Annotated in this window: 49 protein-coding genes, 1 other RNA gene and 1 pseudogene; 26 read left to right on the top strand and 25 right to left on the bottom strand. The window is 71.9% G+C overall.

From position 1 onward, the window contains the following. The coding region (locus NH339_RS18775) for a histidine kinase (RefSeq protein WP_253023219.1) at positions 1-730 on the bottom strand (730 nt) is incomplete at its 3' end. Positions 731-808: 78 nt separating this feature from the next. Between NH339_RS18775 and lipA the strand changes: the two genes are divergently transcribed. Genes lipA through NH339_RS05220 form a run of 3 tightly spaced genes read left to right on the top strand, consistent with a single transcriptional unit; the run spans position 809 to position 2838 of the window. After that, on the top strand, positions 809-1774 hold the full coding sequence (gene lipA, locus NH339_RS05230) for a lipoyl synthase (protein ID WP_253023217.1): 966 nt from the start codon (positions 809-811) through the stop codon (positions 1772-1774). A gap of 21 nt (positions 1775-1795) precedes the next feature. Beyond that, positions 1796-2500 carry a DUF4191 domain-containing protein gene (locus tag NH339_RS05225; protein ID WP_253023215.1) on the top strand — a complete coding sequence of 235 codons (705 nt, stop codon included), beginning with the start codon at positions 1796-1798 and terminating at the stop codon, positions 2498-2500. Continuing rightward, entirely contained in the window at positions 2500-2838 is a 339-nt protein-coding gene (locus NH339_RS05220) for a hypothetical protein (RefSeq protein WP_253023213.1), read from the top strand. Before NH339_RS05225 ends, NH339_RS05220 begins: the two co-directional genes overlap by 1 nt. A 6-nt stretch (positions 2839-2844) precedes the next feature. Here the strand turns inward: NH339_RS05220 and NH339_RS05215 are convergent, their stop codons facing one another. Next, on the bottom strand, positions 2845-3210 hold the full coding sequence (locus tag NH339_RS05215) for an RDD family protein (protein ID WP_253023211.1): 366 nt from the start codon (positions 3208-3210) through the stop codon (positions 2845-2847). 190 nt (positions 3211-3400) lie between these two features. Here NH339_RS05215 and glnA point away from each other — a divergent pair, with 190 nt between their 5' ends. Then, positions 3401-4822, top strand: coding sequence for a type I glutamate--ammonia ligase (gene glnA, locus NH339_RS05210; protein WP_067858441.1), 1422 nt, complete (start codon positions 3401-3403; stop codon positions 4820-4822). A gap of 144 nt (positions 4823-4966) precedes the next feature. On the opposite strand, the gene NH339_RS05205 is transcribed toward glnA, so the two are convergent. Continuing rightward, positions 4967-5995, bottom strand: coding sequence for an LLM class flavin-dependent oxidoreductase (locus NH339_RS05205; protein WP_253023209.1), 1029 nt, complete (start codon positions 5993-5995; stop codon positions 4967-4969). 94 nt (positions 5996-6089) lie between these two features. Between NH339_RS05205 and NH339_RS05200 the strand changes: the two genes are divergently transcribed. The 3 genes from NH339_RS05200 to NH339_RS05190 all read left to right on the top strand — a co-directional run bounded on the left by NH339_RS05200 (position 6090) and on the right by NH339_RS05190 (position 8393). After that, a complete protein-coding gene (locus NH339_RS05200; protein WP_253023207.1) occupies positions 6090-6239 on the top strand; it encodes a hypothetical protein in 150 nt (49 codons plus the stop codon). 170 nt (positions 6240-6409) lie between these two features. Then, a complete protein-coding gene (locus tag NH339_RS05195) occupies positions 6410-7921 on the top strand; it encodes a S8 family serine peptidase (protein ID WP_253023205.1) in 1512 nt (503 codons plus the stop codon). Between the two features lie 124 nt (positions 7922-8045). Beyond that, the gene (locus NH339_RS05190; protein ID WP_253023203.1) at positions 8046-8393 is read left to right on the top strand and encodes a hypothetical protein; all 348 of its coding nucleotides are present in this window, start codon (positions 8046-8048) and stop codon (positions 8391-8393) included. A gap of 19 nt (positions 8394-8412) precedes the next feature. Here the strand turns inward: NH339_RS05190 and NH339_RS05185 are convergent, their stop codons facing one another. Then, entirely contained in the window at positions 8413-8850 is a 438-nt protein-coding gene (locus NH339_RS05185; protein WP_067858455.1) for a VOC family protein, read from the bottom strand. Positions 8851-8929: 79 nt separating this feature from the next. Between NH339_RS05185 and NH339_RS05180 the strand changes: the two genes are divergently transcribed. Next, the gene (locus NH339_RS05180; protein WP_253023201.1) at positions 8930-9352 is read left to right on the top strand and encodes a DUF3806 domain-containing protein; all 423 of its coding nucleotides are present in this window, start codon (positions 8930-8932) and stop codon (positions 9350-9352) included. A gap of 9 nt (positions 9353-9361) precedes the next feature. Here NH339_RS05180 and NH339_RS05175 read toward each other — a convergent pair whose 3' ends face one another. Further along, positions 9362-10945 carry a protein kinase gene (locus tag NH339_RS05175; RefSeq protein ID WP_253023199.1) on the bottom strand — a complete coding sequence of 528 codons (1584 nt, stop codon included), beginning with the start codon at positions 10943-10945 and terminating at the stop codon, positions 9362-9364. 107 nt (positions 10946-11052) lie between these two features. On the opposite strand from NH339_RS05175, the gene NH339_RS05170 reads away from it, so the two are divergent. Further along, positions 11053-12279 (top strand): FAD-binding domain-containing protein, encoded by a 1227-nt coding sequence (locus tag NH339_RS05170; RefSeq protein WP_253023196.1) that lies wholly within the window; start codon positions 11053-11055, stop codon positions 12277-12279. A 147-nt stretch (positions 12280-12426) separates the two neighbouring features. Here the strand turns inward: NH339_RS05170 and NH339_RS05165 are convergent, their stop codons facing one another. Then, positions 12427-13584 carry a PQQ-dependent sugar dehydrogenase gene (locus NH339_RS05165; protein WP_253023194.1) on the bottom strand — a complete coding sequence of 386 codons (1158 nt, stop codon included), beginning with the start codon at positions 13582-13584 and terminating at the stop codon, positions 12427-12429. A 92-nt stretch (positions 13585-13676) separates the two neighbouring features. Between NH339_RS05165 and NH339_RS05160 the strand changes: the two genes are divergently transcribed. Beyond that, positions 13677-14120: a hypothetical protein gene (locus tag NH339_RS05160; RefSeq protein WP_253023192.1), complete on the top strand. Its 444-nt coding sequence runs from the start codon at positions 13677-13679 to the stop codon at positions 14118-14120. Positions 14121-14130: 10 nt separating this feature from the next. Here NH339_RS05160 and NH339_RS05155 read toward each other — a convergent pair whose 3' ends face one another. Then, positions 14131-14826, bottom strand: a complete 696-nt coding sequence (locus tag NH339_RS05155) for a spermidine synthase (RefSeq protein WP_253023190.1) — start codon at positions 14824-14826, stop codon at positions 14131-14133. A gap of 61 nt (positions 14827-14887) precedes the next feature. Between NH339_RS05155 and NH339_RS05150 the strand changes: the two genes are divergently transcribed. Then, the gene (locus NH339_RS05150) at positions 14888-16489 is read left to right on the top strand and encodes a peptide chain release factor 3 (RefSeq protein WP_253023188.1); all 1602 of its coding nucleotides are present in this window, start codon (positions 14888-14890) and stop codon (positions 16487-16489) included. 258 nt (positions 16490-16747) lie between these two features. Here the strand turns inward: NH339_RS05150 and NH339_RS05145 are convergent, their stop codons facing one another. Continuing rightward, positions 16748-17206: an SRPBCC family protein gene (locus NH339_RS05145; protein WP_253023186.1), complete on the bottom strand. Its 459-nt coding sequence runs from the start codon at positions 17204-17206 to the stop codon at positions 16748-16750. Positions 17207-17285: 79 nt separating this feature from the next. Then, entirely contained in the window at positions 17286-17432 is a 147-nt protein-coding gene (locus tag NH339_RS05140) for a GPGG-motif small membrane protein (RefSeq protein ID WP_253023184.1), read from the bottom strand. A 121-nt stretch (positions 17433-17553) separates the two neighbouring features. On the opposite strand from NH339_RS05140, the gene NH339_RS05135 reads away from it, so the two are divergent. Then, the gene (locus NH339_RS05135; protein WP_253023182.1) at positions 17554-18588 is read left to right on the top strand and encodes a zinc-binding dehydrogenase; all 1035 of its coding nucleotides are present in this window, start codon (positions 17554-17556) and stop codon (positions 18586-18588) included. A 1-nt stretch (position 18589) separates the two neighbouring features. Here NH339_RS05135 and NH339_RS05130 read toward each other — a convergent pair whose 3' ends face one another. The 3 genes from NH339_RS05130 to NH339_RS05120 all read right to left on the bottom strand — a co-directional run bounded on the left by NH339_RS05130 (position 18590) and on the right by NH339_RS05120 (position 19915). After that, positions 18590-19072: a GAF domain-containing protein gene (locus NH339_RS05130; protein ID WP_253023180.1), complete on the bottom strand. Its 483-nt coding sequence runs from the start codon at positions 19070-19072 to the stop codon at positions 18590-18592. A 14-nt stretch (positions 19073-19086) separates the two neighbouring features. After that, positions 19087-19305 carry a hypothetical protein gene (locus NH339_RS05125; RefSeq protein WP_067858483.1) on the bottom strand — a complete coding sequence of 73 codons (219 nt, stop codon included), beginning with the start codon at positions 19303-19305 and terminating at the stop codon, positions 19087-19089. A 73-nt stretch (positions 19306-19378) separates the two neighbouring features. Continuing rightward, positions 19379-19915: a hypothetical protein gene (locus tag NH339_RS05120; RefSeq protein ID WP_253023178.1), complete on the bottom strand. Its 537-nt coding sequence runs from the start codon at positions 19913-19915 to the stop codon at positions 19379-19381. 202 nt (positions 19916-20117) lie between these two features. Between NH339_RS05120 and NH339_RS05115 the strand changes: the two genes are divergently transcribed. Further along, on the top strand, positions 20118-20540 hold the full coding sequence (locus NH339_RS05115) for an SRPBCC family protein (RefSeq protein WP_253023175.1): 423 nt from the start codon (positions 20118-20120) through the stop codon (positions 20538-20540). Positions 20541-20543: 3 nt separating this feature from the next. Here NH339_RS05115 and NH339_RS05110 read toward each other — a convergent pair whose 3' ends face one another. Both NH339_RS05110 and NH339_RS05105 read right to left on the bottom strand, forming a co-directional pair. Further along, positions 20544-21116, bottom strand: a complete 573-nt coding sequence (locus NH339_RS05110) for a hypothetical protein (RefSeq protein ID WP_253023173.1) — start codon at positions 21114-21116, stop codon at positions 20544-20546. Positions 21117-21976: 860 nt separating this feature from the next. Continuing rightward, the gene (locus NH339_RS05105) at positions 21977-22636 is read right to left on the bottom strand and encodes a TetR family transcriptional regulator (RefSeq protein ID WP_067858495.1); all 660 of its coding nucleotides are present in this window, start codon (positions 22634-22636) and stop codon (positions 21977-21979) included. A 160-nt stretch (positions 22637-22796) separates the two neighbouring features. Here NH339_RS05105 and NH339_RS05100 point away from each other — a divergent pair, with 160 nt between their 5' ends. From NH339_RS05100 to NH339_RS05070, 7 genes are all read left to right on the top strand, one after another. After that, positions 22797-23888 (top strand): ferredoxin reductase, encoded by a 1092-nt coding sequence (locus tag NH339_RS05100; RefSeq protein WP_253023171.1) that lies wholly within the window; start codon positions 22797-22799, stop codon positions 23886-23888. Between the two features lie 13 nt (positions 23889-23901). Continuing rightward, positions 23902-25182: an acyl-CoA desaturase gene (locus NH339_RS05095; RefSeq protein ID WP_253023169.1), complete on the top strand. Its 1281-nt coding sequence runs from the start codon at positions 23902-23904 to the stop codon at positions 25180-25182. A gap of 126 nt (positions 25183-25308) precedes the next feature. Continuing rightward, positions 25309-25542 (top strand): hypothetical protein, encoded by a 234-nt coding sequence (locus tag NH339_RS05090; protein ID WP_253023168.1) that lies wholly within the window; start codon positions 25309-25311, stop codon positions 25540-25542. 15 nt (positions 25543-25557) lie between these two features. Beyond that, complete coding sequence (locus NH339_RS05085) at positions 25558-26853, top strand: NAD(P)/FAD-dependent oxidoreductase (RefSeq protein WP_253023166.1); 1296 nt, start codon at positions 25558-25560, stop codon at positions 26851-26853. Further along, positions 26850-27668 carry a DUF1365 domain-containing protein gene (locus NH339_RS05080; protein ID WP_253023164.1) on the top strand — a complete coding sequence of 273 codons (819 nt, stop codon included), beginning with the start codon at positions 26850-26852 and terminating at the stop codon, positions 27666-27668. Before NH339_RS05085 ends, NH339_RS05080 begins: the two co-directional genes overlap by 4 nt. Beyond that, on the top strand, positions 27665-28897 hold the full coding sequence (locus tag NH339_RS05075; protein ID WP_253023162.1) for a cyclopropane-fatty-acyl-phospholipid synthase family protein: 1233 nt from the start codon (positions 27665-27667) through the stop codon (positions 28895-28897). The genes NH339_RS05080 and NH339_RS05075 overlap by 4 nt, the downstream gene beginning before the upstream one ends. A gap of 117 nt (positions 28898-29014) precedes the next feature. Then, entirely contained in the window at positions 29015-29293 is a 279-nt protein-coding gene (locus NH339_RS05070; RefSeq protein ID WP_067858509.1) for a WhiB family transcriptional regulator, read from the top strand. An 86-nt stretch (positions 29294-29379) separates the two neighbouring features. On the opposite strand, the gene NH339_RS05065 is transcribed toward NH339_RS05070, so the two are convergent. From NH339_RS05065 to NH339_RS05050, 4 genes are all read right to left on the bottom strand, one after another. Beyond that, a complete protein-coding gene (locus tag NH339_RS05065; protein WP_253023222.1) occupies positions 29380-30537 on the bottom strand; it encodes a DUF3152 domain-containing protein in 1158 nt (385 codons plus the stop codon). A gap of 5 nt (positions 30538-30542) precedes the next feature. After that, on the bottom strand, positions 30543-33473 hold the full coding sequence (locus tag NH339_RS05060) for a bifunctional [glutamine synthetase] adenylyltransferase/[glutamine synthetase]-adenylyl-L-tyrosine phosphorylase (RefSeq protein ID WP_253023161.1): 2931 nt from the start codon (positions 33471-33473) through the stop codon (positions 30543-30545). A 752-nt stretch (positions 33474-34225) separates the two neighbouring features. After that, a complete protein-coding gene (locus tag NH339_RS05055) occupies positions 34226-35563 on the bottom strand; it encodes a glutamine synthetase family protein (protein ID WP_253023160.1) in 1338 nt (445 codons plus the stop codon). 53 nt (positions 35564-35616) lie between these two features. Then, a complete protein-coding gene (locus NH339_RS05050) occupies positions 35617-36015 on the bottom strand; it encodes a YchJ family protein (RefSeq protein ID WP_253023159.1) in 399 nt (132 codons plus the stop codon). A 41-nt stretch (positions 36016-36056) separates the two neighbouring features. On the opposite strand from NH339_RS05050, the gene NH339_RS05045 reads away from it, so the two are divergent. Continuing rightward, positions 36057-37817, top strand: a complete 1761-nt coding sequence (locus NH339_RS05045; protein WP_253023158.1) for an NAD+ synthase — start codon at positions 36057-36059, stop codon at positions 37815-37817. Positions 37818-37938: 121 nt separating this feature from the next. Then, positions 37939-38877 (top strand): 3-methyl-2-oxobutanoate hydroxymethyltransferase, encoded by a 939-nt coding sequence (panB, locus tag NH339_RS05040; RefSeq protein WP_253023157.1) that lies wholly within the window; start codon positions 37939-37941, stop codon positions 38875-38877. Between the two features lie 109 nt (positions 38878-38986). Here panB and NH339_RS05035 read toward each other — a convergent pair whose 3' ends face one another. Both NH339_RS05035 and NH339_RS05030 read right to left on the bottom strand, forming a co-directional pair. After that, positions 38987-39259 (bottom strand): hypothetical protein, encoded by a 273-nt coding sequence (locus NH339_RS05035; RefSeq protein WP_253023156.1) that lies wholly within the window; start codon positions 39257-39259, stop codon positions 38987-38989. Then, complete coding sequence (locus tag NH339_RS05030) at positions 39256-39453, bottom strand: hypothetical protein (RefSeq protein WP_253023155.1); 198 nt, start codon at positions 39451-39453, stop codon at positions 39256-39258. Before NH339_RS05030 ends, NH339_RS05035 begins: the two co-directional genes overlap by 4 nt. Before the next feature lie 76 nt (positions 39454-39529). Here NH339_RS05030 and map point away from each other — a divergent pair, with 76 nt between their 5' ends. Beyond that, positions 39530-40378, top strand: coding sequence for a type I methionyl aminopeptidase (gene map / locus NH339_RS05025; RefSeq protein WP_253023154.1), 849 nt, complete (start codon positions 39530-39532; stop codon positions 40376-40378). Between the two features lie 104 nt (positions 40379-40482). Here the strand turns inward: map and rnpB are convergent. Further along, positions 40483-40878: RNase P RNA component class A (gene rnpB / locus NH339_RS05020), an RNA gene on the bottom strand. 65 nt (positions 40879-40943) lie between these two features. Here rnpB and NH339_RS05015 point away from each other — a divergent pair. From NH339_RS05015 to NH339_RS05005, 3 genes are all read left to right on the top strand, one after another. Beyond that, entirely contained in the window at positions 40944-41333 is a 390-nt protein-coding gene (locus NH339_RS05015; RefSeq protein ID WP_253023153.1) for an ACT domain-containing protein, read from the top strand. 204 nt (positions 41334-41537) lie between these two features. Then, complete coding sequence (locus NH339_RS05010; RefSeq protein WP_253023151.1) at positions 41538-42113, top strand: TMEM165/GDT1 family protein; 576 nt, start codon at positions 41538-41540, stop codon at positions 42111-42113. A gap of 46 nt (positions 42114-42159) precedes the next feature. Continuing rightward, on the top strand, positions 42160-42921 hold the full coding sequence (locus NH339_RS05005; RefSeq protein WP_253023149.1) for a YaaA family protein: 762 nt from the start codon (positions 42160-42162) through the stop codon (positions 42919-42921). A 19-nt stretch (positions 42922-42940) separates the two neighbouring features. Here the strand turns inward: NH339_RS05005 and NH339_RS05000 are convergent, their stop codons facing one another. From NH339_RS05000 to NH339_RS04985, 4 genes and pseudogenes are all read right to left on the bottom strand, one after another. After that, entirely contained in the window at positions 42941-44116 is a 1176-nt protein-coding gene (locus NH339_RS05000) for a bifunctional RNase H/acid phosphatase (RefSeq protein ID WP_253023147.1), read from the bottom strand. Further along, complete coding sequence (locus NH339_RS04995; protein WP_253023144.1) at positions 44113-44895, bottom strand: zinc ribbon domain-containing protein; 783 nt, start codon at positions 44893-44895, stop codon at positions 44113-44115. The genes NH339_RS05000 and NH339_RS04995 overlap by 4 nt, the downstream gene beginning before the upstream one ends. After that, positions 44853-45998, bottom strand: coding sequence for a Nif3-like dinuclear metal center hexameric protein (locus tag NH339_RS04990; RefSeq protein ID WP_253023142.1), 1146 nt, complete (start codon positions 45996-45998; stop codon positions 44853-44855). The genes NH339_RS04995 and NH339_RS04990 overlap by 43 nt, the downstream gene beginning before the upstream one ends. Before the next feature lie 29 nt (positions 45999-46027). Then, a pseudogene (locus tag NH339_RS04985) lies at positions 46028-46353 on the bottom strand (recombinase RecQ); the annotation flags it as partial.

The following is a 46353-nucleotide window of genomic DNA, read 5'->3' as shown; positions in this document are numbered from 1 at the left end:
GGAGGCGGCTGGCGCCGGCGGCCTGCACGCCGATGCCGCTGACGTGGTGCGCGACGACGTCGTGCAGGTCGCGGGCGATGCGCACCCGCTCGGCCTGCACGGCCTGCTGCTGCTCGACGTCCTGCACGGCCCGCTCGCGCTCGCGCTGGTCCTCGACGAGCGCGCTGCGGCGGGCGCTCAGGTAGGCGGCCTGCCCCCAGGCGATGGCGCCGAAGAAGTACATGACGTTCAGCGCGACGCTGTAGACGATGAGCGCGACCTTGGGCGGAAGCAGCCCGGTCTGCTCCCCCAGTGGCGGCATGAGGTCGCGGCCGAACGACCACAGCAGCCAGCCGAACATGCCGACGAGCACCACGACGGTGACGACCATCAGCGACCTCGGCCGACGCGACCACGCCCACGCGGCGTACAGCGCGGCGAACAGCACCATCTGGATCGTGAACACGGCGCCCAGCTCGAGCAGCCGCTCGCCGACGACGATGAACACGGCCGAGACCACCACGAGGACGGTCAGCGGGTACTGCCGACGCCAGCACAGGGCGAGGCCGCCGAGGCCGAACCAGAGGTACGCCTCTACGCCCTTCCAGCCCGTCGACACGCCCGACGCGCTGGCGTAGACCTGCACCGACGCGACGCTCACGAGGGCCGCGACGACCCCCAGGACGACGTCGGTCGCCAGCTGGGCGCGCGTGGGCCGCGGTCGGGTCCAGGAGCGGTCGAGGATGCTCACGCCTCGACCCTAGCGAGGCTACGCCCGGGTAGGCGTGCGCCCGTGGCGACGCTGGGACGGCGGCGTACGCTGGACGGCGTGACGATCGCACCGGACGGCCGCAAGATGCTTCGACTCGAGGTCCGCAACAGCCAGACCCCGATCGAGAAGAAGCCCGAGTGGATCAAGACCCGCGCGAAGATGGGTCCTGAGTACAACGAGCTGATGAAGCTGGTGAAGGGCGAGGGTCTGCACACGGTCTGCCAGGAGGCCGGCTGCCCCAACATCTTCGAGTGCTGGGAGGACCGCGAGGCCACCTTCCTCATCGGCGGCGAGCAGTGCACGCGACGCTGCGACTTCTGCCAGATCGACACCGGCAAGCCGGCTCCGCTCGACCGCGACGAGCCGCGTCGCGTGGCCGAGAGCGTGCAGAAGATGGAGCTGCGCTACTCGACGATCACCGGCGTCGCCCGCGACGACCTGCCCGACGGTGGCGCATGGCTGTACGCCGAGACGGTCCGCAAGATCCACGAGCTGAACCCGGGCACCGGTGTCGAGAACCTCATCCCCGACTTCAACGGCAAGCCCGACCTGCTCGAGGAGGTCTTCAGCTCACGGCCGGAGGTCCTCGCGCACAACGTCGAGACCGTGCCGCGCATCTTCAAGCGCATCCGTCCGGCGTTCACCTACGAGCGCTCGCTCGACGTCATCACGCAGGCGCGCGACTACGGCCTGGTCACCAAGAGCAACCTCATCCTCGGCATGGGCGAGACGCGGGAGGAGGTCTCGCAGGCGCTGCGCGACCTGCACGAGGCGGGCTGCGACCTCATTACCATCACGCAGTACCTGCGCCCCTCGCCGCGCCACCACCCCGTCGAGCGCTGGGTGAAGCCCGAGGAGTTCGTCGAGCTCAAGGACGAGGCCGACGAGATCGGCTTCGCGGGCGTCATGTCGGGCCCGCTCGTGCGCTCGTCGTACCGCGCCGGACGCCTCTACCAGCAGGCCGTCGAGAAGCGTGAGTCCACCGGTGAGGTCGTGCTCCGCCACACGGACGGCGCCGCCTGAGGCACCCGTAGGATGGACGGCATGTCCACCCCTGCCGCCCCGCCCGAGGGACGTCTGCGCCAGCTGCGCCAGGCGTACAAGATCACCAAGCAGTCCGACCGCAACGTCGGCCTGTTCATGCTGCTGGCCTTCGTGCTGGGTGCCGGCATCCCGGCCGTCCTGCTGCTCACGTTCGTCGGCACCGGCGTGCTGGCGATCGTCCTTACCGTGATCATCTCGGTGCTGTTCGGCATCCTCGGCGCGCTGTTCGTGCTCGGACGTCGCGCGGAGAAGGCGGCCTACTCGCAGGTCGAGGGTCAGACGGGGGCCGCCGCGGGCGCGCTGCAGATGCTGCGCCGCGGCTACCACGTCAAGCAGGCGGCCGCGTTCAACAAGAACCAGGACGTCGTGCACCGCGTCGTCGGGCGTCCGGGCATCATCCTCGTCGGTGAGGGCAACTCCACGCGGGTCCGCAGCCTGATCGCCTCGGAGCGCAAGAAGCACGCACGCATCGTCGGCGACGAGGTGCCGGTGCTCGAGGTCGTCGTCGGTCGCGGCGAGGGCGAGGTGCCGCTGCCGAAGCTGATCAAGCACGTGCGCAAGCTGCCGAACGCGATCAAGCCGGCGGAGCAGACCGCCATCCTCAACAAGCTGAAGGCGCTCGACGCGATGCGTCCGACGGCGCCCATGCCGCGCGGCCCCGTGCCGACGAGCATGAAGGGCGCCCGGCGCCAGATGCGGGGCTGATGCCCCGCACGTGGCCGGTCCTGGCGCTCTCGGTGACGCTCGGCGTCGGCGCGTGCCAGGCGGCGACGCCCGGCGAGATGACGAGCCAGACGTACCGCTCGCTCGACGCGCGTGGCGACGCGCTCACGACCGACGACGTCCGCGAGGCCGGTGGCACGGACGACCCCGACCTGGCGCGCACGTTCGTCCAGGAGGGCGGTTCGGCGGAGCCGTCGGGGGCGTCGTGCCTGTACGCGCGGACGACGTACCGCGAGTCCTACCGCGGGGTGGCGCGCTTCTGCTTCGACGGCGCGACGGTCGTGTCGGTGGAGCGCAACCGCGCCGACCTCGACCGCTGAGCGACGTCAGATCCCGAGGCGGGCGACGCGCGACCCGGACAGGATGTCGTGCAGCCCGCGGTGGTCCTCGTTCTGGATGACGGCGGGGATCACCAGGCACAGCAGCGCCGTGCGGAGCGCCGCGCGCGGGAGGCCGATCGGCTGTCCCTCGGGCGAGACGACCTGAAGGCCCAGCACACGCTTGCCGATCGAGTAGCCGAGCACGCCGGTCAGGAGCGTGACCTCGACGAAGAACACGCCGAGGGTGACGAAGGAGCTGACGGCCCCCTCCCCCGCCAGAGGCGTCCGGGTGACCGCCACGACGCTGAGCATCGCCACCGCCCAGTCGATGAAGAGGGCCAGCAGGCGGCGACCGAGCGAGACGTCGTACACGTCGTGAGCCTAGCGGGCGGCTCACCGCCGACACGTGGCGTTCATCCTCGGGCGAGACTTGTAACATGCCCGAAACAATGGAGTGACGGTAGGGAAACTGCCTCTGCCTAGCGTCGGTGACGCGGCCGCCGAGGCGTCCGCTCCCGCCACATCGACGACCAGGCCACCATCGCGTGGCTGAGGAGGCCCCATGTTCGGCAATGCCGACGAGTTCTTCAAGTACGTCAAGGACGAGGGCGTCGAGTACCTCGACGTCCGTTTCACCGACCTGCCCGGCATCCAGCAGCAGGTGACGCTGCCGGCGTGGACGTTCGACGCCGACGCCGCCGAGAACGGTGTGGCCTTCGACGGCTCGTCGATCCGCGGCTTCCAGAGCATCGACCAGTCCGACATGGTGCTCTACCCCGACTTCGGCACGGCCTACGTCGACCCGTTCAAGCGTCGCAAGACGATCGCGATGGACTTCTTCGTCCACGACCCGATCACCGGCGAGGCCTACTCGCGGGACCCCCGCAACATCGCCCGCAAGGCGGAGGCGTACCTGGCCACCACCGGCATCGGCGACACCGCGTTCTTCGCGCCCGAGGCCGAGTTCTACATCTTCGACCGCGTCAACTACGGCACCAGCGCCAACAAGTCGTTCTACGAGATCACGTCGCTGGAGTCGGCCTGGTCGACCGGTGAGGACATCACCGACAACCGCGGCTACAAGGTCCGTTACAAGGGCGGCTACTTCCCCGTCGCGCCGACGGACCAGACGGCCGACCTGCGCAACGACATGATGACGAACCTCGCGAACGCGGGCCTCGTCCTCGAGCGTGGTCACCACGAGGTCGGCACGGCCGGCCAGGCGGAGATCAACTACAAGTTCGACACGCTGCTCAAGGCGGCGGACGACATCATGAAGTTCAAGTACATCGTCCGGAACACGGCGTGGGCCGCGGACAAGACGGTGACCTTCATGCCGAAGCCGATCTTCGGCGACAACGGCTCGGGCATGCACGTGCACCAGTCGGTCTGGAAGGACGGCTCGCCGCTGTTCTACGACGAGGCCGGCTACGGCGGACTGTCCGACACCGCCCGTCACTACATCGGCGGCATCCTGAAGCACGCGCCGTCGCTGCTGGCGTTCACGAACCCGTCCGTGAACTCCTACCACCGTCTGGTGCCGGGCTTCGAGGCCCCGATCGCGCTGGTCTACTCGGCCCGCAACCGTTCGGCCTGCGTCCGCATCCCGATCACGGGCTCGAACCCGAAGGCCAAGCGCATCGAGTTCCGCTGCCCCGACCCGTCGAGCAACCCCTACCTGGCCTTCTCGGCCCTGCTGCTCGCCGGCATCGACGGCATCAAGAACAAGATCGAGCCGCCGGCCCCGATCGACAAGAACATCTACGAGCTCCCGCCGGAGGAGTACGCCGAGATCGACATGGTCCCGACGTCGCTGAACGCGGTCCTCGACAACCTCGAGGCCGACCACGAGTTCCTCACCCAGGGCGACGTGTTCACCCCCGACCTCATCGAGACGTGGATCGACTACAAGCGCACCGAGGAGATCCTCCCGGTCCAGCTGCGTCCGCACCCGCACGAGTTCGAGCTGTACTACGACATCTGATCCGAGGGTGCTCGCCCTCTGACAGTGGCTGCTGAGAACGGCGGCTGACCTGCCAAGACGTCCTTCGACGTCGTGCAGCGTCAGCCGCCGTTCTTGGTTGGCGTGTCCGTGGTCGCCCCTCGCGGGAACGGCGCCACGGGCGTGTCACCCTCCGGCGGGGTGCGCGGTCGGCGACCAGCCGAGCTCGGGACCGAGGCGGGTCGCGATGTCGGTCAGGATCTGCACGTAGTCGTCGTGGTCGAACGTGAAGGGCAGGGCGAACACGACCTCGTCGACGGCCTGGTAGCTGAGCGTGGCGTGCAGCTGGTCGGCGATCGACGCGGCCGGACCGATCAGGTCGGTCGAGAAGAGGATGCGGCCCGGACCCTGCGGTGCGTGGGTCCGCGGCAGGCGAGAGTCGACGTACGCCTGGTACTTCGCGACCTGCTCGGGGGTGGCGGAGTCGGTCGGGATGACGACCCGCCCCTGCGACACCCGGCCTCGAGAGGGGTCGCGGTGGTGGGCGCGGAACGTGTCGATGTGGGAGCGTTGCACCCGGTCGAAGTCGTCGTCGTCCTCGGCGCGCACCAGGTTGCTCGACAGCAGGTTCAGCCCGCGCTCGGCAGCCCACCGGACGGACCCGAGGCCCGCCGCGCCCTGCCAGACGCGCGACGCCAGGTCGGGCACGTGCGGCTCCACGCGAGCGGAGTACGTCTCGATGCCCTCCACGCCCGCGAAGTCGCTGGCCCGGCCACCGCCCAGGTGGTGCAGCAGACGTTCGATCCGCTCGTAGGTGAAGTCCTCGTCCTCCCACGTGTCCGGGTACAGGCTCTTCTTGACGTCGTCCCAGTGCGTCGGTGGCCCGACGCTGATGCCGGGCTGCAGCCGACCACCGCTCAGCACGTCGACGGTCGCCAGGTCCTCGGCGAGCCGCAGCGGGTTCTCCCAGCCGAGCGGGATGACGGCGGTGCCGAGCTCGATGTGGCGCGTCCGCTGCGTCGCGGCCGCGAGCAGTGCCACGGGTGACGACACGCCGTGCTGGAGGTGGCGGTGCCGCACCCAGGCGGAGTCGAAGCCCAGCTGCTCGCCGAGCTCGATCACCTCCAGCGTGCTCTCGTGCCCGGGCCGAGGGTCGTCGGGGTCGAACAGTCCGATGGTGAGGAAACCGAGCCGCTGCAGCTGACCGTTCGCCATCGCCACATTGTTCGGGGTGGTCGCGCCTTCTCGTCGCTCGTCTCAGTCCGTGACACCGCTCCGGTGGCCCCGTCCGTACGGTCACGATGACGTCATGGGGACCCCGGCCGGCGACGAAGGACGCGACGTCCGTCGTGGCCGCGAGTGGACCCTCCTCACCACACCGTGGACCGCCGACCACGCGGAGATGCTCTCGATGCTCAGGTCCTGCATCGACCACGACAGCGACCAGCACCGGCGGTAACGCGACCGACCCTGACCTGATCCACCTCCGCGCGCTCTCCGTCACCGACCTGCAACCCGCCGACCCTGGACGTCTGTCCGAAGGCTGTGGTGGGGTGGGACGGTCGGTCTCAGCGCCACGTTCACGTGGCCGCCGGCAGTTCCTAGGGGGGACAGCACGTGAACACAGGTATGTCTCGAGCCCGACGCGGGCTCGCCGTCGGGGCCGCCGCCCTGACGCTCGGCGTCGTCGCGACCACGCTCACCAGCGCCGGCGCGGCGACCACGGAGAAGTCCACGCCCGTACCGGTCGCGACGCCCGAGGGGCAGGTGAGCGCCTACGTCGTCAACGCCAAGAAGGCCAACGCGAAGGGCACCGCCGACGCGCGCAAGGTCGTGCAGAAGGCCGGCGGCACCGTCGTGCAGGCGTGGCCGCAGATCGGCGTCGTGATCGCGCAGTCGACGCACGCCGACTTCCGCGCCGACGTCTACCGCCTCGGCCGCACCAGCGTCACCTCCGTCGGCACCACCCGCACCGTCGCCGTCAGCGAGCGCGCCGAGCAGGCGTCCACCCTGCGCCAGTCCGCGCGGAGCCGCTCCACCGAGCGCGCCGAGCTCAAGGGCGAGTTCGCGAACACGCCCCAGAAGTACGTCAAGCCCGACCCGCGCGAGGGCGAGCAGTGGGACATGGCGCACATCAAGGCCGACCACGCCCACGAGATCACCGACGGCTCCCGCAAGGTCCTCGTCGGCGTCCTCGACAGCGGCATCGACGCCGACCACCCCGACCTCGCGGCCAACATCGACGTGAACAACTCCGTCAACTGCACCGACGGCGGCGCCGTCGACCGCTCCCCCACCGGCTGGCAGCCCACCACCAGCGACCATGGCACCCACGTGGCCGGCACCATCGGTGCCGCCCGCAACGGCATCGGCATCACCGGCGTCGCGCCGAACGTGCGCATGGCGTCGGTCAAGGTCGTCAACGACGACGGCTTCATCTACCCCGAGTACGCCATCTGCGGCTTCATGTGGTCCGGCCTGCGCGGCATGGACGTCACCAACAACAGCTACTACATCGACCCGTTCGAGTTCTGGTGCCAGGACCAGGCCAACCAGGCCGCCGTCGTCGAGGCTGTCGGCCGCGCCGTCACCTGGTCGACGAAGAAGGGCACCGTGCACGTCGCGGCGGCCGGCAACGCCGCCTACGACCTCGCCAACAAGACGACCAGCGCCAGCAGCCCCAACGACAGCACGCCGATCGAGCGCACCATCAACAACGGCTGCCTCGACATCCCCACCGAGCTGCCTGAGGTCGTCACCGTCTCCTCGTACGCGCAGATCGGCACGTCGAACGAGACGCAGCTGTCGTCGTTCTCCAACCGGGGCAGGAACGTCATCGACGTGGCCGCGCCCGGTTCGCGCATCCTGTCGACGATCGTCAAGGACAACGGCTACGGCCTCAAGAGCGGCACGTCGATGGCGTCGCCGCACGTGGCTGGCGTCGCCGCCCTCATGAAGTCCAAGCACCCCGGCTGGCGGCCGGCGCGTGTCATCCAGCAGCTGAAGGCCCAGGCCGACGAGCGACCCTGCGCACCCCAGCAGACCAGCTCGTCCCCGGGCGCGCTCTGCACCGGGGCGCCGTCGAACAACAGCTACGCGGGGCACGGCATGGTCGACGCGCTCGACGCCGTCCGTCGCTGACGCAGCACCACGACGCAGCGGCCCCCGAACATCTCGCTCGGGGGCCGCTGTCGCGCGGCGGCACCGCCGGAACGCGTTCCGCAGGACGACGACCGCTCCACCCCCGCAGACCTACGCTGCGCTCATGCGCCTCGCCCGCCTCGTCGCCGTCGCCCTCGGGTCCGTCGTGCTGGCCGGCTGCAGCGGCACCACCACGGCCGAGCTCGAGGAGTCCATGGCCGACCAGCTCCGCTACGGGACGGAGGGCGCGGCCTGGTTGATCTCCCGCTACGGCATGCACGCCGACGTCCGCGACGTCGACGTCACCTGCGAGGAGGTCGGCGTCCTCACCGACACGGGCGACTCGCTGCGCTGCGAGGCCCACGTCGAGTACACCGACGGCCGCACCCTCACGGCACCCTTCGACGCCGAGTTCCGCGTCGACGGCGTGTTCCCCCGCCTCCTGCAGGACCCGACGGCGACGACAGGCTGAGCGACCCGCTGGACGCCCGTCAGCCGATCCGCTCGGTCAGCGAGACGATGATCCCCTCCGGACCGCGGACGTAGGCCATCAGCCACGTCCCCTCGTGCTCACCGACGTCGCCCACGAGCGCGTAGCCCTCGTCGTCGAGGCGCGCGACGGTCGCGCGCAGGTCGGTGATCTCCAGGCACACCGCGCGCAGGCCCACCGCGTGCGGCGGTGCGGGGACCGTGAGCACGTGGCCTGGACGGTCGTACCGCGACACCTCCAGCGCTCCCCCACCGCCCGGCGGGCGCAGCCAGACGGTCTCGGTGCGGGCGTCGTGGAGACCGACGACGGTGTCGAGGAACTCGCCCTCGATCGTCATGCGTTCGGCGAGCTCGAGTCCGAGGCTCGTGAAGAAGGTGACCGTGCGGGGCAGGTCGGCCACGGTGAGGTTCACGTGGTCCAGGCGGGGCAGCGACGACATCCCTCATCCACGCCCGGCGGGACCTGTCGTGTCAAGCACCTAGGCTGGCCGACGAGCGCCGGCAGCGACGGAGGACCCCATGGACGACGTGACGATCGAGGACCTCACCGAGGCCGAGCACCAGTGGCTCGGGGCGCTGCAGGGCGGGCTCCTGCAGATGGGCGTCAAGGACGCCGCCACGCTCTGCGCCGTGTTCCTCGAGGCGCGCGAGGCCTGGTGGGACCTGCCCGCCGCGGAGCGTCCCGACCCGAACCCGACCATCAACACGTTCGGCGCCGGCATCGGGCAGCTGTTCGTCGACGACCTCGGGCTGCGCTGGGCCCTCGTCACCGACGCGCGCGGCAGCGAGCTCGGCGTCGTGGGCGAACCGTCGCTCGTGCTCTACCCGACCAGCGCCGTGGCGAAGCGGTGGTCCGGCGAGAACCAGTCGACGCTCGAGGACTACCTCGTGCAGGTCAGCGAGACGGTGCGCGACCTGCAGGCCCGGCGACACGGGCGCTGACGACCGACGTCAGGGCTTCTTGTCGTCCTTGCCGCCCGGGCCGCCGTTGCCAGGACCCTTGTCGTCCTTCTTCTCGTCCTTCTTGTCGTTGCCCTGGTCCTGCTGAGGCTGCTGCGGCTGCTGCTGGGTCGGCTGCGTCTGCTGCACCACCGGCGCGACGGCGACCGCGATGGTCACGGTCGAGCCGACCGTCACCCGGCCCGTCGGGTCGACGACGACGACCGTCCCCGCGGTCTGCGACGACTCCACCTCGGTGCGCTTCACGGTGAGGCCGAGGTCGCCGAGGGTGGCCGCGACCTCGTCGGCGGGCTGCCCCACCAGGTCGGCCGGCACCATCACGCGACCCGACGCCACCTGCAGGGTCACCGGGCCCGACGTCGGCACGGCAGCGCCGGCCTTCGGGCTCTGGCCGACGACCTCGCCCTCCTTCGCGTTCGGCTCGTCGACGGTCTCGGTCTTGACGGTCGCGTCCACCGCCTCGATCTTGTCCGTCGCGCTGGCGACCGACTGGCCGACGACGTCGGGCACCTCGTGGTCGCTGCTGCCGAACAGACCGCCGGACATGCTCAGCAGCAGGGCGAGGACGGCCAGCGCCGCGACACCCGCGAAGATCGCCATCCCGCGCCGACGCCGGCGCGGGTCCTCCGGCGCAGCCTGCATCGCAGCGGTGGCGGCGACCGGCGCGAGCACCGAGGTCGACGCCGTCGCGCCCGTGGCACCCAGAGCGCCCATCGGCGCGGTGGTCGCGCCCGCGTAGGCGGGCAGCACCTCGGTGACGCCGTCGGTGCGACCCTGCACCGCGTCGCGCACCTGGGCCGCCGTCGGACGCTTCAACGGGTCCTTGTCGGTCATGGCCTCGACGAGCCGGCGCAGCGGCTCCGGCACGCCGTCGGGCAGGGGCGGCAGCTCCTCGCCCACCTGGGCGAGCGCCGTGGCCACGGACGTCTCCCGCCGGAACGGCGACGTGCCGGTGAGGCACTGGTAGGCCACGAGGCCCAGCGAGTACACGTCGGACGCACCCGTGGCCGTCACGCCACGCGCCTGCTCGGGGCTGATGTAGTCGACGGTGCCGAGCACGTTGCCCGTCTGGGTCAGCGGCTCGCGCGACGCGCCGATGGCGATGCCGAAGTCGACGAGCACCGGCCGCGACCCCTCCGCGAGCACGATGTTGGCAGGCTTCACGTCGCGGTGCACGATGTCGGCGGCGTGGGCCGCAGCCAGCGCGTCGGCGACGCCGCCGAGCAGCCGCTCCACCGCGTCCGGCGCGAGCGTGCCCCGCTGCTTGAGCACCTCCGAGACCGCCGTCCCCTCGACCAGCTGCATGACGATGAACGGGTCGCCGTCCTCGCTCGACGCGTCCTCGCCGACGTCGTAGATGGTCGCGATGCCCGGGTGGTGCAGACGTCCGGCCGTGCGGCCCTCCTCCTCGAACCGGGCGCGCGCGGCGGCGTCGTCTCCCACCTGGTCGCCCTTGAGGATCTTCACGGCGACGTCACGGTTGAGGCGCAGGTCGCGGGCTCGGTGCACCCGTCCCATCCCCCCGGCGCCCAGCAGGTCACCGAGCTCGTAGCGGTCGTTCAAGCGTTCGGCCATTCGACCAGGCTAGAGCCCATCGGCGCGGGGCGCGCGCGTCGTGGCGGCCCCCATACGCCGTCCTCGCTCGAGTCGTGGGCCCGACCGACCGCTGGCACGCTGGGTCCATGCCCGCCCTCCCCGCCCTGCCGGCACCCGCGGACACCGACGCCGTCGTCGCGTGGGTCGCGCAGCACCTGGGCGACCTGACCTGGGAGGGTCCCGACGACGTCCGTCCCGGCGGGCACCGGGGCGGGCAGACGGCGGCCGACGTCGCGCTCGCCGGGCTCGACGTCAGCGGCTACGCCCGCACGCGCTCGAACGTGCTGCCCGTCGAGCGGCAGGGGGCGAGTCGCGTGTCGCCGTACCTGACGCACGGGCTGCTCGACCTGCCGACCGTCTGGGACGCGGTGGGCGACGCCCCCTCGGGCGACCGGCGCACGTACCGCGACGAGCTGCTGTGGCAGGAGTACGCGCGTCACGTGTACGCCAGGATCGGCCCGGCGATGCGCGAGCCGCTGCGTCGTGAGCCGCCCCACCCCGACGTCGACCCCGGCTGGGACGGGCGCATGGCGTGCATCGACTGGGTGCAGGAACGGCTCGAGCAGGACGGTTGGCTCGTCAACCAGGTGCGCATGTGGTGGGCGTCCCACTGGACCGTGCGGCACGGGCGCGACTGGCGCGACGGCGAGGACCACTTCTATCGGCACCTGCTCGACGGCTCACGGGCCGCGAACCGGCTCGGCTGGCAGTGGACGATCGGCGCCGGCACCGGGAAGCCCTACGGGTTCAGCCGGTGGCAGGTGGAGAAGCGTGCCCCGCAGCTGTGCCGGTCGTGCGCGCTCAGCGAGGCGTGCCCGGTCCAGGAGTGGCCCGACGCCGACACCGGACCCACGGTCGAGCACGCCCCTGTCCGCATCGGGCACGCCGCCGGTGCTCCCGGGCCGGGCCCCGACGCGCCCGTCCTCGAGCGCGACCCGTCCGCCGTGTGGCTGACGCCGGAGTCGATGGGCGACGCCGACCCCGCCCTGGAGGCACACCCCGACCTCCCCGTCGTCTACGTCTTCGACGAGCCGAAGCTGGCCGAGCTGCGGTGGTCGGGCAAGCGGCTCGTGTTCCTCGCCGAGACCCTCGCCGACCTCGCGACCCGGCGCGACGTCGAGGTGCGTCGGGGCGTCGTCGGTGACGAGCTCGCCGGTCGGGCCGTCACCGTCACCTTCGCGCCCGTGCCGTGGTTCACGCGGCGCTCGGCCGACGTCGACGTCGCCGCTCTGCACCCGTGGCGTTGGCTGGAGCGGCCGACGTCGCAGCGCCTCACGTCGTACAGCGCCTGGCGCAAGGGCGTGCGTCGCTGACCGTCAACGACGAGGCACGAGGCGCGACGGGACGAGGCACGATGGGACGAGGCACGGGAATCTCACGCAAGCACGGAAAGCAAGCCGTGCGCGGCTGAGGGAACCGTGCCTCGCCGGAGATTCCCAGGTCGACCTGGGAATCTCCGCTCAGGCGGGGGCGAGGCGGAGGAGGCGGCCGGAGCCGGCGTCCTCGAGCAGCCAGATGGAGCCGTCCGGGGCCTGCTCGACGGCGCGGACGCGCTGGCCCTCGACGATCCTCTCGTCGTCGCCGGCGGTCGTGCCGTCGAGGTCGACGCGCACGAGCGACTCGCCCGACAGCGCGCCGAGGAACGCGTCGCCCTTCCACTCAGGGAACAGGTCGCCGGTGTAGATCAGCAGGCTGCCGGGCGAGATCGACGGGGTCCAGCCGGTCCGCGGCGCGACGAAGCGGTCGCCGTCCGTGTGGTCGGGGATCTCGCCGCCGCCGTAGTCGCTGCCGTTGGATGCCTCGGGCCAGCCGTAGTTGCCGCCCTTCTCGATGATGTTGAGCTCGTCGCCGCCCTCCGGCCCCATCTCGCTCGACCAGAGCGTGCCGTCGTCGGCGAACTCCAGGCCGAGCGGGTTGCGGTGGCCCCAGCTCCAGATCTCCGCCGACGCGCCGCCCTCGTCGGCCAGCGGGTTGCCGGGAGCCGGTTCGCCGTCGAGGGTGAGCCGGACGATCGTGCCGAGCGTGTTCGACGTGTCCTGGGCCGGCGTCTTCTGCTGACGGTCGCCGGAGCTGATGAAGAGGTGCTCGCCGTCGGGGTCGAACGCGATGCGGTGCGAGAAGTGGCCGTTGCCGGACACCTTGGGCGTCTGGCGCCAGACCACCTCGAGGTCCTCGAGGGCCGCCGAACCGTCGCCGGTGGCCAACCGTGCGCGGCCGACCACGGCACCGGTGCCGCCGTCGCCCGCCTCGGCCCAGCTGAGGTAGACCCGCTGGTCGTCCTCGAAGGTGGGCGCGACGACCACGTCGCCGAGCCCGCCCTGCCCGGCGGCGACGACGTCGGGCACGCCCGACACCTCGGTCCGCTCGCCGGTCTCGGCGTCGCGCAGGGTGAGGGTGCCGGTGCGCTCGGTGACGAGCAGGTCGCCCGTCCCGGGCACGAAGGCCATCGCCCACGGGGTCTCGAAGCGGTCGACCTCCTCCACCTCGAACGGCGGGTTGCCGCTCGCGCTGGCGACCGGCGTCGACGCGCCCGACGCGTCGTCGTCGGAGCGGGGATCGGGGTCCGTGGAGCAGCCCGCCACGAGGACGGCCGCGAGTCCGAGTCCGAGAAGCCTCATACGTCGAGTGTCACCGAGCACCCCAAGGGCCGCAGCGTGAGCGCCGGGTGCGCGCGGATGCCGCGACCAGCGACCAGTGCCACGGTGGAGACATGAGCAGCGACCGACAGGACCGTCCCGCCACCCGCCATCGCCGACCCGACGGCGTCTCCGACGACACCGTCGAGGCGCTCGGCAAGCTCAGCGAGGCGCTGGAGGCCGTCGAGGAGGCCCGCGGCTCGCTGTACGCCTTCCACCGGTTGTCCGGGCACGCCGACCTGCAGGCTGGCGAGGCCGCCGACCTCCTGCGCGAGGCCGGCCACGGCGACCTCGCCGACCGCATCGAGACCGAGCTGGTCGGACGCAACGTCATCGAGGGGCGCTGGACCTTCCAGCTCGTCGAGGAGTACGACGAGGGCTACTACGCGACCTTCAAGGACCTAGAGCGCACCGCCCGCGACAGCCTGGTCGACGGCCGTCCGCACCTGTTCGAGGCGGAGATGAAGGAGGACCGGCGCACCCAGGGCCGACGCCACCACGAGGCCACGCCGGACTGAGCAGGTCGGCTCAGGCGCGCGTGCCGACGTAGATCGTCGCGGTCGACGTGCCCGCGGTGAGCGGGTTGTCGAACGTCACCACGTGCGCCTCGGCCGTCGCGAACGCCTGACGCATGACGTCGACGAAGGCCTCGTCCGGCGGCTCGTCGGACCAGAGCCCGAACACGCCGTCGTCGACCAGCATCCGTGCCGCGGCTCGCTGCCCCTCGACGGTGTAGAAGTCGCCGTGGTCGGTGCGCAGCAGCCAGTCGGGCGCGTGGTCGATGTCGACGAGCAGCACGTCGACCGGCCGTTCGAGACGGCCCGTGCGCGCGAGGTCGAAGAAGTCGTCGCGCACCAGCGTGGTGCGCGGGTCCGACGCCAGCCCGCGCGTGTCGTCGAACAGCTCGTCACGGTGCCAGCGGATCACCGCGTCGAGCGCGTCGACGACCACGAGCTCGGCGACCCTGTCGTCGCGGAGCGCCTCGAACGCGGTGTAGCCGAGGCCGAGCCCGCCCACCATCACCCGCAGCGAGGTGCCGCGGGCCGCCCGGAGACCGAGCTCGGCCAGGGCCCGCTCGCTCACCGTGAACTGGCTCGACATCAGGTAGTCGTCGCCGAGCTTCACCTCGTGCACGTCGCGCTGCGTCACCAGGTCGAACCGGCGACGCAGCACCACCAGGCCCCACGGCGTCTCGGCCCAGTCGAGCTCCTCGAACCTCGCCATGGTGACCCCTTCGTCTCGGCTCGTTCCCGGGCCGACGGTAGCCGCCGGTAAGGTCGGGTCGATGTCCTCCCCCACCGTGCTCGCCGAGGCCGCCCGCCGTCGCACCTTCGCCGTCATCTCCCACCCCGACGCCGGCAAGTCGACGCTCACCGAGGCGCTGGCCCTGCACGCGCGCGTGATCTCCGAGGCCGGCGCCACGCACGGCAAGGCGGGCCGCCGCGCCACCGTCTCGGACTGGATGGAGATGGAGAAGGAGCGCGGCATCTCGATCTCGTCCACCGCGCTGCAGTTCGAGCACCGCGGGCACGTGGTCAACCTGGTCGACACCCCCGGCCACGCCGACTTCTCCGAGGACACCTACCGCGTGCTCAGCGCCGTCGACTTCGCCGTCATGCTGCTCGACGGCGCGAAGGGACTGGAGCCGCAGACGCTGAAGCTGTTCGACGTCTGCCACCGCAGCGGCATCCCGGTGATCACCGTCGTCAACAAGTGGGACCGCCCGGGCCTCGACCCGCTCGAGCTCCTGGATCAGATCCAGCAGCGCATCGACATCCGCCCCACGCCGCTCACCTGGCCGATCGGCATCGCCGGCGACTTCCGCGGCGTCCTCGACCGTCGGCTCGGGCACGCGGTCGAGTACGAGCGCACGTCGGGCGGCGCCACCATCGCCGGTGAGACGGTGCACTCCCCCGACGACGCGACGGCCGTGTTCGGCGACGCGTGGGAGGAGGCGGTCGGCGGGCACGAGCTGCTCGCCGCCGACGGCGCCGACCACGACCCCGAGGAGTTCCTCGCGGGACGCACCACGCCGGTGCTCTTCGCGGCGGCGGCGCTGAACTTCGGCGTCACCCAGCTGCTCGACGTGATGCTCGAGCTGGCGCCCGCACCGCGCCCACGCCTCGACGCCCAGGGCGAGCCGCGGGCGGTCGACTCCCCCTTCAGCGCCTTCGTGTTCAAGATCCAGGCGGGCATGAACACGGCCCACCGCGACCACGTGGCCTTCGCGCGGATCTGCTCGGGCGTCTTCGAGCGCGGCGAGGTCGTGCAGCACACGCAGGGCGGGCGACCGTTCGCGACCAAGTACGCGCAGAACCTCTTCGGGCGCGACCGCGAGACCACCGACCTCGCGTACCCGGGCGACGTCATCGGCCTGGTCAACGCCTCCCAGCTCGGCATCGGCGACACCCTCTACCTCGGGCCGAAGGTCGAGTACCCGCCGATCCCGCAGTTCGCGCCGGAGCACTTCGCGACGATCAGCGCCCGCGACACGTCGCGGTTCAAGCAGTTCCGGCGCGGCATCGAGCAGCTCGACCGCGAGGGCGTCGTGCAGGTGCTGCGCTCGACGCTGCGCGGCGACCAGTCGCCGGTGCTCGCGGCCGTCGGTCCGATGCAGTTCGAGGTGGTCACCGACCGTCTGCAGCGCGAGTTCAACGCCGAGACCCGCCTCGACTTCCTCCCCTACACGCTGGCCCGACGCATCCAGCCCGCCGACCGCGAGACGCTGGCCGGCATCAACGGCGTCGAGACGTTCGAGCGCAGCGACGGTACGGCCCTCGCGGTGTTCAGCGACCGCTGGCGCCTGCAGTTCGTCTCACGCCAGCACCCCGACATCACGTTCGAGTCGCTGTCGGCCGACGTCGACGACCGCGCGCCCCTGTCCTGAAGGTCTGCCCACCACCGGATCTCTCGACAGGCCCGGGCCGTCGGTCCCGAGCGCACCGCGAGGTTCCGAGGACCTTGGTCCCTGGGGAGCGGGACTGCCCGTCCGTAGCCTGGTGCACGACACGAGGCCGGGTGGGCGGTGTCTCGCGCCAGGGGTCGAGACAGCGCGCGGTCGGCGCGGATCCGAGACCGCGCCGACCGTCGCCCCGCTGGCCCGTCGCCCCGATCAGGCAGTCGCGTCAGGGACGCGACGCCGGGTTCAGGGTCGCTCGACCTCGCCGCGCCACGCGCCGGTCGGCTCGCCGCCGCGGCGCTCGATGAACTCCTTGAAGCGCTGGAGGTCACCGCGCGTCCGTCGGTCGAGCAGACCCGCCTTGTCGGCGATCTCCTCGACGAAGCCGTCAGGGTCGACGTCCATCTGCACCGTCACGCGCGTGGCGTGGTCCGAGAGCCGGTGGAACGTGACGACGCCAGCGTGCTCGGGCCCGCTGTCGGACTTCCACGCGACGCGCTCGTCGGGGTGCTGCTCGGTGACCGTCGCGTCGAACTCACGCTTGACCGGCCCGACCTGGACCACCCAGTGCAGGTGCGTGTCGTCGATCTGGTCGATGCGCTCGACGCCCTCCATGAAGGCGGGAAAGTCCTCGAACTGGGTCCACTGGTCGTAGGCGGTGCGGACGTCGACGTCGACGTCCACGGACTCGGTGATCGTGCTCATGGGCTGTCCTCTCGCAGAAGGCTGTACCCCTCACACCTACCCGTCCCGTGCGCCGCCGAAACGGCGCACGGGACGCCGATCAGCTCAGGATGCTCACGCCTCCCGGTCCGACGAGCAGCGCGACGACGATCAGCACGACGCCCCAGAGGATGTCGCCGCGGATGATGCGCAGCACGCCGAAGATGCCGATGACGACAGCGGCGATCCACAAGATGGTGTCCCACATGATGGTGCTCCCTCCCGCCGGCCCCGGGTGGGCCGAACGTCTCGCCACCGTAGGACCGCGCCGCCGGGGCCGCACCTGGAGCGACCGGTCGTCCGACCGGCGCCGGTGGGAGGATGGGCGGATGCGCGCCATCGTCCTCGACGCCGTCCGCGCGGACCCCCAGGTCCGCGACGTCCCCGCCCCCGCAGCGCCGGCCGGGGGCGTCGTCGTGGAGGTCCGTGCGACCGGCCTGTGCCGGAGCGACTGGCACGCGTGGGCGGGGCACGAGGACCTCGCCTTCCCGCACGTCCCCGGCCACGAGCTCGCGGGCGTCGTCGCCGAGGTCGGCGCCGGCGTCACCCGGTGGTCCGTGGGCGACCGCGTGACCACCCCGTTCGTGTGCGGCTGCGGTCGGTGCTCGTGGTGCCGTGCCGGCGACGCGCAGGTGTGCCCCGACCAGCAGCAGCCCGGCTTCACGCACTGGGGCTCCTTCGCGCAGCACGTCGCCCTCCACGCGGCCGACACGAACCTGGTCGCAGTGCCGGACGACGTCGAGCTGTCCACCGCTGCCGCGCTCGGCTGCCGGTTCGCGACCGCGTACCGGGCCCTGGTGGCTCGGGCACGGGTCGTCGCCGACGAGTGGGTCGTGGTCGTGGGCGCCGGCGGAGTCGGGCTGAGCGCCGTGATGATCGCCCGCGCACTCGGGGCTCGGGTGGTGGCCGTCGACCGCAACGACGGCGCGCTCGAGGTGGCGCGCCGACTCGGCGCCGACCACACGCTGCTCGCCGGCGACGACGTCGAGGCTGCGGTGGCCGAGCTCACCGGCGGAGGGGCCCACGTCTCGGTCGACGCCGTCGGCAGCGAGGCGACCAGCGCGACGGCCCTGCTGAGCCTGCGCCGGCGCGGTCGTCTGGTGCAGGTCGGCCTGCTGCCCGGCGTCGAGGGACACCCTCGGGTGCCGATGGAGCGCGCGATCGCGTGGGAGCTCGACCTGCTCGGCAGCCACGGCATGGCCGCCAGCGACTACCCGGAGATGATGACGCTCGTCGCCGACGGGCGACTGCGTCCGGACCTGCTGCTGGAGCGCACCGTCGACCTCGACACCGCCGCGGGCCTGCTGCCGACCTTCGACACGGCGACCGTCGCCGGCCTCACGATCATCGACCCTTGGCGCTGACTCAGCGTCCGTAGCGCTCCCACAGGAGCTGCGAGCCGGCCTCCGCCCCGACGTCGTGGACGCGCTGCAGGTTGCGCCCGCCCCGCTCGAAGGTCGCGTGCACCGCGGCCGGCACCTCCGGCCACGGCACCGGGTCGTCGAGCCAGCGGCACTCGCGGACGTGCTGGAGGTCGAACGTCGCCGCGTCGGCCGACGGGTCGAAGCGCCAGCTCCCGGTCACCCGACCGAGCCACAGCTCCCCCGAGACGTCGCGGGTCCAGGCGAACGCGCCTCGGTCGACCGCCGCGAAGCGACCGAGCCGTGCGGCCGTGCGGTCGCCGTGACGTCTCGCGGCCTGCGCGACCGCGTCGTCGAGGTCCGCCGGCGGCTCCGGCAACCGGCCGCCGACACCGACGAGACCACGCCGCAGCGCGTGCGCGACGGCTGCGGCGTGGTCGACGTCGTCGTCCCGCGAGCGCAGCGGCGCCCGCAGGACGACGACCATCGTGGGTCGGTCCGTCAGCCGAGCACCGAGGAGGCGTCGACGTCGCCGTCGGCCGACTCGATGGCCTCGGCCAGGGCAGTCACGTGCGCGTCCTCGAGGCTCACGTCGGCCTCGTCGAGGCCCTTGCGCAGCTCGGTCTCGACGGTCCCCTCGGGCGCACCGTCCTGGTAGGCGCCGACGCGGTCGACGACGTTCTGGATCGCTTCCAGCTTCTCGGGAGTCAGATCAGTCATGACGGTGACGCTACGCAAGACCGGCCGATCCGCATCCCGATCGGACTGCGACGGCTGCCGAGAGGCGTCGCGTCTAGCGGACGCTGCAGTCGACCGACCCGGCGCGCTGCGCGGACGCGACGATCCTGCCGTCGCGCCGGATCTCGCACGAGACCACCGTGGTGGGGGTCGCCGTCCGCGCGTCGATCCCGACGACCGACGCCCTCGAGGAGAACGTGATCGAGTCCCCCCTGTCCCACCGCGCACGCTCCTGCTCGGCGTCCTTCCTGACGATCACGTCGACAGGTTCGGGCGAGTCGACCGTGAGCGTGTACGACGAGGAGGTGCCCAGGGCGTCGACGGCCAGCACGACGGCGACGGTGGCGACCGGGCCGAGGATCGACAACGCGGAGAGCACGACGGCAGCGACGCGGCCCGGTCGAGCGGCCGCTGCTGGTTCCCGGAGCGCGAGCGCGAGCGCCACCAGGCCCAGCGCCATCGGGACGAGCAGCGCGTCGAGCCGCGACCACGACAGGAGCAGCCCGGCGACGAGGACGACGAGACCGGCGACCGACAGCGCCACGCTCGTCCAGCGCTGCCGCGACACGGTGGGCGTCGGACGGTCGGACATCGGCTTCTCCCTTCGAGGCACGTCGAGCCTAGGGCACCCGCGCGGCCTGCCTCCTGGACACCGACGGCGACGGTGATCGACCGCCCCGCCCCGCGACGCCGTGCGCCCTGGGCTGGCAGAATCCTGCTACCCCGGTGGGCCCAGACCCTGGCGCGACCTGTTGGATGGGTCCACCCCCTCGACCGACGACCGGAAAGCACGTATGAGCCGCATCATCCGCAGGACCTTCGTCGCCGCCCCCGCCGACCTCGTGTGGGAGCTCCTCCAGGACTTCGCCCAGTGGCATCCGCGGCTGAGCATCTACTCCGGGGGCCCCGAGGCGGACGCCGACATCGTCGTCAGCGTGCAGAGCCAGGACGACGAGACTCGCACCCTCACCTACACGATGCCCGAGCCGCCGTTCCCCATCACGAACGACCGCGCGAGCGTGCAGGTGCAGGCGTTCTCCGACACCACCTGCCACGTCGAGTGGTCGGCGGAGTTCGAGTCCGACCCCGGCATCATCCACCTGCTCGAGGACCAGCTGGGCGACGACGTCTTCAAGCTCGCTCTCGACCGGCTCGCCACCGCCGCCCACGAGCGCCAGGCGGCCGAGGTCGCCGCGGTGTCGAGCGCGTCGGCCTGACCGTCAGCCGACGTCGAGGTCGAGCAGGACGCGGGCGGTCGACGTCAGCGCCCCGCCGGCCTCGCCACGCCCTACCGCGGTGAGGTAGCCGCGCCGTCGGGCCTCGGCGACCCGGTTCGTCCACGTTCCGGGGCTGCCGCCGTGCCGCTCCGCCATGCGCTTGGCCGGTGCCCGCTCGCCCTGCTCGACGAGCCGTGTGTACTCGAGCGCCACGGCGGCCATCGCGAGGTCGTCGCGGCCGAGCCGGCCCGACCGCTCCTCCAGCAGCCGGCCCACGGTGGTCCGCGGCTCGCTGCCCGGGTCGACACTGCGGGTCGCGAGCCGTCGGGCCTCGGAGACGACCGCCCCGAGCGGCAGGTCGCGCACGTCGGCGCCCTGGAACGACCGGTCTCCCGCGCCGCGCCGGACGACGAGCTCGCGCATCGCCCACTGTCGATGATTCCCCTCGCGGTGCAGCCGCACCCCCACCGACCACTCCTCCGCCACCCGCATCGCCACGAGACGCTCACCGTCGTCCGTGACACCCACCGCGTGGTCGCGCGTGACCTCGTCCAGCAGCGCACCGAGCTCGTCCATCGGGACCCCTCCATCGGATTGCGTGGTAGTGCGTCCACGCTAGCACTGGCGGGAAGTCATCTGCTGCTGCGCCGGCTGCGGGGTCGGGACCTTGGTGGTGCGGCGCCTGCGGGGGTCTCGATCTGCTGGTCCGCTGCCGCAGGGGAAGCTCGACCTGCTGGTGCGCTGCCGCAGGGGGATCTCGTCCTGTTGGTGCGCTGCCGCAGGGGGCTTGTGCTTGCTGGTGCGCTGCCTCGGCCTCCGTTGGGGTTGGCCTCCGAAAGGGCCTCGACCGGCAGCGGGCCTGGGGCTGGTCTCGGGTCTCGGGGCCTGGCTTGGTCCTGTGGGTGAGGCACGATTCTTCGTTTCCGCGTTCTGGCGCCACCGTTCTTGGTCGGCGCGTCCTCATCGGTGGATCTGCAACCGCAGGAGCGCTCCTGCGGTTGCAGATTCACCGATGGCGGGCGCGGCGCGGCAGGGATTCTCCCTTCGCGTGGAACGGTCCACGAGAAGGGAGAATCTCGCGTCACCCCAACGCCAAGGGCACCCACGATGCTTCATTCGAGCGTTCGAGGCCGATCGCTTCTGCGTTCACGACGGGCTCCCGTCGCCGACGCAGAATCCTTGGGCCCTTGACGCACGTACACAGAATCCTGCGTCCACCCCAGCACCCAACCCACAGCCCGAGACCCCAGACCGGCGCCGTCGCCAGCCACCCGGTCGAGGCCCCTTTCGGAGATCACCCTCAGCGAAGGCCGAGACGGCGCACCAGCAAGGTCACGACCCCCGCAGACAGCGCACCAGCAAGGTCACGACCCCCGCAGACAGCGCACCAGCACGACGAGACCGACCGCAGTCAGCGCACCACCAACGTCAGCACGTCACCCCGAGTGGCTGTCCCACTTCTCGAAGCCAAGGACGATGAGGCGCATCTCGCGGCGAGCCTTGCGCTTGATCTCCTCCTCCAGGTCGGGGCGGCCGTCGGGCATCTGCACGACCTGCTCCGCGCGGTAGACCATGTTGCGGACGAAGAGGCCCGACGCGAGCTTGACGTCCTCGGCCGACCACGTGTCGAGGTGCGGGAGGCGGGCGAGCACGACGGCGAGCTCGGAGATGAACAGCTCGAGCTCGCGCTGGATGGCCTGGCGGACGGCCTCGGAGCCGCTGTTGCGCTCGCGGGCGACGAAGCCGAAGTGGGCCTTGTTCTGCTTGACGACGCGGACGAGGATCTCGGCGGAGGCGTCGATGATGTCGGCGAAGGTCTCGGGGTCGCGCTGCGCGTCGCGGATCATGGCGCGCAGGGTGCCGAACGACTGCTCGACGAGGGCCAGGCCGAGCTCGTCCATCGCGGCGAAGTGGCGGTAGAAGGCGGTGGGCACGACGCCCGCCTGCCGTGCGACCTGGCGCAGGCTGGTCTGGGCGAAGCCCTGGGTCTGGCTGAGCTCGAGGGCGGCCGCGAGGATCGCCTCGCGCGTCCGCTCCTTCTGGGCCTGACGCGACGTGTCGGCTCGCGCAGCGGACGGCGACGGACTTCCGGACACGTGGGGAGTCTAGTGGCCCGCGACCCCACCCCACTCGGTGAACACGTGTTCGCGTGCCGGACGTCACGACCGGCGCGTCTTGCCGCGGCCTGCTTCATCACGCCACACTTTGAGTGTACGCTCGTGCACTGAACTACTCGCCGACCGAAGGAGACACGCGATGGGCCTCGTCCGCACCGCACTCTCGTCGCGAGCCGTCGCGTCCCTGACCTCGCCGCACTCGGTCGACCACTACCTCGACCAGCTGCACCCGATGCTCACGGTCGACGCCGTCCGCGCCCGGGTCGTCGAGGTACGACGCGAGACCGGCGCCGCCAGCACCGTCGTCCTGCGGCCCAACGGCGCGTGGAAGGGATTCGTCCCCGGCCAGCACGTGCAGTTCGGCATCGAGGTCGACGGCACCCGCAAGGTGCGCGTGTTCTCGGTGTCCAGCTCCCGCGCCCTGCGCGACGGCACCTTCAGCGTCTCGGTGAAGGCCCACCCCGACGGGTACGTCTCCCAGTTCCTGCACCGCGAGCTCCAGCCGCGCACCATCGTGTACCTCTCCCAGGCCGAGGGCGAGTTCGTGCTCCCGGACGACGTGCCCGACGACCTCGTGCTGCTGAGCGGAGGCTCGGGCATCACCCCCGTCATGTCGATGGCGCGCACGCTGCGCGACCGCGGTCACCGCGGACGCGTCACGTTCCTGCACTACGCCCGCTCGCGCGAGGACGAGATGTTCACGCCCGAGCTCGACCGGCTCGCCGAGGAGCTTCCGGGCGCCGTCGTCCACCGCGTCTACACGCGCGAGCCCGAGGCGGGCGCCGCCCTCGAGGGACGGTTCACGGCCAGCCACCTCGACCACCTCGACGTCGACCCCACGACGTCGCCCACCTGGTGCTGCGGCCCGGCCGGCTTGATCGCCGCGGTCCGCGACGTCTACGCCGAGCGTGGCGCGGCCGAGCAGCTCCACACCGAGTACTTCAAGGTGCCCTCCGTCGACCTCATGGCCGCCGACGCCACGGGCACCCTCAGCTTCGACGCCTCGGGCACGACCGCCGAGAACTCCGGCGCCACCATCCTCGAGCAGGCCGAGGCCGCAGGCCTGGCGCCCGAGTACGGCTGCCGGATGGGCGTCTGCAACACCTGTGCCGTCAAGAAGCTCAGCGGCGCCGTCCGCCACGTCGTCACCGGCGAGGTCGGCGCCAACACCGACGAGACCATCAAGGTCTGCGTCCAGGTCCCTGTCGGCGACGTCAGCGTCGCACTCTAGGAAAGGGAGTTCCATGTCTCGCAAGCGCACCCCCATCGCGCCCTACAGCGCGTCGGACCACAACGAGGCGCCCGCACCTCTCGTGGGCACCGACCGCACCAAGCAGTCGACCATCGGGCTCGAGTACATGAGCTACGAGGAGCTCGAGCGCTTCGGCGAGGAGCTCGACGGCATCCGTCAGAAGACGCTCGACTCGCTCGGCCAGGCCGACGCCGACTACATCCGCCGCGTCATCCGCGTGCAGCAGGTGTGCGAGGTGCTGGGCCGCATCGGCATCCTCACGCCGTTCTTCTGGCCGACGTTCGTCGCCGGCATCGTGTTCCTCGGCCTCTCCAAGATCCTCGAGAACATGGAGATCGGCCACAACGTCATGCACGGCCAGTACGACTGGATGAACGACCCGCTGGTCGACGGCAAGCGCTACGAGTGGGACAACGTGGCCCCCGCCCAGGACTGGAAGCACGGCCACAACTACATCCACCACACGTACACGAACATCCACGGCAAGGACCGCGACATCGGCTACGGCCTGCTGCGCATCGACGACGACCAGCCCTGGTACCCGAACCACCGGTTCAACCTGCCGCTCGCGTTCGCCCTGATGCTGTTCTTCGAGTGGGGCGTGATGTACCACGGCCTCGAGCTCGACGAGTACCTCGGCGGCAAGATGACCAAGAAGGAGTTCCGCGACCGCAAGAGCCGCGCGGCCCGCAAGGCCCGCCGCCAGGTCGTGAAGGACTACGTCGCCTACCCCGCCATCGCGCTCGCGCTCGTGCCGTTCGTCGGCTGGTGGGCCCCGCTGGCCGTCATGGGCGCGAACTTCGCCGCCAACCTGATCCGCAACATCTGGACCTTCCTCATCATCTTCTGCGGCCACTTCCCGGCCGAGGTGCAGACGTTCGCCGAGGAGGACGCCGAGAACGAGTCGCGCGGCCAGTGGTACCTGCGCCAGCTGCTCGGGTCGGCGAACATCAGCGGCAGCCGGACGTTCCACGTGCTCAGCGGCAACCTGAGCCACCAGATCGAGCACCACCTGTTCCCGGACATCCCGGCCCGCCGCTACCCCGAGGTCGCGCAGGAGATCCGCGCGATCTGCGAGCGTCACGGCCTGCAGTACAACAGCGGTCGGCTGAGCAAGCAGCTCGCGAGCGTCGCCCGTCAGCTGGCCTCGTACGCCCGCAAGCCCGACGACCCGTACAAGCAGGGCAAGAGCCCGGAGTCGAAGGCGCTGCGTCGCGCCAAGCGCGAGGCTGCTGCCGCGGCCCAGGCCGAGCGCGAGAACGTCGCCGCCTGACACGTCGCTGCCCCAGCACGACCCCGCCGACGCCCCGGTCCAGCCCCGGGGCGTCGGTGTGCACGCACCGCGCGGTGCGCCACAATGGTGCCTGCCGACCGACCGCACGACCCCGAGGAGACGGCCATGGCGCTGAGCCGCCGAGAGATCGCCAAGGACGCCGTCCAGCAGGGCGTGGAGGCCGCGATCACGACCGGCGGTCGGATCAGCGCGATCCTCTTCGACACCGCGCGCCGGGTCACGACCGAGCTCGGCGCCTTCGGGACGGAGCTGTTCGAGATCACCGAGGCCAGCAAGCGGGCCGGTGAGGACCCCGACCCCACCGATCGGGTCACACCCACCCATCCGCAGGACCGGTGAGGGCGAATCCCTCACATGACCACCTCTTCGACGCCCGCGACCGGCAGCGACCGCCCCCGGGTCGCCGTCATCGGGTCCGGCGTCTCCGGCCTGACCGCCGCCTACGTGCTGCGCACGACCCACGACGTCACGCTCTTCGAGGCCGACGACCGCATCGGCGGCCACGCCCACACCCACGCCGTCGAGGCTGACGGGACGACGCACCACGTCGACAGCGGCTTCATCGTGCACAACGACCGGACGTACCCGCTGCTGCGTCGGCTGTTCGCCGAGCTCGACGTCGCCGTGCACCCCACCGAGATGTCGATGAGCATCCACTGCGACGGCTGCGGCCTGGAGTACGCGGGCGGCCGCAAGCTGCCCGGCCTGTTCGCGCAGCGCCGCCGCATCGTCGACCCCACCTACCTGCGCCTGCTCACGTCGGTGAAGCGCTTCCAGCGCGCCGCCCTGGCGCTGCTGGAGAGCGAGCCCGACGACGCCGAGCCGCAGACGTACGGCGACTTCCTGCGCCTGCACGGCTTCTCCGACCACTTCGTGGCGCACTACGCGATCCCGGTCGTGGCCTGCGTCTGGTCGTCCGGCCAGGACACCGCGCTGCAGTACCCCGCGCGCTACCTGTTCGCCTTCCTGCGCCACCACGGCTTCCTGTCCGTCACGGGCTCGCCCCAGTGGTTCACGGTGCAGGGCGGCTCGAACGCCTACACCCGCAAGGTGGTCGAGGCGATCGGCGACGTGCGCGCCTCCACCGCGGTCCGCGCCGTCTCCCGCAAGCCCGACGGCGTGGTCGTGCTCGACGCGTCCGGTCAGGAGCACGTCGTCGACTCGGTCGTGATCGCCACGCACGCCGACGACGCGCTCGCGCTGCTCACCGATGCCACCGACGACGAGCGCCGCGTCCTGGGCGCGTTCGAGTACTCGCGCAACGAGACGGTCCTGCACCAGGACGCCAGCGTGCTCCCGGAGGCCGAGGGCGCCCGCGCGTCGTGGAACTACCGCATGGACTCCTGCGAGGGCCGCGGCGAGGCGACCGACGTGACCTACTGGATGAACCTCCTGCAGGGCATCGAGAGCAGCCGCCCGTACCTCGTGAGCCTGAACTCCAGCGACCGCGTCGACCCGACGACGGTGATCGCCACGATGCAGTACACGCACCCGGTCTACACGCCGGCCTCCGTCGCGGCCCAGCGCGAGCTGCCGACGCTCTCCGACGGTCGCACCGCCTTCGCCGGCGCCTACCACGGCTGGGGGTTCCACGAGGACGGCTGCCGCTCGGGCGTCGAGGCCGCCCGGTCGCTCGGAGCGACCTGGTGACGGCCGCCGACGTCGAGCGCACCACGACGGGCGGGACGGAGCAGCGTCGTCTGCCGGTGCTGCCCGCGCTCGTGGTCGGCGACGTCGCCCACACCCGACGCGTGCCGCTGCGGCACCGCTTCCGCTACCGCGTCTACCAGTGGCTGGTCGACGTCGACGACCTCCCGCGGATGCCGCGCTGGCTGCGCCCGTTCTCGACGTTCCGCGCCGCCGACCACATCGGCGACCCCGACCGCTCGCTGCGCGAGAACGTCGAGACGTTCTGCCGGGCGCAGGGCCTCGACGTCACCGGCCGCCGGATCGTCATGCTCGCGAACGCCCGCACGCTGGGTCACGTGTTCGACCCGCTCTCGGTCTTCTGGATCCTCGACGGCGAGCGCACCGAGGCGATCGTCGCGGAGGTGCACAACACCTACGGCGAGCGGCACGCGTACCTGCTGCAGCCCGACGAGAAGGGCCGCACCGCCACGGAGAAGGCGTTCTACGTCTCGCCGTTCTTCACCGTGGCCGGACGGTACGACCTGCAGTTCCGGCTGCAGCCCGACGTCGTCGCGAGCACCGTCGTCCTGCGCCAGTCGCCCTCTGACGAGGGCTCCCCCGCCTCGCGTCCCGACGAGGCCGTGTTCACGGCGACGTTCCGCGGCCGGCCGCTGCCCGCCACGCGACGTCGGCTGGTGCGGCTCCTCGTGACGATGCCCCTCATGACCCATCGGACCAGCCTGCTGATCCGAATCCACGGTGTGTGGCTCTGGCTGCGCCGACTCCCGGTCGTCCCGCGACCGCATCACGAACCCCAGGAAGGCACGACCCGATGACCGACGTACTCGCCACCCGCTGGCCCGGCATCGCGCAGACCCCGCGCACCCCGTTCAAGGCGCGCGTCGCCAAGGCGATCCTCCGCCCGGCCGTGTCGCGCACGCCCGTGCGCCTGACGTTCCCCGACGGCACCGTGTGGGGAGCCGGCGAGCCCGGCGCACCCGAGATGGAGGTGCGCCGTCCAGCCGCCTTCTTCAGCCGGCTCGGCCACGACACCAAGATCGGCTTCGGCGAGGCCTACATGGCCGGCGACTGGACCACCGGTCCCGGCACCGACCTCGCCGACCTGCTCACGCCCTTCGCGGAGCGGCTGACGACCATCGTGCCCCCGTCGCTGCAGAAGCTGCGCGGCCTCGTCGACCGGCAGCTGCCGCAGCACGAGCGCAACACCAAGGAGGGGTCGCGCTCGAACATCGAGCGACACTACGACCTCTCCAACGACCTCTTCGAACGCTTCCTCGACCCCACGATGACGTACTCCTCTGCCTGGTTCGCGTCCCCGGAGGAGTCGCTGGAGCAGGCGCAGTACCGCAAGCTCGACGGCATCCTCGACCAGGCGGGCGTCACCGAGGGCACCCGGGTCCTCGAGATCGGCAGCGGCTGGGGCTCGCTCGCGATCCGCGCCGCGCAGCGCGGCGCGGCGGTCGTCACGATCACCATCTCCTCGGAGCAGGCCGCCCTGGCCCAGGAGCGGTTCGAGGCGGCCGGCGTCGCCGACCGCATCGAGCTGCGTCTGCAGGACTACCGTGACGTCACCGGCGAGTTCGACGCCGTCGTGAGCTGCGAGATGATCGAGGCCGTCGGCGAGGAGTACTGGCCGACGTACTTCGCCAAGATCGACGAGGTGCTCGCCCCCGGGGGCCGCGTCTCGATCCAGGCCATCACGATGGCGCACCACCGCTACCTCGCGACGCGCAACTCCTACGGCTGGATCCAGAAGTACATCTTCCCGGGCGGCCTGATCCCGTCGCTCGAGGCGATCGACGAGACCCTCGCCGCGCACACCCACGGGCTCGCGGTGACCGACCGGCGCAGCCTCGGGCAGGACTACGCGCAGACGCTGCGTCTGTGGCGCGAGCGGTTCGAGGCGAGCTGGGAGGAGATCGCGACCTTCGGGTTCGACGAGACCTTCCGTCGGCTCTGGGAGTTCTACCTCGCGTACTGCGAGGCCGGCTTCGGCGTGGGCTACATCGACGTGTTCCAGCTGCGCATGGAGCGCCCTGCCTGACCGGTGGACCCGACCCGTGCCCCCTGGGGCCGGTGTGACGGATGTGACCCATCCGTAGACGACGCGGCGTCGAACTCCTGGTGACGGGATCGTCCGTCACGTCGAACAGGAGGGGCCATGGCGAGCACCAGCCGACTCCCGGACCCGATCCAGGAGTCCTACGAGTGGCAGCACCGCGGAGCGTGTCGCGGTGTGGATCCGGAGACGTTCTTCTCCCCCGAGACAGAGCGTGGTCCGCGTCGACGCAGCCGCGAGGCGGTGGCGAAGGCGCTCTGCGCGCGCTGCCCCGTGGTGGCCGAGTGCCTCGACCACGCCCTCACGGTGCGTGAGCCGTTCGGCGTGTGGGGCGGGCTCAACCAGACCGAGCGCGAGCACCTGCTGCGCGATGCCGGTTGAGCTGGGCCGACTGATCTGGGCCGGTTGAGCTGGGCCCGACTGACGTGGGCCGACTGACGTGGGCCGACTGGTCTGGGCCGACGCGCTCAGAGCTCGTCGCGGCGCGGCCACGGGTTGACCCGGCAGCCGTGCAGCCCCTTCGACTGCTGCTGCATGATCGGCGCCGCCTGACCCCGACCCGGGCAGCCGAGGTGCCCGCGTCCGAGGAAGTGGCCGACCTCGTGGTTGACGACCATGTGCCGGTAGTCGCGCACCGATCCCCTGGCCGACCGCCACACGCGCGTGGTGTGCACCCACCGGTCCTCGTTGATGATCACGTTCCGGCCGACCCGGCAGCTGTAGAGCACGCTGCACTCCGTGGAGTACGACGTGAGGCGCGAGGCCCGCGCGAGCACGAGCGTGAAGTCGCCGCCCGAGCGCACCTCGCGGAACCGGACGCCGGCTCCCGGCCAGCCGCGCGCGTCGGCGAGCGTCTCCGCCGCCTGGCGACGGAAGGTGGCGAGGCCGCCCCGCGCACCGTCGGAGCGGACGGAGTAGGTGAGGGTGCGGCGCGCGTCGCGGCGGTGACGCACCGGTGCGGTCACGGCGGTGGCCGAGGACGTGCGGTGGTAGGCCTTCGAGACCGTCACGCGCACGCGGAGCCGGTGGCCCACGTCGGCCGGTGCGATGGCGTACCGACGCTGCGTGGCGCCCCGGATGACGGTGCGGTCGCGGTACCACTGGTAGCGCTTCGTCAGGCCGCTGCTGCTCCAGCGTCCGGCCGACGCCTGGAGCACCTGGCCGTAGCGTCGGGTGCCGGAGATCCGAGGCGCGGTCCGCACCGTGAGCGGCGCCGGGGCGACGGCGGCTGTCGGACCGGTGGTCGTGGTGGCGGGCTCGAGGCCGTCGGCGCTGGCGACCACGCGAACCGCGACGCGTCGGCCCACGTCGGCCCCCACGAGCCGGTACGTGGCAGCCGTCGCACCCCGGATCGGGGCACCGTCGCGCAGCCACTGACGGCCGACCTGCGCGGTCCCGGGCTCGTAGCGTCCGTTCGTCGAGGTCAGCGTGGACCCGTAGCGTGCGGTGCCGGTGACCGCGGGTGCCTCGACGACCTGCACTGCGGCGGGGGTCGGCTCGGTCGGGGTCGGCTCGTCGGCCGACGCGGGGCCGGCGGCGACGAGCAGCCCGACGGCCAGGACCGTGCTCGTCACGAGGGACGAGGCGCGTCGACCGCGGCGGAGGATCGGTCCGGTCGACGTCATCGCGCTCACTCCCAGAAGATGCGTTCGACGACCTGTCTGGCGTGCCGGGTGGCACGCAGGTAGTCGTCGACCATGCGTTCGCTGTGCTGCTGACCGTACCCCAGCAGGTGCGCGACGCCAGCGCGTTCCTCGCTCTGCTCCACCATCGACTCCGCCGGCTTGCCGCGCATGAGCACGACGGCGTTGCGGATGCGGCTCACCAGCCGCCACGCGTGCAGCAGCACCTCGGCGTCGTCCGCGGTCACCAGCCCGGCGTCGGCAGCGGCTGCGAGGGCGCCGCAGGTCGACGTCGTGCGCAGTCCGGGAACCGCGTGGGCGTGCTGCAGCTGCAGGAGCTGCACGGTCCACTCGACGTCGGCGATGCCGCCGCGACCGAGCTTGAGGTGCGTCTTCGGGTTGGCGCCCCGCGGGAGGCGCTCGGCCTCGACGCGGGCCTTGATGCGCCGGATCTCGCGGACCTGCGCGTCCGAGACGCCGCCGTCGGGCCAGCGCAGCGGGTCGACGAGTGCCTCGAACCGGGCGCACAGGTCGGGGTCCCCGACGCTGGCGCGAGCACGCAGCAGGGCCTGGGACTCCCACACCGCCGAGTACTTCTCGTAGTAGGACGCGTAGGCGGCGAAGGAGCGGACCAGCGGCCCGTTGCGGCCGTCGGGCCGCAGCTCGGCGTCGACCTCGAGGGCCGGGTCGTCGCCGGGCGCGCCGAGGGTGGTGCGCAGCGACGTCGCGACGGCCGTCGCGGCAGCCGCCGCCTCCCCGTCGTCGGCGCCGGGCAGTGGCTCGTGCACGAACATGACGTCGGCGTCGGACCCGTAGCCCGACTCGCGGCCGCCGAGACGGCCCATGAGGACCACGGCCATCCGCGTCGGGAAGGGCTCCTTGCCGGCCTCCTCCCGCTGGCGGGCGACGGCTCCGATCGAGGCGGTGAGCGCGGCGCCGAGCGTCGCCTCCGTGAGGTCGGACAGCGCGGTGCCGACCTCGTCGATGTCGAGCCGGCCCAGGACGTCGGCGATGCCGATGCGCGACAGCTCCCGACGTCGCACGCGGCGGACAGCCTTGATCGCCTGGTCGGGGCGGGTGTGTCGCCGCGCGGCGAGCTGCATCTCCCCCTGCAGACGTTCCGCGTCGCGCGGCACCAGCTCGGCGTCGTCGCCCAGCAGCGCGACGGCGTCGGGCGCACGCTGGACCAGGTCCGACACGTAGCGGCTCGAGCCGACGACCGCCGCGAGCTGCTCCGCCCCCTCGCCCTCGTCGCGGAGCTTGCGCAGGTACCAGTGCGACTCCCCCAGCGACTCGCTGATCCGCCGGAACGCGAGCAGGCCGACGTCGGGCGCGGGCGACTCCGCGAACCACTGCAGCATGGCCGGCAGCAGCGAGCGCTGGATCGCGGCGCGTCGGGACACGCCCGACGTGAGGGCCTGGATGTGCGCGAGGGCACCCTTCGGGTCCTTGAAGCCGAGCGCCATGAGCCGGGCCTGCGCCGCCTCGGGCGTGAGCCGCAGACCCTCGTCGGGCAGGGAGGTGACCGCCTCCAGGAGCGGTTGGTAGAAGAGCTTCTCGTGCAGGCGTCGCACGAGGCGCTTGTGGGCCTGCCAGTCCTTGACCAGACCCTCGGCCGGGTTCGCCCGGTAGCCCATGGAACGGCCGAGACGTCGCAGGTCCTCCTCGTCGTCGGGCACGACGTGGTTGCGGCGCAGCCGGTAGAGCTGGATGCGGTGCTCCAGGGTGCGCAGGAACTCGTAGGCGTCCTCCAGGGCGGCGCCGTCGCGCCGGCCGACGTAGCCACCCTCGGTGAGCTTGCGCAGCGCCTCCAGGGTCGTCGGGCTGCGCAGCGACGCGTCGCCGCGACCGTGCACGAGCTGCAGCAGCTGCACCGAGAACTCGACGTCGCGCAGACCGCCCGAGCCGAGCTTCAGCTGCCGGTCGCGCTGCTGCGACGGGATGTTCTCGATGACGCGCGTGCGCATCGCGCGGACGTCGCGCACGAAGTTCTCCCGGGTGCTGGCGTCCCAGACCTTCGGCGACAGCGCGTCGAGGTAGGCCTGGCCGAGCTCGGCGTCGCCTGCCGCGAACCGTGCCTTCAGCAGCGCCTGGAACTCCCACGTCGACGCCCACCGGTCGTAGTAGGCGACGTGGCTGCGCAGCGTGCGGCTCAGCGGGCCCTGGGTCCCCTCGGGTCTCAGGTTCGCGTCGACCTCCCAGATGGTGCCCTCGCGGGTGTGGTCGGAGCAGAGGCGCATCATGGCCGACGCGAGACGGGCGGCGATCCGTCCTGCGGCCTGCTCGTCGGCGCCCTCGACGGGCTCGTGCACGAAGATCACGTCGACGTCGCTGACGTAGTTCAGCTCGCGGCCGCCGGTCTTGCCCATCGCCATCACCGCCAGCCGCACGCAGTCGGCGTCAGGCTCGTCGCGGCGCGCCAGGTCGAGCGCGGCGCCCAGGGTCGCCATGGCGAGGTCGGCGAGCTCGGCCGACGACTCCTCGAAGCTGGTCAGCGCGGTCAGGTCGCGGGCGGCGACGTGCAGCAGCTTGCGGCGGTAGGCGACGCGCAGGGCGTCGGCGTCGTCGGCATCGCCGAGCTGCTGGCGCATGACGTCGAGGTCGAGCGGGACGGGCGACAGCCGGTCGGCGGCGAGGTCCTCGACGTGCTGCGGGTGCCGGGCGAGGAAGTCGCCGAGCGCCTCGCTGGTGCCGAGGACGATGAGCAGTCGCTGCCGCAGCTCCGCATCTCCCCGCAGGGTCGCGAGCAGCCGCTCGACCCCCCACGTCTCCGCGATCGCCACCAGCGACGCGAGCGCGGTGTCGGGGCTGGCGACGGACGCCACCTGCTCCACGAGTGCGTCGTCGATGCCGTCGAGGCGGGCGAGGTGGGCCGCGGCAGCCGCCCCGTCGCGGAACCCGCGACGCGCCAGGGCCAGCTCGGGAGACTCGGTGGGCACGCTCGCAGGCTACCGGGGGCGCGTGGAAGGTCGGTGGTCACCGGGGGCGTCGGGGTCCGACCTGCGGCTGCGTCGGTGTGGTTCTCGCTCGGGTGGGGCTGCGTCGGCGCGGCTTCTCGCTCGGGTGGGGCTGCGCTGGTGCGGCTTCGAGTCGTCGTGCGCTCCGAAAGGCCTCGACCGGGCGGCCGGCGAGCGCGCTGGTCCGGGGTCTCGGGCCGCGGGTCGCGCTCGGAGTGCACGCACGATTCTGCGTTCTCACCCCCTCAGCGGTGGATCTGCCACCGAATCGCCCTCGGCGGTGGATCTGCCACCCTTCCCAGCGCTCGAAGGGTGGTGGATCAACCGCTCAGGGGGCCAGACATGGCAGCGCTTCTCCCTTCTCGTGGACCGTGCCACGAGAAGGGAGAAGCACTGCCCGCCCCACCCTCAAGGACACCCACGATTCTTCCTTCGTGCGCTGGAGGCCGAACGCTTCTGCATTGACGACGGGATCCCGTAACAGACGCAGAAGGCTTGGCCCCCCACGCACGAACGCAGAAGATTGCGTCCACCGAAGGCCACAGCCCGAGAACCGGAGGCGCCGCCGCACCCCGCCGCCCGGTCGAGGCCCTTTCGGAGACCACCCCCAGCGCCAGCCGAGGCAGCGCACCACCACGACAAGACCCCGCAGGCAGCGCACCAGCAAGGTCAAGATCCCCCGCGCCAGCGCACCAGCACGGTCACGACCGGCGCACAGCCGGCCGCCCCGCCCGTCAGAGGACGGGCAGGAGGCGGTCGATCTCGAACTGGGTCACCTGGGAGCGGTAGGCGTCCCACTCCTGACGCTTGTTGCGCAGGAAGAAGTCGAAGACGTGCTCGCCCAGCGTCTCGGCGACGAGCTCGCTGCTCTCCATCTCGCGGATCGCCTCGTCGAGGTTGCGCGGCATGGGCGTCAGACCCATCGTCTTGCGCTCCCGGTCGGTGAGCGACCAGACGTTGTCCTCGGTCTCGGGCGGCAGGGTCGAGCCGTTCTCGATGCCCTTCAGCCCGGCGGCGAGGACGAGCGCGTAGGTGAGGTAGGGGTTGCAGCCGGCGTCGATGCCGCGGTGCTCGACGCGCGCGGAGCCGCTCTTGTGCGGCTTGTACATCGGCACCCGCACGAGGGCGGAGCGGTTGTTGTGGCCCCAGCTGAGGTAGTTGGGGGCCTCGTAGCCGCTCGCCAGCCGCTTGTAGGAGTTGACCCACTGGTTCGTCACGGCGGTGATCTCCGGCGTGTGCTCGAGGACGCCCGCGATGAAGGAGCGGCCGGTGGCGCTCAGCTGGTACTCGGCGCCCGCCTCGTAGAAGGCGTTCTCGTCGCCCTCGAACAGCGACAGGTGCGTGTGCATCGCGGAGCCGGGGTGCTCGGTGAACGGCTTGGGCATGAACGAGGCCCACTTGCCCTGGCTGAGCGCGACCTCGCGCACGACCGTGCGGAAGGTCATCACGTTGTCGGCGGTGGAGAGGGCGTCGGCGTAGCGCAGGTCGATCTCCTGCTGTCCCGGCCCGCCCTCGTGGTGGCTGAACTCGACGCTGATGCCCATGTTCTCGAGCATCGTGATGACCTCGCGACGGAAGTCCTGGCCGCCGCCCTGCGCGGTGTGGTCGAAGTAGCCGGAGTCGTCGACGGGCACCGGCCGGCCGCCGACGTCAGGCTTGCCCCGGAAGACGTAGAACTCGATCTCCGGGTGGGTGTAGAAGGTGAAGCCGGCCTCGGCGGCCTTCTGCAGCGACCGCTTCAGCACGTGCCGCGGGTCGGCGAACGACGGCGAGCCGTCGGGCATCGCGATGTCGCAGAACATGCGGGCCGTCGCGGGCGCCTCGCCCCGCCACGGCAGGATCTGGAAGGTCGACGGATCGGGCTTGAGCAGCATGTCGGCCTCGTGCACGCGGGCGAAGCCCTGGATCGCCGACCCGTCGAAGCCGATGCCCTCGCTGAAGGCTCCCTCCAGCTCCGCCGGGGCGATGGCGACCGACTTCAGCGAGCCGAGCACGTCGGTGAACCAGAGCCGCACGAACCGGACGTCACGCTCCTCGAGCGCCCGGAGGACGAAGTCTTCCTGCTTACCCATGGCCAGAGTCTCGCACGGGTCGTGTTACGGCGATGTTTCGTGGTCGGGGCGGCTCAGCGGAGCGTGCGCGGGCCGTCGTCGACCATCCGTCCGCGGACGTACTGCCACCCGTCGTCGGTGCGCGCGAAGCGGCTCACCTCGTGCAGGACACCTGGTCCGTCGGCGAGGTAGGCGGCCCGGAACTCCACCACGCCGAACGTGTCGTCGACGTCGCCGGCCTCGGTGCGCAGCACCTCGAGGCCGAGCCACTCGAGGCCCGGGTCGTGGTCGACGCGCGCCGGACGGGTGGTCGGGTGCCAGGTGCGCAGGAGATGACCGCCGTCGCCGCGGACGTAGGCGGTGTACCGGGACCGCATGAGTCGCTCCGCCGTCGGGACGGGCTCGCCGTCGAGGTACGGCCGGCAGCAGCCGTCGAAGGGTGCACCGGTGCCGCACGGGCAGGTCCTCGCCATGACGACATGATGCGGCACGCTCGACGGCCTAGGCTGACCACGTGCCTCAGCTCCGACTCGCCCTCGCTCAGGTCAACCCACGTCTCGGCGACCTCGACGGCAACGTCGAGCTCGTCGTCGCCGCCGCGCACGAGGCGGCGCAGGCGGGTGCCCACCTGCTGGTGCTGCCGGAGATGGTGCTGAACGGCTACCCGGTCGAGGACCTCGCCTACCGGCTGTCGTTCATCGAGGCCAGCCGCGCCCTGGTGCCCGACCTCGCGACACGCCTGGCCGACGAGGGCCTCGGCGACCTCGTGGTCGTCGTCGGGCACCTCGACACCGCGAAGGACCACATCGACACCGAGCGGCTCGGGGTGCCGAAGAACGCGCCCACGAACTCCGCGTCGGTGCTCACGGGCGGCCGCGTCGTCACCCGCTACGACAAGCACCACCTGCCGAACTACGGCGTGTTCGACGAGTTCCGTCACTTCGTGCCCGGCGACGAGACGCAGGTCGTGCAGGTGCACGGCGTCGACGTCGCCATCGCCATCTGCGAGGACATCTGGCAGGACGGTCCGTCCGCCGCAGCCGACGCCGCGGAAGCCGGTCTGCTGGTGGTGCTCAACGGCTCCCCGTACGAGGCCGCGAAGGACGACACGCGGCTCGAGCTCTGCGCCCGACGCGCCCGCGAGGGCAGCTGCGCCCTCGCGTACGTGAACCTCGTCGGCGGCCAGGACGAGCTGGTCTTCGACGGCGACTCCCTCGTCGTCGACGCCGCCGGCGAGCTCGTCGCCCGCGCGGCGCAGTTCGAGCCCGAGCTGCTCGTGGTCGACCTCGACGTTCCCGCCGCGACGGCCCCCATGCCCGATCGCGACACGCGCTTCCACGGCCTGCGCGTCGAGCGCACCGTCATCTCCGCCGACCCGCTCCCGGCCTACGAGCCGGTGGCCCCGACGGTCGCCGAGCGGTGGGACGACCTCGGCGAGCGGTACTGGGCGATCGTGCTCGGCCTGCGCGACTACGTGCGCAAGAACGGCGGCTCGACGGTCCTGATGGGCCTCTCCGGCGGCATCGACTCGACGCTCGTCGGTGCGATCGCCGTCGACGCGCTCGGTGCCGAGAACGTCTTCGGCGTCTCCAACCCGAGCGCGTGGTCGACCGACCACAGCCGCACCGACGCCGACGAGCTCGCCCGACGCACGGGACTGCAGCTCGACACCGTCCCGATCGCCCCGATCTTCGAGGCCTACCAGTCCGCGTTGCACCTGGACGGCATCGCCGAGGAGAACCTGCAGGCCCGCATCCGCGCGGTGATCTGGATGGGGCTGTCGAACCAGCACGGCCACCTGGTGCTGGCCTGCGGCAACAAGTCGGAGCTGGCCACGGGCTACTCCACGATCTACGGCGACGCCGTAGGCGCCTACGCACCGATCAAGGACCTGCCCAAGACCCTCGTGTGGGAGGTCTCGCGGTGGCGCAACCGGTGGGCCGAGGAGCGCGGCGAGACGCCCCCGATCCCCGAGAACGCGATCAGCAAGCCGCCGTCGGCGGAGCTGCGCCCCGGCCAGCTCGACTCCGACTCGCTGCCGCCGTACGAGCTGCTCGACGCCGTGCTCGACGCCTACGTGGAGCGCGACCTCGGCGTCGCGGCGGTGATCGCGGAGGGCTTCGACCCTGCGCTCGTCGAGCGGGTCGTCACCCTCGTCGACAAGGCCGAGTACAAGCGCCGTCAGTACCCGCCGGGCCCGAAGGTCAGCCGACGCAACTTCGGCCGCGACCGGCGCGTGCCAATGACGAACGGGTGGCGCGAGTCGCTCGACTGAGCGCGACCGTGGCTCCTGCGCATGACCTGAGGCACAGCGACGTGACAAACGTCGTCGATGCGGCAGGATGGGTCACGTCCGTGGACCCCCACCGAGGGGCTGCGAGAAGAGAGGGAAGACCATGACCGAACCCACCCCTGCCCCGACGCAGGCCGGCACCCCCGTCGGCGCCGAGGAGCCCGCGCCCTACGGCGGCGGCACCTCCCCCGCCCCGGCACCCGCTGCCGGCCCGGCGTCCGGTCCGACGACCGACCCCGCCATCCGACGTGTCCGGACGCACCACCTGCAGCAGTGGAAGGAGCAGGGCCACAAGTGGGTCATGCTCACCACCTACGACCAGTACACGGCCGCGACGTTCGACGAGGCAGGCGTGCCCGTGCTCTTCATCGGCGACTCCGCCGCGAACAACGTCTTCGGCTACGCGTCGTCGCTGCCGGTGACGGTCGACGAGCTGCTGCCGCTGGTCAAGGCCGTCACCCGCACGGCTCGTCGCGCGCTCGTCGTGGCCGACCTGCCGTTCGGCTCCTACCAGCGCTCCCCCGAGCAGGCGTACGACACGGCCGTGCGGTTCATGAAGGAGGGCGAGGCGCACGTGGTCAAGCTCGAGGGTGGTGCGGAGATGGCGCCGCAGATCGAGCTGCTGACGAAGGGCGCGGTGCCCGTGATGGCCCACATCGGCTTCACGCCGCAGTCCGAGCACGCCCTCGGCGGCTACCGGGTGCAGGGTCGCGGCGACGCGGCGTCACGTCTCATGGAGGACGCCCTCGCGGTGCAGGAGGCCGGCGCCTCCTCGGTCGTCATGGAGATGGTGCCGGCGCCCATCGCGGCCGAGATCACCGAGCGGCTGCACATCCCGACCATCGGGATCGGCGCCGGCCCGAGCTGCGACGCCCAGGTCCTCGTCTGGCAGGACATGCTCGGCCTGCGCACGGGCAAGGCGCCGCGCTTCGTCAAGCGCTACGCCGACCTGCACGGCATCATCCTCGGCGCCGCGCAGGAGTTCGCGGCCGACGTCGCGTCCGGCACCTTCCCCGCGCCGGAGCACTCCTTCGACGCCTGACGCAGGCTCGCCGGCCGGGCCTGTTTACGTGGGGCCCCACGTGAACAGGCTCTCCCCCACGCAGGCGTGCGCCCGATCTGCGCGTTTGCGTGGGGCCCCACGCAAACGGTCAGACCTGCCAGCCCCAGGCGAGCACACCCACCGCGTTGAGGGCGACCCAGGCCGCGAGGGCGTACACCGGCACCCAAAGCGCGTCGGCGGGACGGGTGGCGATGCGGCGGCGCAGCAACGGGACGAAGCACGCCAGCACGAGCAGGTGCAGGAGGATGCCCCACCACGGTGCGTAGAGCACGGTCGAGACGACGAGCCACAGCATGACGACGAGGCCGCCGACCCCGATCCACGGGCCCGACCGCTCCCGCTCGCGTCGTGTGCGCCTCACGGGCGAGGGGCGTCGTCGTTCCAGTCCGGGTCGTTGTCCCACGACTCGTTGCGCTCCTGGACGGTCTCCAGGGCGTGCTCGGCGGCACTCTGCGTCGGGTACGGGCCGAGACGGTCGGAGGCCTTGCAGCCGTCCTCCCCCTCGACGGTGTGGTGCTTCAGGCAGAAGTAGAAGGCGGGGGCTTCGGCACTCATGACGCCATCCTGCCGCACCACGAGCACCACCGCCCCTCACCCGGGCCGGCTCCGGCGGTCCTCGTAGCATGCCGGGGTGCCTCTCCTTCGCCCCGGCCACGTCTCCCCGCTGCGTCACGTCCCGTCGACGATCGATCGTCCCGAATACGTCGGCCAGCCGGCACCGCTGCCCTACCGTGGCCCGCTGGTGCGCGACGCCGACACCATCGAGCGGATGCGGGTGGCGGGCCAAATCGCCGCCCAGGCTCTCGACGCCGTCGAGGCGGCCATCGCGCCGGGCGTCACGACCGACGAGCTAGACCGCGTCGGTCACGAGTTCCTCCTCGACCACGGCGCCTACCCGTCCACGCTCGGCTACCGCGGCTACCCGAAGTCGCTGTGCAGCAGCGTGAACGAGGTGATCTGCCACGGCATCCCCGACGACCGTCCGCTCGACGACGGCGACATCGTCAACATCGACATCACCGCCTACGTCGACGGCGTCCACGGCGACACCAACAAGACCTACCTCGTGGGCGACGTCGACGAGGAGTCGCGGCTGCTCGTCGAGCGCACCCGCGAGGCCACCCACCGGGCGATCCGGGCCGTGAAGCCGGGTCGGCGCATCAACGTGATCGGTGCGGTCATCGAGGCCTACGCCAAGCGGTTCGGGTACGGCGTCGTGCGCGACTTCACGGGTCACGGCGTGGGGCCCGCGTTCCACGACGGCCTGATCGTGCCGCACTACGACGACCCGGCCGCGGACACGGTCATCGAGGTGGGGATGACGTTCACGATCGAGCCCATGCTCACCCTCGGCACGATCGAGTGGGACCAGTGGGACGACGGCTGGACGGCCGTCACGCGCGACGGCTCGCGCACCGCGCAGTTCGAGCACACCCTGCTCGTCACGCCCGACGGCGCGGAGATCCTCACCCTCCCCTGACCCGGGTTCGACGGGAGGTCCGCGCGCCGGCAGGGGTGCCGGGCCCTGGGCGGCCGAGCGCCGGCAGGGGTGCCGGGCCCTGGGCGGGCGATGGACACCGAGAGGGAACGAGGCGGCCTGTAAGCCGGATTCTGTCCCCGGCCCGAGGGCCGGGGGGCGACCATCCATCTGGGTCACGCATTGCTGCGCGCCTCGAGCGACCTACCCGCTGACATCGGACGAGCAGCCCGTCAGCGCAGGCGCCGGAGCGCCCTCTTGGTCTTGCTCCCGGTGGGGTTTACCGAGCCGACGCCGTCGCCGACGTCGCTGGTGAGCTCTTACCTCACCGTTTCACCCTTACCCGCACCCCGTGACCCGAAGGTCGCAGGGCCGCTGGCGGTCTGTTCTCTGTGGCACTGTCCCGCACGTCGCCGTGGGTGGCTGTTGGCCACCACCGTGCTCTGCGGAGTCCGGACTTTCCTCGACGGGCCGGAGCCCGCCGCGGCCGCCCGGCCGCCTCGTTCGTCGCCCAGTCTAGGCCGCAGGTGACTCCGCCCGGGACCCCGGACACGTCTACGCTGGACGTGTGGAGCTCGAGGACGAAGCCCGGACGACGTCGACGGTCGGCGAGCTGCGCCCGCGCCTGCACCCGGAGCCGGTCGTGTACGCGATCGTCGCGCCCGGCTTCGACACCTCGACGGCCCTCGCCACCGTGCGCGAGCGCGAGGGCCTCACGGTCGTGGTCGAGCAGGTGGAGGCCGAGGAGGACGGGCTCGTGTACGAGTTCGTGGGCGCGTGGATCACGCTCGCCGTGGTCTCGGCGCTGGACGCGGTCGGGCTCACCAGCTCCATCTCCACCGCCCTCGCGGCCGAGCAGATCGCCTGCAACGTCGTGGCCGGCTTCCACCACGACCACCTCGTCGTCCCGTGGGACCGACGTCACGATGCGCTGCGCATCCTCGATGCCCTAGGGTGAGGGGCGCGAAAGGGAGTAGTCCCCAATCGCTGCGTCGACATACTGATGCCGGGTCCTCGGGCCCCGCCTCCGGTGCAGCGGGCCAGGGCCGTGCGAACGGTCCGGCGGACGAGACTTTCGACCCGACTGTCGTACACACACGACGATCCGGGTCGAGGCTCGTCGATCGTCGCTCCTCGCCCTGGGTCGGACGAGGAGAATCCCATGTTCGAGGCCCTGTGGCTCAGCACCGCCGTCATCTTCGTCGCCGAGCTCGGCGACAAGAGCCAGCTGATGGCGATGACGTTCGCCACCCGGTACCGCGCACGCGACGTGCTGCTCGGCATCACCCTAGCGACGGCGATCGTCCACCTCGCGTCGGTCGGCATCGGCTACGCGATCGGCTCGAGCTTCGAGCAGTACCAGGGACCGATCGCGATCGCGGCGGGTATCGCCTTCCTCGGCTTCGCGGCGTGGACGCTGCGCGGCGACGAGCTGACCGACGACGAGGCCGAGAAGGCGAAGAAGGCCACCGGGTCGGCGCTCCTGGCCGTGGGCCTGGCGTTCTTCCTGGCCGAGCTGGGTGACAAGACGATGCTGGCGACCATCACGCTGGCCGTCCGCGAGGACTGGCTCGGCACCTGGATCGGCAGCACCGTCGGCATGGTCGCCGCCGACGCCCTCGCGATCGTGGTGGGCGCCGTCCTCGGCAAGCACCTGCCGGAGAAGGTCATCAAGATCGGCGCTGCGGCGGCGTTCGCGATCTTCGGCGTGCTGCTGATCGTCGAGGGCCTGCGCTGACCGGCCGGCGCGCTGCGGTCCGACGCGACCTCGATAGGCTCGCCAGGTGCTGATCCTGCTCCCGCCCTCCGAGGGCAAGACCGCAGCGGCCGACGGTCCCCCGCTCGACCTCGACGCACTGTCGTTCCCGCGGCTGCACCGCGTGCGCGACCAGGTGTCCCGTGCGCTCGTGCGGCTGGCCGGGACGCGGCGGGCGGCCGAGGTGCTCGGCCTCGGCCCGACCCAGGCCGACGCGATCGAGACCGACGCCCGCCTGTTCGAGGTGCCCTGTGCCCCCGCCGGGTCCGTCTACACCGGGGTGCTGTTCGGCGAGCTCGACCTCGCCTCCCTCGACGCCGACGCGACGGCGCGTGCGGACGCTTCGGTCGCCGTCGCGAGCGCGCTCTTCGGGCTGGTCCGCGTCGGCGACCCGATCCCGGCGTACCGGCTGTCGGGCACGGTCACGCTCCCGCGCCTCGGGCCGGTCGCGGGACGCTGGCGTCCCGTGCTGCCCGACGTGCTCGACGAGGCCGCCGACGGCGGTCTGCTGGTCGACCTGCGGTCCGGCGCGTACGTGAACCTGGGCAAGCCGTCCGCCGACCTGGCGCCGCGCACCGCGACGGTGCGCGTGCTGCACGAGCAGGACGGCCGCCGCACGGTCGTCAGCCACTTCAACAAGGCGACCAAGGGTCGGCTTGTCCGCGCGCTCCTCGTCGAGGGCGCGCAGCCGACCTCGGTCGACGAGCTCGTGGTCGCCTGGCGCGACCTCGGCTGGACGGTCGAGCAGGACGGCACCCGTCTCGACGTGGTCACCACCGGCGCGCACTGACCGCACGCGTCCGGCCCCTCTACTCCGGGACGATCGAGAACCCGCGCAGCGACGGCGTGCCGTCGGGCCACCAGGCGATCGTGGTGATGCTGGCGGGGGCGAGCTCCATGCGGTGGATGATCGACATCGGTCCGTCGAGCGCCAGGCGCGTCATCAGCTTGATGGGGGTGACGTGGCTGACCACGACGACGGTCTCCCCCGCGTGGTCGGCGAGGATCCGGTCGCGCGCCTCACGGACCCGCTCCTGGACCTGGTCGAAGGACTCGCCACCGGGAGGGGCGACCGACGTCGAGGCGAGCCAGGCCGACATCTGCTCGGGCCAGCGCTCCATGATGTCGCCGAAACCGTGACCGTCCCAGTCGCCGAAGGCGGCCTCCTCGACGCCGTCGTCGACCGCGACCTCCAGCCCGGTCTCGCGGGCGACGAAGCCGGCCGTCTCCCGCGTCCGCCGCAGCGGGGACGCGACGATGGCGTCGACGTCGTGGTGCCGCGCGATCCACGCTGCGGCCCGGGCGGCCTGGGCCTCCCCCTCGGCGACGAGACCGGGGTCGGAGCCACCGCGCCCGCAGAACAGCTTGCGCTGGGTGTTGGCCGTGACACCGTGCCGCAGGAGCACCAGGGTGGTCGGGCGTCCGTGCACGTCGCCACGCCAGCCGAGCAGGGGGTTCGTGTCCTTGGCGCCGCCCGCGGCAGGTGCGTCGACCGCGGCCGTCACGTCGTCGGCGGGTCGTGGGGCGCCGGTCTCCTGCCGGACACCGGTGCCGACGACGGCGGGCTCGCCCGTGCGCGCCTGCGCGTCGAGCGCCTCGTTCGCGAGCGCGTCGGCGGCGGCGTTGCGCTCCCGCGGCACCCACGTCCAGTCCGTGACCGCTCCCGCGAGCTCCCGGGCCTGCGCCGCGAGCGGCTGCATCGACGGGTGCTTGACCTTCCACCGGCCCGCCATCTGCTCGACGACCAGCTTGGAGTCCATCCGGACCTCGACGTCGGCGCCCGGTGCGTGCTCGGCGGCGAGCTCGAGCCCGGCGATGAGGCCGCGGTACTCGGCGACGTTGTTGGTGGCGGTGCCGATCGTCTCGCCCCGCGTGGCGATCACCTCGCCGGTGTTCGCGTCGCGCACGAGGGCTCCGTAGGAGGCGGGTCCCGGGTTGCCCCGTGACCCGCCGTCGGCCTCGACGACGACGCGGGGGGTGCTCACAGCCCTGACTCGGCCGTCCGGACGAGGATGCGGCTGCACTCGGGGCAGCGCAGGACGTCGTCCTCCGGGCGGGCTGCCAGCTCGCGCAGGTCGGCGCCGTTGAGCTCCAGGCGGCAGCCCTCGCAGCGACGCGCCCGCAGCGCGGCGGCGCCGAGCCCGCCGTACTGCGCCCGCACCTTGTCGTAGAGCGCCAGGAGGTCCTTCGGGACGGCCGGCGCGGTCGACTCGCGCTCGCTCTGCACCGAGACGATCTCGTCGTCGATGGCAGCGACGGCGGCGTCACGCGCCGCGGTGACGTGCTTGAGCTCCGCGACGAGGGCATCGTGGTCGGCCGTGACGGCACGCAGCTCCGCCTCGGCGATCTCGAGGTCCTCCATGACGGTGAGCTCCTCGTCCTCGAGCGTCGCGATGCGTCGCTCGAGCGCACCAAGCTCGTGCTGGAGGTTCTCGAGGTCCTTGGGGTTGGTGATCGCCCCGGAGGAGAGGCGCTCCTCGTCGCGCGTGCGCCGCGCCTTGACCTGCTCGACCTCAGCCTCGGCCTTGGCCTGCACCCGGGCGAGGTCGCTGACCTTCGTCTCGACCTCGATCTGGCGCCCACGCAGCTGCGCGACCTCCTGCGTCAGCTCCTCGATGCGCGCGATCTCGGGCAGGGTGCCGCGTCGGTGCTGCAGACGGGCGAGCGCGGAGTCCTGGGTCTGCAGCTCCAGCAGGGTCTGCTGGGCGGACGGTTCGGCTTTCAGGGGGTCCTCCTGGGTGCGGGAGCCAGCGCGTGCGACCAAGGATCGGTCACGAGCGTCGACACGTGGACGTCAACCGTATCGCCCAGCCGGTCCTGCAGTGCGGACGCCGCCACCGGCAGCCACGTCCACTCCGCCGCCCAGTGCGGCACGTCGACGACGGCGCAGGCGCCCGGACGCTCGAGGTGCTCGCTCACCGGGTGGTGCTTCAGGTCGGACGTGACGTAGACGTCGGCACCGGCCGCGTCGGCCGTCGGGAGCAGGAAGTCGCCCGATCCGCCGCACAGCGCGACCGTGCGCACGGTGCGGTCGAGGTCGCCGGCCACGCGGGTGGCGCTGCCGTGCGCGGGGAGGGTGTGGTGGACGTGCTCGACGAACTCGCCCAGCGTCGTGGGCTGCGCGAGCACCCCGATGCGCCCGCTGCCCCGCTCGCTCGGTCGGGCTGCCGTGGGCAGGAGGAGGTAGGACACCTCCTCGTAGGGGTGGGCCTGCAGCAGGGCGGAGCGCACGGACTCACGCACCGCGGCGGGCGCCACGAGCTCGAGCCGGGTCTCCTCGACGTGCTCGAGCGCCCCGACCTCGCCGATCGTGGGGTTCGCGCCCGCCAGCGGACGGAACGAGCCCGTGCCGTCGGAGCGGAAGACGGCCGAGTCGTAGTCGCCGATGCTCCCCGCACCCGCGCCGTGCATGGCGGCGGCCACGGCGTCGGCGTCGGGGCGCGGGACGTGCACGACCCAGGCGTCGAGCCCAGGATCGGTGTCGACGTCGAGCGGGCGGACGTCGGTGAGCCCGAGCGCCAGGGCCATCGACTCCGAGACGCCGAGCGGCGGCGAGTCGGCGTTGGTGTGGCAGGTGTGCAGGGCCACGCCGTGCGACGCGAGGGTGTGCACGACCCGGCCCTTCGGCGTCGTGGCGGCCACAGACGTGACGCCCTTGAGGTACAGGGGGTGGTGCGTGAGGAGCAGGTCGGCTCCGCGCGCGACGGCCTCGTCGGCGACTGCCTGGACGGGGTCGACGGCGAGGAGGATGCGCGCGACCTCGGCGTCCGGGTCGCCGACGACGGTGCCCACGGCGTCCCAGTCGTCGGCCCACCGTGGGTCGTAGAGCTCGTCGAGCACGCGGACGACGTCACGCAAGGTCGGCATGGCGGCCACCCTACGACCCGAGCGCGGCCCTACCCCACCGAGCCGAGCGCGAACGGCAGCACCGCGTCGGCCCCGGCGAGGCGCAGCTCGCGCGACGCCACGGCCATGGTCCAGCGGCTGTCGACGAGGTCGTCGACGAGCAGGACCGGACCGGAGAGCCCGGCCAGGGCCTGCCGCAGGTCGTCGGACACGACGAACCGTCCCCACACGCCTGCGAGCCGGAACGCGCTGTTGCCCCCCTGTGTGGTCTGTGGTGCGCCCGGCGCGAGCTGCAGGGGCGGCAGCAGCGGGAGGCGGCCGAGCCGCGCGAGCCCCTCGGCCACCGAGGCCACCAGCGTGGGTCGCGCGGCCGACG

Origin of the sequence: Aeromicrobium sp. CnD17-E (assembly GCF_024124745.1) — a bacterium.
Classification (GTDB): domain Bacteria; phylum Actinomycetota; class Actinomycetes; order Propionibacteriales; family Nocardioidaceae; genus Aeromicrobium.
This window is presented reverse-complemented; position numbering and strand designations above follow the sequence as displayed.

Coding starts and splice junctions, on each gene's coding strand:
- NH339_RS05190 (WP_253023203.1), top strand. CDS start 8,046: ATGCGCCTCGCCCGCCTCGTCGCCGTCGCCCTCGGGTCCGTCGTGCTG.
- NH339_RS05110 (WP_253023173.1), bottom strand. CDS start 21,116: ATGGACGAGCTCGGTGCGCTGCTGGACGAGGTCACGCGCGACCACGCG.
- NH339_RS05050 (WP_253023159.1), bottom strand. CDS start 36,015: ATGGCGAGGACCTGCCCGTGCGGCACCGGTGCACCCTTCGACGGCTGC.
- NH339_RS05175 (WP_253023199.1), bottom strand. CDS start 10,945: ATGGCCGAACGCTTGAACGACCGCTACGAGCTCGGTGACCTGCTGGGC.
- NH339_RS05165 (WP_253023194.1), bottom strand. CDS start 13,584: ATGAGGCTTCTCGGACTCGGACTCGCGGCCGTCCTCGTGGCGGGCTGC.
- NH339_RS05145 (WP_253023186.1), bottom strand. CDS start 17,206: ATGAGCACGATCACCGAGTCCGTGGACGTCGACGTCGACGTCCGCACC.
- panB (WP_253023157.1), top strand. CDS start 37,939: ATGACCGAACCCACCCCTGCCCCGACGCAGGCCGGCACCCCCGTCGGC.
- NH339_RS05115 (WP_253023175.1), top strand. CDS start 20,118: ATGAGCCGCATCATCCGCAGGACCTTCGTCGCCGCCCCCGCCGACCTC.
- NH339_RS05120 (WP_253023178.1), bottom strand. CDS start 19,915: ATGTCCGACCGTCCGACGCCCACCGTGTCGCGGCAGCGCTGGACGAGC.
- NH339_RS05075 (WP_253023162.1), top strand. CDS start 27,665: ATGACCGACGTACTCGCCACCCGCTGGCCCGGCATCGCGCAGACCCCG.
- NH339_RS05125 (WP_067858483.1), bottom strand. CDS start 19,305: ATGACTGATCTGACTCCCGAGAAGCTGGAAGCGATCCAGAACGTCGTC.
- NH339_RS05135 (WP_253023182.1), top strand. CDS start 17,554: ATGCGCGCCATCGTCCTCGACGCCGTCCGCGCGGACCCCCAGGTCCGC.
- NH339_RS05225 (WP_253023215.1), top strand. CDS start 1,796: ATGTCCACCCCTGCCGCCCCGCCCGAGGGACGTCTGCGCCAGCTGCGC.
- NH339_RS05180 (WP_253023201.1), top strand. CDS start 8,930: ATGGACGACGTGACGATCGAGGACCTCACCGAGGCCGAGCACCAGTGG.
- glnA (WP_067858441.1), top strand. CDS start 3,401: ATGTTCGGCAATGCCGACGAGTTCTTCAAGTACGTCAAGGACGAGGGC.
- NH339_RS05055 (WP_253023160.1), bottom strand. CDS start 35,563: ATGGGTAAGCAGGAAGACTTCGTCCTCCGGGCGCTCGAGGAGCGTGAC.
- NH339_RS05030 (WP_253023155.1), bottom strand. CDS start 39,453: ATGAGTGCCGAAGCCCCCGCCTTCTACTTCTGCCTGAAGCACCACACC.
- NH339_RS05130 (WP_253023180.1), bottom strand. CDS start 19,072: ATGGTCGTCGTCCTGCGGGCGCCGCTGCGCTCGCGGGACGACGACGTC.
- NH339_RS05150 (WP_253023188.1), top strand. CDS start 14,888: ATGTCCTCCCCCACCGTGCTCGCCGAGGCCGCCCGCCGTCGCACCTTC.
- NH339_RS05200 (WP_253023207.1), top strand. CDS start 6,090: ATGGGGACCCCGGCCGGCGACGAAGGACGCGACGTCCGTCGTGGCCGC.
- NH339_RS05220 (WP_253023213.1), top strand. CDS start 2,500: ATGCCCCGCACGTGGCCGGTCCTGGCGCTCTCGGTGACGCTCGGCGTC.
- NH339_RS05160 (WP_253023192.1), top strand. CDS start 13,677: ATGAGCAGCGACCGACAGGACCGTCCCGCCACCCGCCATCGCCGACCC.
- NH339_RS05100 (WP_253023171.1), top strand. CDS start 22,797: ATGGGCCTCGTCCGCACCGCACTCTCGTCGCGAGCCGTCGCGTCCCTG.
- NH339_RS05205 (WP_253023209.1), bottom strand. CDS start 5,995: ATGGCGAACGGTCAGCTGCAGCGGCTCGGTTTCCTCACCATCGGACTG.
- NH339_RS05185 (WP_067858455.1), bottom strand. CDS start 8,850: ATGTCGTCGCTGCCCCGCCTGGACCACGTGAACCTCACCGTGGCCGAC.
- NH339_RS05090 (WP_253023168.1), top strand. CDS start 25,309: ATGGCGCTGAGCCGCCGAGAGATCGCCAAGGACGCCGTCCAGCAGGGC.
- NH339_RS05195 (WP_253023205.1), top strand. CDS start 6,410: ATGTCTCGAGCCCGACGCGGGCTCGCCGTCGGGGCCGCCGCCCTGACG.
- NH339_RS05065 (WP_253023222.1), bottom strand. CDS start 30,537: ATGACGTCGACCGGACCGATCCTCCGCCGCGGTCGACGCGCCTCGTCC.
- NH339_RS05085 (WP_253023166.1), top strand. CDS start 25,558: ATGACCACCTCTTCGACGCCCGCGACCGGCAGCGACCGCCCCCGGGTC.
- NH339_RS05070 (WP_067858509.1), top strand. CDS start 29,015: ATGGCGAGCACCAGCCGACTCCCGGACCCGATCCAGGAGTCCTACGAG.
- NH339_RS05095 (WP_253023169.1), top strand. CDS start 23,902: ATGTCTCGCAAGCGCACCCCCATCGCGCCCTACAGCGCGTCGGACCAC.
- NH339_RS05140 (WP_253023184.1), bottom strand. CDS start 17,432: ATGTGGGACACCATCTTGTGGATCGCCGCTGTCGTCATCGGCATCTTC.
- NH339_RS04990 (WP_253023142.1), bottom strand. CDS start 45,998: ATGCCGACCTTGCGTGACGTCGTCCGCGTGCTCGACGAGCTCTACGAC.
- NH339_RS05155 (WP_253023190.1), bottom strand. CDS start 14,826: ATGGCGAGGTTCGAGGAGCTCGACTGGGCCGAGACGCCGTGGGGCCTG.
- NH339_RS05010 (WP_253023151.1), top strand. CDS start 41,538: ATGTTCGAGGCCCTGTGGCTCAGCACCGCCGTCATCTTCGTCGCCGAG.
- NH339_RS05170 (WP_253023196.1), top strand. CDS start 11,053: ATGCCCGCCCTCCCCGCCCTGCCGGCACCCGCGGACACCGACGCCGTC.